Consider the following 44,463-nt stretch of genomic DNA (forward strand, 5'->3'; position numbering starts at 1 on the left):
TTGCGAAGATACTCTCCAACACCGGACTTCAGTATCTTCCTGCGGTATTTGGTCGATATGACTATGTGGTAACCCGTGTAGTAGACTGCATGCGCTTGTTTGCGATACTCCATCCACGTATTCTAACCGAAGACAGCGGGTACTTTCATCTACGGGCTTACGCCCGCAGAATTACGAATGAATATTAAATTTTTACGAGGTTTATTATTACAGACACAGGACCTTCAATGGACAGCAGTGTAAAAAACCAGATTCGCACTATCGTAGGTAAGGAACACTGTTCCGACAGGAAAGAGGACCTTTTCCTCTACTCCTACGATGCCATGAACAGACGGTATCTACCCGACATGGTGGCCCACCCCTCTTCTGCGCAGGAGATCTCGCGCCTGATCAACCTTGCTAATGAGAAGCTCTTCGCCATCGTTCCCAGGGGGGCTGGAACCGGCCTTACAGGAGGATCCCTGGCCGTGGACGGCGGTCTTGTTATTACGACCAGCAGGATGAACAGGATCCTGGAGATCGACCCGGAAAATCAGACAGCCTGGGTCGAGGCAGGGGTGTTTAACGGAGATCTTCAGTCAGCGGCCGCCGCGCACGGTCTCTTTTTTCCGCCGGATCCTGCGAGCATGGACTTTTCCACCCTCGGGGGGAATGCGGCCGAAAACGCCGGCGGGGCCCGAGCGGTCAAGTACGGTGTAACCAGGGATTATGTCATGGCTCTGGAGGTGGTTATGCCCACCGGCGAGATCGTCCACACCGGTTCCGCCGCCATCAAGAGCGTGACTGGCTATGATCTTACCAGGCTTATCGTGGGATCCGAGGGGACGTTGGGTGTCATCACACGACTCTGTCTGAAGCTGATCCCCATTCCGGAAGCAGTGGGGACGATGCTGGCAGCCTTCCCCGAAATAAACACGGCAGCCAAGGCTGTGGCCATGATCATGTCCAGCCGGGTCACTCCGTCCACACTGGAGTTTATGGACCGAACCGCGGTAGAGTGCGTTAAGGAGTATCTCCAGGACGATATCCCCCCAGATGTGGCGGCCCTCCTCCTCATAGAGGTGGATGGCAGCCCCTCTGTTGTGGAGGCGGATTCCAAGGTTCTTGAAAAAAAGTGTCTTGAGGCTGGAGCGCGGTATGTGCAGTCCGCCCGGGAATCTGAGGAAAGGGAAGCGCTCTGGACAGCAAGACGGTCTCTGTCACCTGCCATCATGAAGATCCGGCCCCTGAAGATAAACGAGGATGTGGCTGTTCCCCGCATGAAGATTCCCGACCTCATAACCGGGATCGAGGAACTTGCCCGAAAGCACCGCCTTACGATCGTTAATTTCGGGCATGCCGGTGATGGCAACGTCCACGTTAACTTTCTCCTGGACCCTGAGGACAAGGAGGAAGTGTCTCGTGCGGATCACTGCGTCAAGGAACTTTTTCAACTCGTTATAGCCCTGGGAGGAACCCTTTCCGGAGAACACGGGATAGGGATAGCCAAGGCACCCTATCTTGATATCGAACTGGAATCCTCCGCCACGGATGTCATGAAGAAGATCAAGCATGCTCTCGACCCCAACAACATTCTGAACCCCCACAAGACTTTTGATTACGACAAGACAAGCCTTGAAAGGGAACTCTCCCCTCACAATGGATAAAGATCAGACCAGACAACTCAAGAGACAGTGCGTCAAGTGCGGGAAGTGCCAGACGGTGTGCCCCCTTTTTTCAGTTCGGCCGATTGAGGCTTCCGCCGCCAGGGGAAAAATGGCCCTGGCTGAAGCTGTCACCCAGGGACACCTTGATGAATCCGATACCTACCGTAACTACCTGGAAACCTGCCTCCTGTGCGGCGCCTGCGAGGAAATTTGTCCCAACAAGGTCCAGACTCTGTCCGCCATGCTCGGTGCAAGGGAAAGGCTGGTTGCCAACGGGAGAAGCAAGTCAGGGAAAAAACTGATCCTTGAAAATGTTGTAGGTCGTCCTCGCCTGCTTGACCTTGCAATGAGACTTGGCAGGAACTTCCTGGGCCTTGCTTTTAGAAGGATCCCCGCCGAGAGTGGGATCAGGCGAAGGTTCCCGCTTCCCCTTATCACCCGTGACCGGACTCTTCCCAGCCTGGCCGACAACTTTTTCACAGACCGGTACAAGGGACAGGTGAACTCCGGATCAGGGCCAAAGGTGGGGATCTTCCCTGGCTGCATGACCAACTATTTCTATCCCGGGACAGCCGAGGGAATAATAGGGCTTCTAAAAAAACTGGGAGCCTCTGTATACGTTCCTGAAGGTCAGGTCTGTTGCGGTATGCCGGCGCTGACGGGCGGGGCCAGGGAGGTTGTCAGGAAACTTGCATGTCAGAACCTGGAGGCCTTCGAGAAATACGAACTGGATGCTATTGTCACCGGCTGCGCCTCTTGTGGGGGCAATCTCAAGGAAAACTACGGTGGACTTCTCCGGGAAGCTGGTGTCGAAGATCAGCGCATCGAGGAGTTTACCTCCAAAGTGTTTGACATTAACGAGTACCTGTTTCGCCACAGAGCACCTGATCCCCGGGAAGGTACGGTCCAGAAGGAAGAGGGAGGCAAGGAAGAGCTGATCGTAACCTACCACCACCCATGCCATCTCCATAGAGTACAGGGAGTGAAAGCTGAGCCCATTGCTCTGATCCAGTCGACTCCAGGTGTCAGGTATGTCCCCATGGCAGATGATCAACGGTGCTGCGGAATGGGCGGGTCCTTCAGCCTGGAGCATTATGATATGGCAAAGGAGGTGAACGACCAGAAGGTGGCCAGGATCATCGAGACTGGAGCTGATGCCGTAGTGACCTCTTGCCCTGCCTGTATTATGCATATACGCGATGGTTTAAGCCGGAACCAAAGAGGGGACATCGAGGTCCTTCACCTTACGGAACTGCTTCAGCGGTATGACTGTGAAAAGCAGGAGGCAGGAAAGGCTTTGGACTCGGGGACACGGGGGCTGAAGACCGGAACATATGACGCAGAACACAGAACGCAGAATATAATCAGAGGCTTAAAGCCGGCAGATAAGAGAGACTATCTACTCCTTTTTGAAATTTGAAATTGAACCTTCTGGATCAAGGATTGAGTATGGGATCTGAGATGTAAGATTTGAGATCGATAACCGTTCACCTTTTACTGAAAACGCTTTTAAATTAAATTTACAACCTGGAAGATTGATGACTTCGCAAAAAGTCATCAATGCGCCCCGCGCGGGGCGCCCAAATCAATGACTCCGGATATCAGTCATTGAATTGTCATACCAATCTGCAAAACCTGCAAATCCTGTTTATTTTCACCCCTGGAAGCCTTTTGAAAATGAGAACCCTTTCCTTTTGGGAGTTTAAATATTTTACCGGGTTGCCATGCACCTACCAGTAAGGTACACTTACACTGCTAGCCTGAAAAACGTTGCCAATCAAGCGGAAACAGCATATCTGCGAACCAGCCAGAGATGAAACGATGGGGGGGTCCACGTTTCCATATTTAGCGTTGACAGTCGGGGCATACTTAAAGTATGTTTTGGTCTGACCACCATACCATATGCTGATCAGACCTGCGGAGAATCTGGTCTGACCAGCGGCCCATTGGACAACCCGAAAGATGTCGAAAGATGTCTAACCAGACAAGCGGGAATGAACCCATGAGCAAGGACGGTAGAGTTGATTCATACGGGATTCATGATTCTCGTGCATCTATGAAAAAGGGATCAAAAGGACCGAAAAAGGTCAAAAAAACCTCAGCAAGTAATGCCGTGTTTACACCCAAAGACGAGCTTGATAGTCAAATTCGCGAAGAAAAAATACGGGAAGAAAAAAGACCTGAAGAAACTCCACAGAGGGTAAGACCTGGAAAAGAGTTCTCCCTTCGGGTGACCAAGGCCTTTATAGATGATGAAGGTAAGGGACTTGCCCGGATCGACACAGGGCTCCTCCAGCAGCTCGGCGCCATGCCGGGAGAAGTTCTGCAGATCACCGGCCGCCGTTCCACGGTAGCTCGCGCCGCTCAACTCACCGCTAATTACACCGGCCAGGAACTCATTCAGATAGACGGGATCACCCGTGATAACGCCCAGGTCTCCATCGACGAATGGGTTACTGTCTCAAAGGTGCCTTTCAAGGGAGCCGATACGCTTCTCCTTGCTCCCGTAGAAGCCGGCGCTGCCATTCCCAAGGATGAGGAGCTTGCCCATATTCGCCACCTCCTCTCCGGTCTTCATGTGGTTGTGGGGGACAGAGTCCAGATCGTTTTCTTCGGAACCAGACCCCAGTTTTTTATCGTTGAGGGGATGAGCCCCAGGGGCTGTGTGCGGGTAAACGCAAACACCACCCTCTCCTTTAGAACTTCCGATTTCTCTCAGGAGAAATCGTCACGCACATCCTATGAGGACATAGGAGGCCTGGACGTAGAGCTGAGCCACGTCCGGGAAATGATAGAACTTCCGTTGAAGTTTCCTGAACTGTTCGGGGATCTGGGGATCGACCCACCCAAAGGGGTCTTGCTTTCGGGACCGCCAGGAACGGGAAAAACCCTCCTGGCGCGTACTATTTCCAGCGAGGTCAGGGCCCATTTCATCCATGTCAACGGCCCCGAGGTTATCCACAAATTCTACGGGGAGAGCGAAGCCAAGCTCAGACAGATTTTCGAGGAGGCCCGTAAGAACGCACCGAGCATCATCTTTCTGGATGAGATAGACGCCCTTGCTCCCAAAAGGGCGCAGGTCATAGGAGATGTGGAAAAGCGCGTTGTGGCCCAGCTCCTTGCTCTCATGGATGGTGTGAAGTCCAGGGGCGAGGTCGTCATTATCGGCGCTACGAACATGCCTGAACTTCTCGACCCGGCGCTTAGGCGACCGGGTCGTTTTGATCGTGAGATAACCATCGGCTCTCCCAGCAGGGAAGGCCGCAAGCAGATCCTGAAGATACACTCCAGGACCATGCCTCTAGCCGAGGATGTGGACCTGGACCAACTGGCCGAGATATGCAACGGGTACGTGGGTGCGGACATAGCGGCCTTGTGCAAAGAGGCGGGCATGGCGACGCTGCGCCGGATCATGCCCGCCATCAAGTTCCAGCTGGACGAGAAGCCTATACTGAAGGAAGGGGCCGTGATCAAGGTTACCGCCGCCGATTTCGTCGAGGCTTACAAGACCGTGCAGCCCACCTCAACCAGGGAGTTCCATATAGAGAGGGCAAACTTCGCCTTTGACGACGTGGGGGGCCTGGATGAGATCAAGAAAAACCTCCTTTCCATTGCCCAGTTCCCGAAACGCGATCTGCCAATCTTCGCCAACACCCGACTGAGCCCCCCCAAAGGAGTCCTTCTTTCCGGGCCTTCCGGGACTGGTAAGACACTGATGGCCAGGGCCCTGTCGGGCCAGACCGGTATGACTCTCATTGTTGTGGACCCTCCGACCCTCCTTTCCAAATGGGTAGGTGAAACTGAAAAGGGACTCAAGGAGGTCTTCAAACGAGCCAAACAGGCCTCACCATGTATCCTGCTCATTGACGAAATTGAGGCCATCGCCCCGGCACGTACCGCTGAAGACGCAGGCGAGGTTTCCCAGCGCATCGTGAGCCAACTCTTCAGGGAACTGGATGAACTGCATGGATCACTGGGTGTCCTGGTAGTGGCAGCGACCAACCGAATTGATCTCATGGAACCTGCTCTTCTCAGAGCGGGACGTTTTGACTACATCATTGACTTCCCCAGGCCTTCAAGGGAAGAGAGGGTGCAGATTCTGGATATTTATCTCAAAGACATGCCCCTCGACCCCAAGGTTGACCTCGGACACCTCGCAGATCTGGGCGAAGGATGGTCTGGTGCAGACATCGAGGCCATGTGTAAAAAGGCGGTCATGTTTGCTCTGGACGAATGCCTCACCAGCAGTGAAAAGCCGGATCTTAATAAGTGCGTCATTGGCCCCGCTCATTTTGAGCAGGCTGCCGTGCAAAGCCATGTTTCAAACGATAGCCCCCCCGCAGTCCGGCACTAACATTTAGTTGTGGTTCCGGGAGGGGATGAAAAAGGAATACAGATTGTTCAAGCCGGTTAAGAAGACCAGGGTCTACGAAGAGATCGTGATCAAGGTCAAACAGATGATCGAGAAAGGCCGGCTCAACTCTGGAGATCAGCTTCCTTCGGAACGGGAGTTGGCGGAAGCATTCAACGTCAGCAGATCTTCGGTTCGGGAAGCACTCCGTTCACTGGAAACGCAGGGGTATCTGGAAAGCCGGCAGGGAGATGGAACATACATAGCCCGCCAGTCTTTGGAATCCCTGGTCAACCCGTTGGCCACGGTTATCTTCACCGAAAAAGACGGCCAGATGGAACTTTTCGAGATGCGCCGGCTCATTGAGCCACAGCTGGCCTTCCTTGCAGCCGAACGAGCTACACCCGAGGAGATCATCATGCTCGGGAAGGCACTGCAGCTTCAGGAAGAAGCTTATGCAAAAGGGGAAAGTACGACAGAAGTTGACAAGGCCTTTCACTACATCCTTGCCAAAGCAGCCAAAAACAAAGTCCTTTTGCGCATCATCGACAATATCATGGATCTTCTGTCCGAGAGCAGGGATAAGTACCTCCAGGTGGAGGGAAGATCCGAGAGGTCTCTTGCTCGTCACAGGGAGGTTTTAGACGCTATCAGGTCCGGGGACAAGGAACTCGCTACCAGGGTCATGCACGAACACCTGGAGGATATTGAGGATAGACTGTTCTCGGATAAAATAGGAGACAAAACTCAGAATACGACAGGAAAGGGGGGTAGAAAAAGAACGGTCCTTTAAAGAAGCTTTACCAGGTTTCTACACATGAACAAAGGAGGAAATACGTTATGTCACAAAAGGTGTATGAAGTCACAATTTGGGCACGTGGTGTGTTCCAGGACATGGAAGGACGACACGCGACCCTGCTGATGGCAAACGCTGCTGACCTTGGCGGCAAGTTTGTTCAGGCATGGGATGATTATGCAGACCTTCCGGACCGTGTTGGCGTACCGCTTCGCAAGTACGTTCGCCTTGCCGACGAAGAGATCGAGATGCGCTTCGTCTACGTGAACATCAACCCCTCGCTGGTTGTCCTCATGGACGATACCATCGTCAAGGGTATGAACATCCTCAGGGGCATGCCCCAGGGTGGTTCCCTCGTGGTTAACACCAAGAGGACACCTGATGAGATCCTGGCCTTTATCCCCAACAAGGAGCTTCTGGCCAACGTCGTGTGCGTGGATGCCAGCGGCCTTGCTGCTGATACCGCCATCGATTTCATGGGGTCCGAGGGTGGTGTGGAAGTTGCCGCCGTAGGCGCCGGCATTTCGGCACCCCTGGTTGGCGCAGCCGCCAAGGTCTGCGACAGGTTCATCATTGAGAACGTTGTGAAAGTCGCTTCCAACAAGAGTGCTGCGCAGGCCGGTTTTGATGCCGCACAGGTAAAAGCCCTGTAGTTGAAAGGAGAATAATATGTCCAGATTTATTATCCCGAAGCACCTTGAGGTCCCCCTGGGAGCCTGTCTGCCTGCACCGGTCAAGGAGCAGCCTGGCATGATCACCGGCAACTGGCGGACCGAGCGGCCTGTTATTGATCACGAGGCCTGCACGACTTGTCTGAACTGCTTCATCTATTGCCCGGATGCCTGCTGGCATTTGGATGACAAGACCGAGCAGATGGTGTGGAACGCCGATTACTGCAAGGGCTGCATGATTTGTGTCAACGAGTGCCCTGCGAACTGTCTCTCGACGGTAAACGAGCTGGAGTTCCCCGACGGCGTTGTTCGTCTGGAGAAACCCTTCTAAGAGGAGGTTTACAAGATGGCAAAAGAAGTATTTTACAGCGGTTGCGCTGCTGCGGCATACGGTGCCAAAGACGCAAGAGTCGAAGTGATCAGCTCGTACCCCATCCGCCCTTACACGGGCATCATGATGGAGCTGTCGAAGCTGGTTGCCAACGGTGAACTCGATGCAGAGTTCGTCCTGGGCGAAGGTGAGCATGCCCAGGTTTCCATCGCTTATGGAGCCTCCGCGGCTGGCGCCAGGGCCTACACCGGTAGTTCGGGTGTCGGCGTTGTTTACGCCATGGAGTGCTACTCTCCCGCCGCCGGCGGGCGCCTGCCCTGTCAGATGGCCATTGCCGACCGAGCCCTTGACCCTCCAGGTGACTTCGGGTCCGAGCACACGGACGTCATGAGTGCCAGGGACCAGGGTTGGATCATGGGTTGGGCCGAGTCCCCCCAGGAAGTCTATGACAACACGATCATGTACTACAGGATCGGCGAGGACCACAGGGTTCAGCTGCCCCAGTTCTGCTGCCAGGATGGTTACTTTGTTTCCCACATCCCCGGCAAAATGCAGATGGAAGACCAGAAGGCTGTTGATGCTTTCCTTCCGGCCTACAACCCGCCCCACCCCTTGAACCCCCAGAAGCCCATTAACCACGGTCCCCAGATTTTTCCGGACCAGGGTTCTGCCATTAACGTTCAGCGCGCCGTGGCCTTCGACGATGTCGAAGCAGTCATCTCCGAAGTTGTGACAGACTACAACAAGGCTTTCGGCCGAGAGTACAGCCCCTTCGTGGACGAGTATATGATGGACGATGCTGATATCTGCTTCTTCCTTCAGGGCGGCCACGCCCGGACCGCCCGTTATGCCGTGAACCACCTGCGCAAACAGGGCGTCAAGGTCGGTGTTTCCAGGCTTCGCTTCATGAGGCCTTTCCCCACGGCGGCTGTTGCGGCATCCCTGTCCAAGGTCAAGGCTGTCGGGGTCATCGAGACGAACACCTCTTACGGCGGAGTCACCCGCGGCGGCAACATCGCCCCCGAGGCCAGGGCTGCGTGCTATCCCCTGGACAAGAGGCCGGTCATCACCTCCTTCATGGCTGGTCTGGGCGGCGAGATCGTTACGCTCAACGAGTTCTACTCCATGGCCAAGGTTCTGTCCGATGCAGTCAAGAGCGGGAAAGCCAACGCTTCCTACTGGATGAACTTTGAGAAGGAAGTTCTGGATACCCACAAGTAGGGAGAGGCTTTCTTGACTTTGCCAAGGATTACGGTCCTGGCAAATTCGAAAGGAGAATAGGATAATGGCGATAGAAGTAAAAACGCAAAATCTGGAAATGGCAAAGTCGCTCCGACAGGTGAGCCAGGAGGAGCATTATGTTCCTGGACACCGGACCTGTCAGGGTTGCGGACCGGCTCTTGTCTATAAATTGGTTTCAAAGGCCACTGGCGGGAACGCTATCTTCCTCGGCCCCACCGGCTGCATGTACGTGGCCAACACAAGCTACCTTTGTGCTCCCTTTGCTTATCCGTGGATGCACACCCAGATCACCAACGGCGGCGCTGTTGCCTCGGGTATTGAGGCTGCCTACCAGGTGCTGATCCGGAAGGGCAAGTACAAGGGCGAGCTGCCCAGCATCGTCGTCATGGCTGGTGACGGTGGCGCCATCGATATCGGCCTCCAGGCCATGTCGGCCATGATGTATCGTGGCCACGACGCCCTGTTCGTCATGTATGATAACGAGTCCTACGCCAACACAGGCATCCAGGTCTCCCCGGCGACCCCTTACGGCGCCAACACGACCTTCACGCCTCCTGGCAAAAACGTTCCCGAGGGCAGAGTGCTCTTCCCGAAGGATGCGCCTCAGCTGGTTATCGGTGGCCACCCGGCCGTTCACTTTGTTGCAACGGCTTCCGTTGCCTACCCGGTGGACCTCATCAACAAGGTGCGCAGAGGGCTGAACTACAAGGGCCCCTCCTTCGTACACCTGCACGCCCCCTGCCCCAAGGGATGGCTGTTCCCGGCGCGGAAGACCATTGAAGTTGCCAAGCTGGCCATCCAGACAGGCATGTGGGTCAACTACACGTGGGAGAACGGCGAGTACACCTATGACCACACACCCAAAGAGTACAAGCCTGTCAAGGAGTACATGAAGGGTCAGTATCGCTTCAACCATCTTTCCGATGCTCATTACGCCAAGATGCAGGCCTTCATCGATGCCAGGCTCAAGGCTCCCGGCAAGCCTGTCGCAATTCCTGTGCAGGGTCCGAGAGAGCAGGCGTAGTACGGGAGTTGTGTTGAGTGAGAAGATCGTTTTCTAGTAAAATGTCAGTATTGGATGTTCCCAAGGTTCCGGCAGTCCTCATGGGTGATCCCAGGGGGCTGCCGGCGCCGTGGGACTTTCATGCAAACTCTTACAGATTTTTCGAAAGGGGGTGTGCCGACAAAGAGCATAAATGTTAAGCGATGACTTAGGGGGGTTAATGTGGTGTCTAGGTTTTTCCTTTCAAGGAGGTGTGAAGACCATGCAAATGCTAAGAACACGCTTATTTATTCTGTTGTTGGTTCCGATCGCTTGTATCTTTCTCTTTGGACAGGTAGCAGAAGCTGCCTGGCCGACCAGACCGGTTGAGTTCACCATATCCGCCGGTGCCGGTGGTGGCGCCGACAAGTATGCCCGGTTCCTCATCGGTCTCAACGTCAAGGGTAAGTATATCAGCGAGCCGATCATTCCCGTTAACAAGCCCGGCGGTGCCGGAGCGGTTGCCATGCAGGCAGTCCTCGGCCAGAAGGGCAACGGGTACCAGATGCTCATTACCTTGAACAGCTTTATCACCACACCGCTGTTCCAGAAACTGCCCTTCACTTTCCGCGACTTTACACCCATCGCCTTGCTTGCTGTCGATAACTTCCCGCTTTGGGTCCCGGTTGACAGCCCCTTCAAAAACGTCGCGGACTTCATAGCCGAAGCCAAGAAGAGAAGCCTGCAGGTTGGTGGTACCGGTTCAAAGCAGGAAGACGAGATCGTCTTCAGAGCTCTCGAGTCTAAACTGGGCCTCAAGCCCTTCAAGTATGTACCTTTCAAGGGTGGCGGAGATGTTGCCAAGGCCCTCGTGGGCAAGCACATCGAGGCTTCCGTGAACCAGGTCAGTGAAGCTGGAGGGTTCTTCCCGGAGTTCGTCCGACCGCTTTGCGTGTTCCAGGACGAACGCCTAGATATCCCTGGATACGAGAATGTCCCCACAGGGAAAGAGTCCGGCATCGATTTCAGTTACGAGATGATGCGCGCCATCTTCGCGCCTCCCGGCATTTCCAAGGAGGCCCAGGATGGGCTGGTCGGCTTGTTTGAGAAGATCTCCAATGACCCAGCGTGGGTGGAATTTGCATCGAAAACTGGTCTCAAGAGGCAATTCATCACCGGCGACGCTTTAATGGCGTTCGCCGAGAATTACGAGAAAGTGCACATTGAGATCATGAAAGCCCAGGGTTGGCTCAAATAGGTCATAACTGTAATTAAGGGAAAGTTTAACGTTTGAACAGAGGGGGTGCAGGGTAAGTGCACGGCACCTTGCACCCCCTTTTCCTGATCCCTTAGGAGGACCAATTGAGAAAAGGTGAATTGATCACTGCGGCTTTGTTTGTACTTTTATCTGTGATTGTCATAATGGAGTGTTTCAGGCTGGGATTCGGCTGGGAACCGCAGCAGGGACCCCAGGCGGGTATGGTGCCCTTCTATCTGGCGCTGTTGATGGGTGGATGTTCTGTCTATGTTTTTTATCTGGGGTGGAAGAAGGAAAAAGTCGAAGGTGACAACTTCTTCATCAACAAACAGGGGATGATGGAGGCTGTCAAGATAGCCTTTACAGCTCTTATTTTCAGCATTCTTGTCGTTTACACCGGTGTGTACATTGCCATGCTGATTTACGCGCCCCTCTTCGTAAGATGGCTTGGAAAGCACAAATGGTCCACTGTTATTCTTTTTACAGCATGCATCGTTCTTGCGATCTACTTCGGTATGGAAGTGGGCCTCAAAATCCCTCTGCCAAGAAGCCCTCTGTATATGCAGGGCAAGTTCTTTATCTAAATGGTCATGAGGGGGGATTTCCCGGAAGCCGTGTTCCGAAATCACAGCGGTATAGCTACCGTACCAGGCCGATCCGGAACGGATCTCGGCCGAAAGATGAGCTTTACGGACAGCCATCGGGAGATTCGACAGGCTAAATTATGGCTCGCAGAACATGCAGACGAGCTTGGATAAAACATGGATATTTATAACGACATCACAGATCGGGAGGTCTAGATGGAAACATTAGGTCACCTTATGGTGGGGTTCGGGGTCGCTTTTCAGCCCCTGTCCCTTCTAATGATGGTCCTTGGCCTACTTTTGGGTCTTGCGGTGGGTGTTCTGCCCGGGCTGGGTGGTACCGCCGGAGTGGCCCTTCTGCTGCCGCTGACCGTCCTCGTACCGCCGGAGGTCGCGATCATCTTCCTTGCGGCGATTTACTGGGGCGCTCTATATGGGGGTGTGATCACCTCAATCTTATTCGCGATCCCTGGAGAACCGTGGTCGGTTGCACTCATTTTCGACGGTTACCCCATGGCGAAACAGGGTAAGGCGGGCCTTGCCCTGTCTGCCGCGTTTCTTGCCTCTTTTGTGGGGATCTTCGTTGCTGCCATATTTTTCGTCGCGGCGGCTATGCCCCTGGCCCTTTTCGCCCTGAAGTTCGGTCCCCCGGAGATGTTCGCCATCATGCTGCTGGCTTTCAGTACCTTTGTGGGACTTGGCACAGGCCATCCTGCAAAGACCCTGATAAGCACCGCTTTCGGACTCCTTCTCACCGCGGTGGGACTGGATCTCGTTACAGGTCAGCCCCGGTTCACCTACGGTTCCATCGCCTGGCTCAGCGGCTATCACTTCGTTCCTGTTACCATCGGACTTTTCGGTATCGGTGAGATCATGATCGACGGGGAGGACCGCTTCAACTCTGAAATAAAAGAGGTCATTCACGCCAAGGTGGGAATACAGGACATGAAGGACGGAGTTGCTGCCATATGGGCCTTCTTTCCCCAGACGATCTTGGCCGCTGTCCTGGGCTTTTTCGTGGGCGTCCTTCCGGGTACGGGAGCGACTCCTGCTTCCTTTTTGGGCTACGGTCTTGCCAAGCAATACTCCAAAAACCCTGAAAGGTACGGACACGGGGCCATTGAGGGCATCATTGCACCCCAGGCGGCGGCAAACTCCGCCGGTACAGGTTCCCTTCTCCCCATGGTCTCCCTGGGTATTCCCGGGTCGCCCACCGCGGCGGTGCTGCTGGCTGGTCTGTATATGTGGGGACTGTGGCCGGGACCCAGGCTTTTCATGGAGCAGCCGGTTTTCGTGTGGGGCATGATCGCCAGCCTGTTCCTGTCAGGCGCAGTCTGCCTGGTCATCTGTATGCTGGGAGTTCCGTGGCTTGCGGCCATCATGAGGGTTCCGTGGGGACTGCTCACGCCCACCATCGTTATTGCCTGCTTCATCGGCAGCTTTGTCATGCGTAATATCATGTTCGATGTATGGTGTACCCTCGTCTTCGGTGTCGTCGGGTACATTATGAAAAAGCTGAAGTATCCCCTTGCGCCCCTGGCTGTGGCTCTGGTGCTCGGTGACATGACTGAACGGTTCCTTCGCCAGTCCCTCATTATGGGAGACGGGCAGTGGAGCGTTTTCTTCACCCGCCCCATATCCATGTGGTTCATGATTATTGCCATGTTCCTCTTCGCCTTCCCCGCGATCCAGGCCATCAAGGCCAAGGTCAAGGCAGGTAAGGCTTCTGCTGCGTAAGAATATTTTAACCCTGGACGGCCCCTTATCGGGGTCGGCCAGGTCATTGACTTGGGAGTATTTCGCGGGACTGAATAGCAAGAGTGTTTTATTTAAAATGCTTTAAATTGGATCAGATCTTAAAGAGAAGTAAGCGTGACACTACATTCAGGGATTACCATTGAGGAGAAGTGGGCCGGGTAAGGACTTACTTTAAACGTCCGGCCGCTACTCTTTTTTTGAGGGGGGTAGGTCATGAGCGCTGTCATGAGCGCTGCTAAGAGGATCCTGATAACGGGGGGTGCCGGCTCGTGCGGCTTTTACCTCACCCGTTCGCTTTTAAAAAGAGGTTACGAAGTTACGGTGCTGGACAAGGATGTCCAACCACTGAAATCCCTGGGAAATGAGAATCTGACCCTTATTCAGGGTCACCTCGAGGACCGGGCCACGGCAAAAGATGCGGTCCAGGGAATGGATGCCGTCATTCACCTTGCGTGGTCTTTTTCTGCAGATCCACTGGAGGTACTCGAGCAGGATCTCAAAGGCCACATATATCTGTTAGAGGAGATGGCCGAACAAAAAACAGGGCACCTGATCTACACGAGCACTGCCGTTGTTTACGGTAAGCCCAGGTACTCGCCCATTGACGAAAATCATCCTCTCATTGTGGAGGAGGCAAGGAAGCCCCTTTACGGCATCACCAAGGCAGCAGCGGAAAAGCTCTGCCTGATGTACTGGAAGGAAAGAGGTCTCCCTGCCACGGTTATTCGGTTCTGGTGGGCTTTCGGAGATGACATAGGTGGAAGACATTTAAGGGAGATGATACAGACCGCCGCCGGTGGGAAGCCGTTAGAGTTCCCGGGTGATTCAGGTGGCAGCTTCCTTTACCTTGAGGATTTTTGTCAGGGTGTTGAAAAGTGTCTTTTTGCTCCATCTGCTTACGGTCAAACGTTCAATCTCGCCACGGTTTACGTCACCTGGAACGAGGTGGCCGGAATCGTCAGGGAAGTAACAGGTTCAACTTCGGAGATCAGGTCTACCCCATCCAGTGAGTGGAAGGGAAGCCCCTTCCTGGCAGATCCGTGGGAGCTTGACGACACCTCGGCCAGGAAGCTGGTGGGCTATGCGCCTACCGACCCCAAAGAGGCCAAGGCGCTCCTGAAAAAGGCTATTGCAGCTCGCTGGGAGAGCATGAAAAACATCTGAGCTCAGGATATCGAGAGTTAAGGCGCGAGTTAAGGCGAGAGTCGAGAAGAGACAAGTGATAACCGGTTTTAGCTTATATATAAAAGACCGGCACCCAATTCATCCCGTTTTATCCTCTTGGAGGGGAATCATCGGGACGTAGGAGGTTTTGAATGTATATCGACTTAGGTGTGTTCGGGTGGTTTGCTACAGACGCGGCCTTTTTCGCCGGGCTGATGCAGATCATGATCATCAACATCATCCTTTCGGGCGACAACGCTGTCGTCATCGCCCTGGCGGTTCGGGGTCTGGAGCACAAGGAGAGAAAATGGGGCATCATCCTCGGTTCCGCGCTGGCTGTGGTCCTCAGGATCGTGCTTGTTGGTTTTGCGGTAGTTCTTCTCACGGTCCCGTTTTTAAAACTCGTCGGTGGCGCGCTCATCCTGTGGATCGCGGTGAAACTGTTCACCGAGGGGCACGGGGATGAGGACGTAGCAGAATCAGCAGGGATATGGCAGGCGGTGAGGGTGATCCTCATCGCTGACCTGGTCATGAGCATTGACAACGTGCTGGCTATCGCAGGTGCCGCCAGCGGGAACATGTTCCTGATCATCATCGGTCTTGCCACGAGCATCCCCCTCATTGTCGGTACAAGCGCCCTGCTAACCATGCTCATGGATAAATATCCCATCATCATCACTCTCGGAGCGGCTATTCTTGGCAAGGTGGGTGGAGAGATGATGATCACCGATCATTGGGTTGAAACGACATTCCACCCGTCCCACGCTGTTGATATCGGTGTGCAGATCTTTTTCACCATCGGAGTGGTTGTTGTCGGTAAGATGCTTCTCAAGTTGAAGATAGCCAAGGAGGAAAAACTGGCCGCTGAGGGTGGACCGGCTCCGATATGTGATGACGCCGAAAACAACAACTCGGATCCTGAGATTGCCCAGGAGCAGGGCCCGGTAACTGAGGAGGAAAAATAATGGCTATATTGACCATATGCAGGGAAAGCGGTGCTGGTGGAGAAGAGATAGGAAAGGCTGTTGCCGAGAAACTCGGGTATGAATATGTGGCAAGGGAAGTTATTTTCAAGGAGATAGGGGAGCACGGTGATAAGTGGGTGAAGTGGGGCAAGGAAATGGACGATCACAAACCCTCCATGTGGGAGAGGTTCGACCTATCCTTTGCAGGCTTCGTGGCGCTGAAAGAGAGCATCATGTACCAGCACGCCCTGAAGAACAACGTTGTCCTCATGGGGCGAGGCGGTAACTGGATGATGAGCGATTTTCCCCACGCTCTGAGGGTCCGCATCATGGCTCCGGTAGAAAAGCGCATTGAAGTAATCGTCAATCGTGAAGGTATCGATACCGAAACGGCCAGGGAGATGATCGAGGAAGGGGACGCGGAAAGGGCTGCCTACCTTAAGGCGATCTATCACAAGGACTGGACCAAGGCCAAATACTACGACATCATTTTTGACACCGCCAAGCTGAGTATGGACGAGGTTGTCAGGATGCTCGTTGATGAACTCGAAGCCAAGGACAAAAAATTTACCCCTGCTGTCGGCGAAAAACTGGCCCAGAAAGCACTGGCCTCCAAGGTCAAAGCCCGGATCATAACCGGCCTCAACAGCTTCATACCCACCCTCGAGGTCGTTCATGATGGTAAACAGATCGTTCTTAAGGGTACCATTCACAAGGCCGAGGAGAAGGTGACGATACTGAAAATAGCGAAGAAGACTGCGGCCCCGACACCGGTCAAAGATGAACTGCATTACCGCGGCGCCTAGTTAAAAAGACGCGGAACCAGGTTTGTTCGGATGAGGCAGGGCTTTACGCTATACTTGAACCAGAGGTACAGGTGACCGTCATCAGCAGTGCAGTGCTTGGGGATGAACGGGGATTGGCATGGATCATCTGGATATTTGACAACAACAGTACCCCTTAATTGATGGACTTGCAGAAAGACCGTCAAACAGTCCTGGCACCGGCGGGATTGGGGAAAGGGCCACCCCTGTGGTGCGGGACGAATTTATTTCGCTCCCTCGATCATGCCCAGGGCGTGACCGCCTCGCAAAAGGACTAAAAGAAATTTTGGCGAGGTTATAAAAAATGGAGTTTAAAAAATGAGCACGCAAAGAATAGCGGCACTGGAAGGACGGATCACTGAAGAAATGCGTTATGTTGCGGCCGAGGAGGGCCTCAGCGTGGAGGAGGTGTGCGCCTCCCTGGCATGCGGGGAATCGGCCATTCCGGCGAACCCCATTCATAAATCCTTAAAACCCAAGGGCATAGGCAAACCGTTTTCCGTAAAGGTCAACGCCAATATCGGGACCAGTCTGGCCTGCAACGATCCTGAGCAGGAGCTCGCCAAGCTCGAGGCTGCTATCGACGCTGGTGCCGATGCGGTGATGGACCTTTCCACCGGTGAAGGGGCCGGTGAGCTGAGGAAAGAGATCGTAAAGCGGTCCACCATTCCTGTAGGCACCGTTCCCATGTACGACGCGGCGCTGCACGCCTACGAAAAAAAAGGGGACCCTGCCCTTTTCGCACCGGAGGACCTTTTTGAGGCGATCACCCGTCACGCAGAGGATGGGATCGATTTTGTTACCGTGCACTGCGGTGTCACACGGTCCTGTGTGGAAAAGGTGCGCAGTTCAGGCAGGGTGACACGCATCGTCAGCCGCGGTGGCGCTCTTCTCGCGGCCTGGATGGAAAGGGAAGGTGAGGAGAACCCCCTTTACACCCGTTACGACGAGATGCTTGAGATCCTCAAGAAGCACGACGTGACTATCAGTCTGGGTGACGGGCTCCGGCCCGGATGTGGCGCGGACGCCACCGACCCTGCGCAGCTTCAGGAGCTTATTACACTGGGTGAGCTGACCCTGCGTGCATGGGAAGCCGGGGTGCAGGTAATGGTTGAAGGCCCAGGACATGTCCCCCTCAACCAGATACAGGCAAACGTGGTGCTCCAGAAGCGATTATGCCACGGCGCTCCTTTCTATGTGTTGGGGCCGCTGGTGACCGACATCGGGGCAGGTTACGATCACATAACGGGTGCCATTGGTGGAGCCCTTGCTGGTATGGCGGGAGCCGACTTTCTGTGCTACGTTACGCCAGCAGAACACCTCTCTCTCCCGGACCTGGACGATGTTCGAAGGGGTGTCATGGCCAGCAGGATCGCGGGTCACGCAGTTGATATTTCCAGAGGCAACCAGGCTGCCATTGACAGAGACCTGGAGATGTCCCGTTGCCGGGCAGCTCTGGACTGGAACGGGCAGATCGCTCACGCCCTGGATCCGAAAGAGGTCAAAAAGAGGTTGGGCGAAAAGCAGAACATGGAAGATGTGTGCTCCATGTGTGGGAAGCTTTGCGCCATGAAAGTTTTCAGTTAAGGTCTTTAAGGCTGGCCTTAATAAGGGATGCGCTTACCAGAACCGGGGTGCCTGTGGGCTCCCGCGGTACTTTTATATAAAAATAAAAATACATTAAAAGTATAGGGAGGTCGCATATGTCCAAAAAAAAGTATGTTTACTATTTCGGTGACGGGAAAGCTGACGGCACCGGGCAAATGAAGGACTTGCTGGGTGGTAAAGGGGCGGGCCTTGCCAACATGGTAAACCTCAAATTCCCGGTCCCCTCCGGTTTCACAATCACTACGGAAGCTTGCAACACATATTTTGATGACAAAAGGAAGCACCCGGCCGGCATGTGGGACCAGGTTCTTGCCAACCTGAAGAAGGTGGAAAAGTCCATGGGTGCGAAACTGGGGGATGCCAAGAACCCCCTGCTGCTCTCGGTTCGTTCAGGGTCAAAGTTCTCCATGCCGGGAATGATGGACACTGTTCTGAATCTCGGGCTTAACGATACGACCCTGAAGGCTCTTGCGCAAAAGACCGGCAACGAGCGCTTTGCTCTCGATACATACAGAAGGCTCATCACCATGTTTGGCAGTACTGTTATGGGTGTGGATCGGACGGTATTTGAGAAGGCTCTCGAGGCCATGAAGAAGAAAAAGGGCGTTGTGGAGGACACTGAACTTGATGTCGACGACCTGCGTGTCCTCGTGGACAAGTTTCTGGTTATCTACAAGAAGGAGACCGGAAAGGTTTTCCCCAAGGATCCCTTACAGCAGCTTAAACTTGCTATTAACGCAGTTTTTGACTCCTGGTTCGGCGACAGGGCCGTTACTTACCGGAACCTGAATCACATCGACCACGATCTCGGCACCGGCTGTAACGTCCAGGCTATGGTTTTCGGGAACATGGGCGATAATTCAGGCACAGGTGTGGGCTTTACCCGTGATCCTTCAACGGGGAAAAAGAAGTTCTTTGCCGAATACCTTATCAACGCCCAGGGCGAGGATGTTGTTGCAGGGATCAGGACACCTCTTCACATTAATGAGATGAAGAAGATGGTGCCCGCTGCCTACAAAGAGCTGGACCGGATCTATAACAAGCTTGAAAAACATTATAAAGACATGCAGGACATCGAGTTTACTGTCCAGGACGGCAAACTCTATATGCTTCAGACCAGGGTAGGAAAGCGTACGGCGGCCGCTTCTCTTAAAATTGCCATTGATATGGTTAAAGAAGGTGTCATCGACAAAAAGACGGCCGTTATGAGGATCGACCCGGAGCAGATCGAGCAGCTCATGCACCCGCGCATCGATCCCAAGTTCAAATACAACGCTATTGCCAAAGGGCTGCCTGCATCCCCTGGCGCTGCCGTTGGAACAGTGGTCTTTTCCGCAGAGGATGCAGAGAAGGCTGCAGCCAAAGGCGAGAAGGTTGTTCTTGTGAGGCCGGAAACCTCTCCCGAGGATATCGGGGGTATGGACGCGGCCCAGGGGATCCTTACGGCTCGGGGCGGTATGACCTCCCACGCCGCAGTGGTTGCCCGGGGTATGGGCAAGTGCTGCGTTGCCGGATGCACTGCGGTCAACATCGATGAAAAGAAAAAGAACTTCTGGGTAGGGTCCAAAACGGTAAGGGATGGCGATATTATCACCCTCAACGGTACCACCGGCGAGGTTATCCTCGGTGCGGTTCCCCTGATCCAGGCCGAGATGAGCGGTGATTTCAACACCATCATGAAGTGGGCCGACGAGTTCAGGGAGATGGGTATCAGGGCCAACGCCGATACGGTAGTTGATGCAAAGGCAGCCCTTAAGTTTGGCGCCGAAGGCATCGGCCTGGTGCGCACGGAACACATGTTCTTTGAGGGTGACAGGATCAAGGCTGTTCGCGAAATGATCCTTTCCGATGACGAGGCAGGCCGCAGGGCTGCCCTCAAAAAGATCCTGCCCATGCAGCGATCGGATTTTGTCGGTATTTTCAAGGTAATGAAAGGCAAGCCTGTGACCATTCGGCTGCTGGATCCGCCTCTGCACGAGTTCCTTCCCAAGACCGACGCAGAACTCCGTGAGATAGCCAGTGACCTTGGGGTCTCTTTCAAGAAGATCCATGCCAGGAACGATGCACTCCACGAGTTCAACCCCATGCTTGGACACAGAGGCTGCCGGCTTGCCATCACCTACCCTGAGATCTACGAAATGCAGGTGCAGGCCATTATAGAGGCCGCCTGCCAGGTGGCTAAAAAGGGCATCAAAGCGCTCCCTGAGATCATGATCCCCCTCATTGCTGACGTCAAAGAGTTTACAATCCTGAAAGAGATGACCGTTCGAATCGCGACGGCCATTGAGAAGAAGTACAAAACCAAGATCCAATACGACGTGGGAACCATGATCGAGATCGCCAGGGCAGCATTTCTGGCCCACGAGGTTGCTCCGGAAGCCGATTTCTATTCTTTCGGCACCAACGATCTCACCCAGACCCTTTTCGGACTGTCCCGTGACGACGCGGGCCGGTTCCTGCCTTACTACGTTGAGCAGGGCATCTTCGAGGTTGACCCCTTCATGTCCATCGACAAGAAGGGCGTGGGCGCGCTCATGAGGATGGCCATCGACAACAGCCGAAAGATTAAAAAGGGCATGAAAATGGGTATCTGCGGTGAACAGCTGGATCCGGATTCGGTTGAGTTCTGTGATGAGATCGGGCTTACCTATGTGAGCGGTTCACCCTTCAGGTTGCCTGTGGCACGGCTTGCGGCTGCCCAGGCCACTCTGAAAAAGAAGGGTAAAAAGGGCAGAACCAGTATGGCGTAAAGCCAGGTAGCCTTAAAAAAGCTGCTCCCTGATAGGCAGGGGGTGCTTATATGAAAAGCGAACAGGGATTTTAGTGAAAGTATTTTTAATCTTAGTTTAACCAGCCTGAAATTAAGGAGGTTGTCGTATGTACAAGAACATCCTCATACCGACAGACGGTGTCAGAACATGCGAAAGCGCTATTTTTCATGGTATAGAGCTTGCCAAGGCTATCGGCGCCAAGGTGACGGCTCTCCATTCGACACCGAAGCTTACTCCCCACGAGATCCTGGAAATCTACCATCCCCAATTTCTGGTGGGTGGAAGCGACGCAGAGAAGGCACAGCACGCCATGGATCACGTGGAAGAGCTCCACAAGGATGTAGCCGATAAGTCCCTGGCCGCCATCGATAAGATCGCAGGAGAAATGGGTGTACCATGTGAAGTGGTCTACGTCACGGGCAAGGCGCCGGCAGAAGGTATTCTTGAGACATCCAAAGCCAAGAGCTGTGATCTCATCTACCTGGCGACCCACGGCTCAATGGGGCTGACGGGGGCAATTTTCGGGACAGTGGCCACCAAGGTCCTTTCTCAGTCCAAGATACCTGTACTGATTCAGAGGTGCGAACACTAACAGCGTTTCGGCCTTCGTTTTCGAAATGTTGTCAAAGTTGAAGTTTGTCGAAATCCGGACCCGGGAAGGTCCGGATTTCGCATTGTATTACATGGATGGCACGGTGAAAATGTTTTGAGAAGTTAGGTCTGGTACTTTGAAATTTGATACCAGAAATCCAGTGTTAAGTTTTTGCTGGATTTCTGGTATGTGGACAATAAAACGGTATTCTGATAGATAATACAAGCAGGAGGGGAGTTCCTAAGGGTATCCGGCAGCGCCTTGGGGGTTGCCTTTTTCTGTCTGAACGCGGAAATTATAACCATTAAACAGGAGAGCCGTAAATGGCAGTAAAGTGTAAGCATAAAGGTTTGAATAGTTGGGTCGACGAGATCACGGATCTGTGCAACCCTGAGAAGGTCTACTGGTGTGATGGTTCCAGCGATGAGTACGATAGCCTCATGGCCCAAATGGTTGAGGCAGGTGCTGGTATTCCCCTGGAGAAAAGACCCGAAAGCTACCTTTTTCGCTCTGATCCAACAGACGTTGCCCGGGTTGAAACCAATACCTATGTGAGCACCGTTTCCCAGGAGGATGTTGGCCCCACCAACAACTGGGTAGGACCCCAAGAGCTGAAAACCACCATGACCAGGCTTTATGTTGGATGCATGAAGGGTCGTACCATGTACGTTATTCCCTTTTCCATGGGGCCTATCGGGTCTCCTCTGGCCAAGACCGGGGTCCAGATAACCGATAGTCCCTATGCCACTGTCAACATGCACATTATGACCAGGGTGGGTGACAGGGTGATCGAAGCCCTTGGTACAGACGGGGAGTTCATCCCCTGCCTGCATTCAGTGGGAGCGCCTCTTCAGCCCGGGGAGCAGGATGTCCCGTGGCCCTGCGCACCCATGGAACAAAAGTATATCAGCCATTTCCCGGAGGAGAATCTGATATGGTCCTACGGTTCGGGATATGGCGGTAATGCCCTGTTGGGTAAAAAGTGTTTGAGCCTCCGCATTGCGTCGGTTGTGGCAAGGAGAGAGGGATGGCTTGCGGAGCATATGCTGCTCCTTAGGCTGACAAATTCCGAAGGACGGGAGTATCATATCGCGGGTGCCTTCCCGTCGGCTTGCGGAAAGACAAACCTGGCCATGATCACGCCCACTATTCCCGGATGGACGGCCGAAACCATCGGTGATGACATCTGCTGGATGAAGATCATGCCGGACGGCCGGCTCCATGCGATCAACCCTGAAATGGGGTTCTTCGGCGTGGCCCCTGGCACCTCGGCCGGCACCAACCCTGTGGCTATGGAAATGCTGGAAAAGAAGACCATTTTTACCAACTGCGCTCTTACCGATGATGGGGACGTGTGGTGGGAGGATATGGGAATACCAGCGCCGGACCACGCGATCGATTGGAAGGGCAGGGAATGGAACCCGGGTAGTGACGAACCTGCTGCCCATCCCAACGCACGTTTTACATCTCCCATTAGCCAGTGCCCGACGGAGTTCAGCGGTTGGGACCACCCTGACGGTGTTCCCATTGATATAATCATATTCGGCGGGCGACGAGCCGAGATGATGCCGCTTGTGCACGAGTCCTTCGATTGGGATCATGGGGTCTTCATGGGAGCTTCGGCCTCATCCGAAACCACATCGGCCATCATTGACAAACACGGTAAAATGGTTCCTCCCCAGGTACGCCGGGACCCCTTCGCCATGCTCCCCTTCTGCGGATATAACATGGGTGATTATTTTCAGCACTGGTTCGAGATGGGAGACAAGTTGGGTGAAAACGCTCCGCGAATTTTCTACGTCAACTGGTTCAGAAAAGGTGAAAATGGGCAGTTCATCTGGCCCGGTTTTGGTGAGAACAGCCGTGTTCTGAAATGGATGTGCGAGCGGGTAGACGACAAGGGCGGGGCCAGAAAAACCACCATCGGCATGATGCCTGAGGAAAAAGACCTGGACCTTGAAGGGATATCTATCCCGATGGGGGATCTGGAGACGTTATTAAACGTCAATAGTGAGGCCTGGAAGTCAGAGGTGAAGGACATCGAGAGATTTCTGCGGCAGTTCGGGGATCACTATACAGATCGTTTGAAAAAGCAGGTGGAAGCGTTGAAAGAGAGACTTAAAAAAGGGTGAAACGTGAACGGTGAACTGTAAACAGTAAACTTCCCTGGGCCGTGCGTGATGTGCGGCCCTTTTCTTTTCTGATCTCACATCTCAAATCTCAGATCTCAAATTATCCAAAATCCAGGATCCAAGATCCAAGAGTTCTTGTCATCAAGATTTTTTTGCCTAGATAATATCAAGACCCAACACTATTCCCAACTCTATTTCCAAGACTATGAAGAATAAAGTGTCTTTGTCAAAGGTTTACCTGCGTACCCTTCGGTAAATCACCTTTTGTCCTTTCCAGACACTAGACACCAGACACCAGACACTATATTTTTATCTCCTACGGTTTAGCAAATGAATAGGGGATAAAAATATGAAATCAAGCGATTCCAAAGACATTCTCAGCGCCCTGGCAGGGTCCGGGACCGACATGATCACCACACGCCCTGTCATCATGGGGACCCACGGGATGGTCACCAGCGGGCATTATCTGGCCAGTCGCATCGGGCTAAGCATCCTGGAGGACGGCGGAAACGCCGTGGACGCCGGGGTGGCCATGGGGTTTGCCCTGGCGGTCCTCGAGCCCTACATCTACGGTATCGGGGGGGAAGTACCCATCCTCATCTACCTGGCAAAGGAGAAAAAGGTTCTCGCCCTCAGCGGTCAGGGGTACGCCCCCGCTAACTCCAGCATAGATGTCTTCAGGAAAATGGGTATTGACGCCATTCCCGGGGACGGTATGTTGGCGGCCGCTGTGCCCGATGCCGTGTCCACCTGGATCACCGCCCTGTCGCGCTTCGGAACCATGGACCTGGCCCGGGTGCTGGAACCGGCGCACGATCTGGCCCAAAACGGCTTCCCCATGTACGAGACGCTGCGGGCTGCCATCGAGCGAAGTTCGGCGCAGTTCCTTAACGATTGGCCCACATCCGCCAGAGCGTTCCTGCCTGAGGACCGGTTAATGGAGGTGGGCGAGATCTGGGTCCAGCCTGATCTTGCCGGTATGTTTAAAATATTACTGGAGGCCGAGAGCACTGGCAAAAAAAGGGGACGGCAGGAGGGTCTTCAGGCAGCCCACGAGGTCTTCTACAAGGGCGAGATCGCGGAGAGGATCAGCGATTTTTCGCAAAATACCAGCTGGCCCGACTCCACCGGTAAACGAAACAGGGGGCTGCTCACAGGAGATGATCTTGCCGGTTATGCGACACGGGTAGAGGACCCCATAACAGTTAACTACAGAGGGATCGACGTTTATAAATGCGGTCCCTGGACCCAGGGGCCGGTTTTCCTGCAGCAGCTGAGCATCCTGGAGGGGTACGACCTGCCTGGCATGGGACACAACTCCCCCGAATATATTCATCTTCTCATTGAAACGGCCAAACTTGCCTTCGCCGACAGGGAAAAGTACTATGGGGATCCCGATTTCGTTAAGGTTCCCCTCGATGTCCTGTTTTCAAAGGAGTACGCGTCCCAACGCCGAAGACTTATCGATCCGGAGCGCGCCTCGATGGAACTGCGGCCCGGAAACGCGCCTTCCCGTGTCCCGCTCAAAAGGGAGGGCGGCATGGACATCCACAAGGGCGACACGACCCATCTGGACGCGGTGGACAGGTGGGGAAACATGATCGCGGCTACGCCCAGCGGAGGGTGGTTCCGGAGTTCACCTGTCATCGAGGGGCTCGGGTTCCCTCTGGGCACGCGCATGCAGATGTTCACCCTGGACCCGGAACACGCCAACGCCCTCATGCCGGGCAAGAGACCCAGAACGACCCTGACCCCTTCACTGGCCCTGAAAGACGGGGAACCTTACATGGTATTCGGCACCCCGGGTGGGGACCAGCAGGACCAATGGACCCTCCAGTTCTTTTTCAACTACGTGGAGTTCGAAATGAATTTGCAGGAAGCGGTTGACGCGCCGAACTTTCATACCAGCCACTTCCCGGCGTCCTTCCACCCACACAGCGCCGAGCCAGGCGCCATGGCCATTGAAAACCGGGTCTCGAAAGAGACCGTTGAATCTCTCAGGGAAAAAGGTCACGATGTCCATGTCGTCCACGCCTGGAGCCATGGGCGGGTTCTGGGCATCAGGTACGATGCCGCCACATCGGTCATGTACGGGGCCGCCTCACCGAGGCTCGAGACCGGGTATGCGATGGGATGGTAGAAAAATCCAGAGTGCAGGGTACAGAGGCCAGCGAAGGAAACCGTTCGACACGGCGACACTTAGAAAAGACAGACTCCTGGGGTCTAATAACGCCGGAACAGGGAGGAAGGATGGAGGAGTTCAATTTGCGTTTTGTTCATCATCCCTTCTTCTTCCTTCTTAATGTTCTATTTAAGGTTGATGACTTTGCAAAAAGTCATCAATGCGCCCCGCGCGGGGCGCCCAGATCAATGACTTGCACTGTAAGTCATTGATCTGGGAGGAAAGGGAAAACCACGCTTTTCCCTTTCCGTGGAGCGAAAAGTCCCGGATTGGACTTTTTGCGACCCTGTCAAGGTTGATCACACATTAGGTGTCATCCCGGAAAGCCTTCTGGCCAGATCACATAAAATCGCGGAATATTTCTCTTCAAATTCCACCAGGGAATGATCCAAGGTAGTAGAGGTAAAAGAAATCGCACCAATTGGTCGCCCGGTGTTTTGATTAAGAATGGGGGCCCCTATGGCAATCAGGCCCTTAATATATTCCTCGTTGTTTATGGCATACCCTCTTTCCCTGACCGAAACCAGATCAGCATACAAACCCTCCTTGTTGACAATTGTCTGGTCAGTTCGAATTTCAAAAGATTGGTGATTGATCAGTTCCTCAAGCTCATCTTCCGGAAGGTTTGCAAGCACTGACTTCCCTGTTGCCGTAAAGTACAAAAAATCGCTTATTACATCCTGATGATAGGTCAGGGTGGTTGTAGTTTCAATATTATATATTTGAACCATTAAACCTGACTGGAAAAGTGAGACATCGATGCTTACATGATATTTATTGTGTATTTCATCCACAAGCGGTTTAATAAGCCGATTAAAGTCAAATCCGCTGAGAATACGGTTACCCAGAGCCACAGCCATGGGTCCTAACCGCAGCAATTTCGATTTATTGTCCTTATTCAAGTACCCCAATTTAATAAACGTGTTCACAAGTCTATACGTAGAAGTAAGATTGATCCCTGTTTTTGCAGCGGCTTCGGTCAGACTCCATGCTGAATTCCTGTCATCAAACAGGTTAAGAATCCGCAATCCTTTTTCCAGGGTCTTTGCATAATAGTCCATTGGTCGATTTGCCATGATGAAACCTTTCATTTCGCTGGTTATTCAGGAAACTGGTCTTCCCACTATTCTCAACAATTGTTTGTTTTACTCACCGCATAAGGGCTGCAGACAGTCGCCCAAAATATATAAACGCCAGTAAATTGAGTTGTTTCAAGATGTATAACATCATTTTATTTCAGCGTTAATGTTATTGACAACCTCAAAAATTATACTTAGACTTTATAACGTAAGGAGTTTACGTTATCCGTGATATATGATCGTTCTGGAAATAACGCAACATAAATTCGAACCTTGGCGAGATTAAATAACCAGACAATGGACGGGAAAAATGGCAAAAAACGCATTGCCAATAAATAACCTCGATATCATCAGAAACGATTATCTGTTCTATCAGTCGCGAAAAAAAATGCCTTTCATCCAAAGGTCCGAAGGCATCTACATCTGGGATCAAACCGGCAAGAAGTATCTCGACGGCAGTTCGGGGGCGGTCAACTGCAATATCGGACATGGCAACAAACGTGTTGTCAACAGGCTCACCGAGCAGGCTCACAATGCTGTATTCGCCTATCGGACCCAGTTTGAAAATGAGCCGGCTCACCGGTACTCCGCCGAACTGATGAAGTCTCTGGCGCCCCATCTGCAGCGGGTCTTTTTTGTCTCCAGCGGCTCGGAAGCGGTAGAGTCGGCGATCAAGCTTTGTCGGCAGTATTTTTTTAATCATGGTCAGAAATCCAGATACCAGTTTATCAGCCTGAACCCTTCCTATCATGGCTCAACCCTTGGGGCGCTGGCGCTCACCTCTTACGCCCCGCTGGAAATCCCCTTCCGGCCGATGATCAAGTCCCATCCCAAGATACCGGCCCCCTATTGCTACCGCTGCCAATTCAACAAAAAATCGCCCTGCAACCTTGAATGCGCCTGGGCTCTCGAAAAGGCTATCATCGAGCAGGGTCCGGAAAGTGTTGCCGGTTTTGTCGCCGAGCCGATCGGCGGTGCCAGCACGGGCGCGGTCGTCCCGCCCAAGGATTATTTCGGTGTGATCGAGCATATCTGCAGGAAATACGGTATTTTTCTCATCCTTGACGAGGTGATGACCGGTTTCGGGCGCACAGGAAAAATGTTTGCCTACGAGTACTGGAATGTGGATGCCGATATCGTCGTCATGTCCAAAGGAATGACCGCCGGGTATTATCCTCTTGGGGCCATTGCGGCCCGCACCGAATACGTGGACGAAATGATGGACAAGGGCGGGTTTTTCCACGGCCATACGATGGCAGGTAACCCCATGGGCTGTGCCGTCGGGCTGGAGGTGCTCAACGTGATCACCGAAAACCGCCTGAGCGAAAACGCGGCGCGGATGGGGAAAGTTCTAAAAAACGGGCTGGAGCGCCTGAGGAAACGGTTTGAGTTCATTGGCCAGGTGCGCGGCCAGGGGCTGCTGCTCGCCATGGAACTGGTGCAGGATCGCAAAACACGCGAACCGTTTCCGGCTGAACTGAATATGCACTTTCTCCTGACAGATGAAGCCTACGCTGAAGGACTGATCATCTACCCGCGTCGACCGATTAACGGTCTGGAGGGGGATCATGTGATGGTGTCGCCGCCGCTGATCTCCACCCGGAAGGAGATCAATGAACTGCTGGCGCTTCTGGAACGCGCTCTGGAACGCACCGAGGCCAGACTGCCTGCGACCACCAAAATGCCATTATGATCGACAAGACCATATCCGGCGATAAAGCCTTAAGACAGGTTTTGGACGGTCAGACCATCATGGTCGGCGGTTTCGGCGGACCGGGTACGCCCTTTATCCTCATCGATCTCCTGCAACAGCAGGGGACAAAAAAACTCACGCTGATAAAAAATGATGCCAATGAGCCGGGAATGGGCATTTCCAAGCTGTTGGAGGCGGACCAGGTGCAAACTCTGATCGCCTCCCACATCGGTCTTAATCCGACGGCGGTAGCCATGATGAACCGGAAGGAGATCGAGGTCCTGCTTTACCCGCAGGGGATCCTGGCGGAAAAGATCCGGGCCGGCGGGGCCGGCCTTCTTGGCTTTTTGACCGATATCGGAGTCGATACCATTTTGCGCGAGAGCCGGCAGGTAGTGGATCTGGACGGGCGTGAGGCAATTTTAGAGAGGGCACTGCGCGCTGATGTGGCGCTGATCCACGCGGCGGTTGCCGACCCGGTCGGCAACCTGATCTTTTCCAAGAGCGCTCGAAACTTTAGTCCCCTGATGGCGACAGCGGCTGACACGGTCATCGTTGAAGCCGAAAAGGTCGTCGCCACCGGCATTCTCGATCCGGACCAGATCCATCTACCGGGCGCCTTTGTCGACCATATCGTGGAGCTTGATGAACTCACCCCGGAATATGGAGTATTGCCCCAGCATGCCCTATAAAATGAAGATAGCCGCCCGCGCGGCCCGGGAGATCCAATCGGGACAGGTGATCAATCTCGGGATCGGCATCCCGACCATGATCCTCGATTATCTGCCGGCAGGTATTGAGGTCTTCGTCCAGTCGGAAAACGGCATCCTCGGCATCGGGCCGCGCTGCAGCAGGGGAACCGAGGATCGCAACCTGATCGATGCCGGTGCCAACTATGTAACCATCACCCCTGGCGCCTCCTTTTTCGACAGTGCCCTTTCCTTTGCCCTCATTCGCGGGGGGCGGGTGAACATCACCTTTCTCGGCACCCTGCAGGTTTCAGCTAACGGCGATCTGGCTAACTGGATTATCCCTGGGGTGATGGCGCCCGGCATAGGCGGCGGGATGGAACTGGCCCAGAAGGCGCAGCGAGTGATCGTTACCACATCCCACACCACCCGGGAGGGGGATCCCAAGATTCTTGCCCACTGCACCTTGCCGTTGACAGCGCGGGCCTGCGTCAAGACTATTATTACCGAACTGGCGGTGATCGACGTGACGCCCCATGGGCTGATGCTGCGGGAGATCGCGCACGAATCGAGTCTAAGGGAAGTACAGGACAAGACGGATACGCCGCTGCTTTTCCCCGCAGAGGAGATCCCCTGGTTTTAAACATCGTCCAAGGAGCTAGAGCCCACCCATCAAATGAATGCCCAGGAGAATAAAATACTGACCACTGTCGATGCCCTGGCCGATGATATCATCGATTTTGCCGGGCGACTGGTACGACAGCCCAGCACGCTCAAGAACGAAGCGTCGGCTATGCTGGTCATGGAAAATGAGCTCAACCGCCTCGGTCTGGAGCCGGTTCGGGTGCCCATCGATCCAGTGGAACTGGCAGCGCATCCCGGATTCGCCACGGTCCCCTGGGGCTACGAGGGACGCTTCAATCTGGTTGCTACGCGTCCGGCGGATGGCTCTGGTGGTCGAAGTGCTCTGCTGAACGGCCATTTGGACGTTGTGAGTCCAGAGCCGGTGGAATTCTGGAACACAGACCCCTTCAACCCCGTGACCCGTGACGGCTGGCTGTATGGGCGTGGGGCCGGAGACATGAAGGGCGGGGTGGCGGCCATGACCTACGCCCTCCACGCTGTGGAAAAAGCCGGCCTTGGCCTTCGCGCGCCGGTGACCCTGGAGGCTGTCATCGAGGAAGAGTGCTGCGGCAACGGGGCGCTGGCCTGTCTGGCCGCGGGTTACGACGCCGAGGCGGTCCTCATCCCCGAGCCGTTCGGGCCGACCCTGTATACCAGCCAGGTCGGAGTTCTATGGTTCAAAGTCCGAATGCGTGGTGTGTCCTGCCATGTTCAGGCCACAGCGGCGGGGATCAACGCCATAGAAAAAAGCTATCCCATCATTGCCGCTCTGCGCCGACTGGAAGAGGTGATGAACGGTGAGGAACGCCCCGATGCCTATCGCGATATCAGCCACCCGCTCAACCTGAACATCGGTATCTTCAAGGGAGGCGATTGGCCTTCCACTGTCCCGGCCGCCGCACAATTCCATGGCCGCCTCTCCTTTTTTCCAGGCACCCCTTACGAGGATGTCTGCTGCCGCATCCAGGCTGCGGTGGACGAGGCGGTGCAAGCCGATCCATGGCTGGCGGAAAATCAGCCTGAGGTGGAATTCTATGGTTTCCGGTCCGAAGGCCACACGCTCAGTCGGGAACTGCCGGCTTTGGCGGCCCTGAACGGCTGCCATCACACCCTCACCGGCCGGGATGCGGAAACCTACATCTCCACCTGCACTACCGACCTGCGGGCCTTCCACTTTTTCGGAAAAGGGCAGGGGACCTGCTATGGCCCGGTGGCGGAGAACGTCCATGGTGCCAACGAGAGGGTCAAAATCGACAGCATCCTGCATGTGGCAAGAGCTTATGCGCTTTTTCTCGCCCGTTGGTGCCAACTGGCAGAGTGATCCTGAGCCGATGAACAAGGGAGAATCCTCAATGCGGAACGTGGTGATCGCCGGTTATTTGCGGACAGCCTGCTCCAAAGTGAAATTCAGCGAACCGGGGAAGGATTGGTTCAGTACGCTGCGCGCCGATGACCTTCTGGCCGAGGTGATCCCGGCATTGCTGCAGCGAAGCGGGACCGAGGGCGCCGAGGTGGATGATCTTATCGTCGGTTCGGCGCTGGGGGTGAGTGAGCAGTGGACCTGCGGCGGCCGCACCGCCGTTTTCCTCGCCAACCTGCCGGCGCAGGTTCCGGCCAGGTTTATCGATCAGCAGTGCGGCTCTGGCATGGCGGCGATCCACACCGGTTTTCTGGAGATTGCCGCCGGCTATGCCGATGTGGTCCTGGCTGCCGGAATGGAACACATGGGGAGGGTGCCCATCGGTCCGACCCTGTTCGAGAAAGGCGCTCTTTCCGTCAACCCCCGCCTTTACCGGGAGGAACGGTTCCGGCACTGGGACATGGAAACGACTATGCACATGGGGTTCACCGCCGAAAAGCTCTGCGCCGTGAGCGGTTTCAGCCGCGAAGATCTCGATCTATGGGGTGCCCGCTCCCACCAACGGGCGGCAAAGGCGCAGCTGGAGGGTTTTTTTGACGGCGAGATCCTTCCGGTCGAGGCCCGACAAGACCACGGAGAAGTCATGAGTGTCGCCCGCGACCAGGGCATTCGTGAGAACGTCAAGCCGGAAGATATGGCGAAACTGGCACCGGTATTTCGCCCCGATGGCCTCATCACGGCCGGCAACGCCTCGCCCCTGAACGCCGGGGCCGGTGCCCTCCTGCTGATGTCCGGAGCAACCGCCAAGAGTAAGGAACTTGAGCCCCTCGCAACCATCCGATCCATCGGCTTTGCCGGCGTCGACCCCACCCTGATGGGTACAGGCCCGGTTCCTGCGGCGCGAATGGCGCTGAAGAAGGCTGGCCTTGAACCCGCGGACATCGATTACTGGGAGATCAATGAAGCCTTCAGCATCGTCGTACTTAATGCGATCAGGGAGTTGGGAATTGACCCCGAAAGGGTCAACGTCAACGGCGGTGCCATCGCCATCGGGCATCCCCTTGGGGCCACCGGCATTCGGCTGGTGGGAACGCTGGCCCGCATCCTCAAGGCCAGCGGGGCCCGCTTCGGCTGCGCCGCAGCCTGCATCGGGGGCGGTCAGGGGATCGCGACCATCATTGAAAGAACGGGCTGAAAGATCGCAGAAAACTCTTGTTATCGCGGCGCCCGCAGAGATCGTTGGGAAAACAGTGAATATATTACTTTTCCCCCGGAGTTCTTAGCGCTTTCCGCGGTAACCCGTTATGTAAATGGTCTCCCCCCGAGTTCCGGGGGGGGACCCTAGACGAAGGAGGAACCCATGTACAAAGTTCTAGTGTCCACCATGTTAGTTGCCGTGTTCTTAATGGTATCCAACCCCAGCGCCGCTGAAGAGCTAGACAAGGTCCGCAAGGCGGGCGAGATAAGCTTTTCCATGAGCGGCCAATACCCACCGTTCAATTTTGTCGATGAGAACAATAAATTGACCGGTTTCGATGTTGAAGTCTGCAGCGAGATCGCCAAACGCATCGGCGTAAAGCCCAAGCCTGTGACCACTGCCTGGGATGGAATTATCGCTGGTCTGCTGGCAGGCAAGTACAATTTGATCTGCGGCAGTATGGCTATCACCGAGGCACGTCTCGAGGCCATCGACTTTTCGGACCCCTATTACCGTTCCGGCGCCCAGCTCTTTGTGGCCAAAGACTCGAAGGTTACCTCGGCGGACCAGCTGAACGGTAAGAAAGTCGGCGTAACCCTCGGCACCACCTATGAGGAGTGGGTACGGAAGAACCTTGCCAGAGTGGATGTTCGCACCTATAAGGGCGTCCCCGACATGATCCTTGAAATGTCCAATGGCCGTCTTGATGGTTTCATCACCGACCGCATCGTTGGCGCCATGGCGATCGCCGAAAAAGGCGCGCAGCTTAAACTGGCCGGTCCCCTGCTGTACGAAGAGCGGATGGGGATCGCTCTGACCAAGGAAAATCCCAAGCTTCGGACGGCCATTAACGAGGCCATCGCAGCGATGCAGAAGGACGGCTCCTACCGTGACATCAGCCTGAAGTATCTGAAGATCGACGCACGCTGATCATTCATTTTCGGAAGCTTATCCCTGCAGGGAAGAACCGGCTGTGCCCCTGCAGGGATAAGCACTGGCGAACCAACCAGCGAAAAGGTTGATGGGCTCGTAAAAAGCTTCGCACAGGCTTTTTAGGGGATTTTAAATGTTGAGTTGAATGTAGGCCAAAGCAGGAAACAGTCACGGGAGAAATAAAACAATGCTCGACTGGCAAGTTATTATCCACTATTTCCCCTTTCTTTTGAAAGGGGCGGTGCTTACGCTGGAGATCTCGGTGATCTCCCTCGTTCTCGGGCTGGTTGTCGGCCTGGTGGCGGCCCTGTCCGTACTCTCCCATAACCGTCTGCTGCGGTGGCCAGCCCTCTTTTATGTCTGGATCATTCGTTCGACGCCCCTTCTGGTGCAGCTGTTCATCATCTACTTCGGCCTGCCCCAGTTCGGGATCGATCTCAGTCCGTTCTGGTCAGGGGTGTTGGGGCTTGCCTTGAACACCGGCGCCTACAACGCAGAGACGATCCGCGGCGGCATCCTTGCAGTGGACAGGGGGCAACGTGAGGCATCGCGCTCTCTCGGCATGAGCGGTGCACTGACCATGCGCCGCATTATCTTGCCGCAGGCCATGCGCCTGATCATTCCGCCCCTGGGCAACAATTTCATCATCCTCATCAAGGACTCCTCGCTGGTTTCCACCATTACCCTGGTCGAACTGACCTTGACCGCTCAGCGCCTGATCGGGTCCACCTATAAACCGTTCGAGATGTATCTGATGGCCGCTGTGCTTTATGCGGTACTGACCTCCTGTGCCGCCCTGCTGTTGGGCTATGTCGAGCGCCGCACCACCTGGGGACACGCATGAGTGTCACGGAGAACATCCAAATGGCTATGGAACCGATGATCCGCCTGAAAGACCTGAGAAAAAGCTTCGGCAAGCTCGAGGTTCTCAAAGGGATCGATCTTGACGTGGCGCGCAGTGAGGTGCTGGTGCTGATTGGGCCGAGCGGGTCAGGCAAGAGCACCCTCCTTCGATGTGTGAATAACCTGGAAACCCCGACGGGGGGCGAGGTCACAGTGGACGGTGAACGGGTCAACCGGACAGATCTGTCGCCGCGAGCCTTCCAGAAGCATCTCAACCGTGTCCGTACCCATATGGGCATGGTATTCCAGCATTTCAATCTCTTCCCCCACAAGACGGTGTTTGAGAACATCATCGAGGGGCCGACACAGGTGCTGCGCAGGAACCGTGAGGAGATCACGACCGAGGCGCTGGAATTGCTTGATAAAGTAGGGCTGGAGGAGAAACGGGACAACTATCCGGCGCAGCTTTCCGGCGGACAGAAGCAGCGAGTGGCCATTGCCCGTGCTCTTGCGATGAAGCCATCAGTGATGCTTTTCGACGAGGTGACGAGTGCGCTCGATCCCGAATTGGTGGGAGGGGTGCTGAGGGTCATGGAGGGGCTGGCCATCGAGGGCATGACCATGATCGTGGTTACCCACGAAATGGGTTTTGCCGAGGGGGTTGCCGACCGTGTGGTGTTCATGGACGATGGTCTCATCATAGAGGAGGGAGTGCCGAAAGAGATTTTCAGCAACCCTCGCGAGGAACGCACAAAACGGTTTCTCGCAGATGTGTTCAAGTAAGGAGAACGGAAGAATGCTGAAAGGTGATGAGATGCCCCAAAAAGGGCAAGTCCAGGGTGCGATGACCAAGTCCCTTCTTGAGAAAAAGGAGCAATACGTTGCCAGAGGGATTTCCAATCTTGCGCCGATTTTTGTCCAGAACGCCAAGGGGGCCGTTATCCAGGACCTTGACGGGAACACCTATATCGATTTTTACGGTGGGATCGGCGTGGTCAATGCCGGACACTGCCCGGAAGGGGTCGTCAACGCCATCAAGGAGCAGGCGGAAAACCTGTTGCACTCCTGCTTCATGGTGGGCATGTACGAACCCTACGTGAACCTCGCCGAAAAATTGGTGTATATCACTCCCGGCGATCACCCTAAAAAGGCCATGCTGGTTAATAGCGGTGCCGAGGCGGTGGAAAATGCCGTGAAAATCGCCAGGGCCCATACTCATCGCCCCGGAATTATCGCCTTCGAGGCCGGCTTCCACGGCCGCACTCTGCTCACCATGACCCTGACAAGCAAGGTCAAGCCCTACAAACACGAGTTCGGCCCCTTCGCCCCCGAGGTCTACAAGGTTCCGTCTGCCTACTGCTACAGGTGTATCTACCGGTCCACCTATCCCGAGTGCGGCATGCATTGCCTGGAATATTTCGAGCGCTTTTTTGTCAGTGAAGCGGACCCTTCCAATATTGCCGCCATGATCATCGAGCCGGTGCAGGGTGAAGGTGGATTCATCGTACCACCCATGGAATTCCTCCCTGGGCTGAAGAGCATCTGCGAAAAGCACGGCATCGTTTTTATCGCCGACGAGGTCCAGACCGGTTTTGCCCGGACCGGGAAAATGTTCGCTGTGGAGCACTTTGGGGTGGTCCCAGATCTGATGACCCTGGCAAAGGGGATCGCCTCGGGTATGCCGCTCAGTGCCGTGGTCGGCAAGGCCGAGATAATGGATAGCCCTACTCCAGGGCGTATCGGCGGCACCTACGGCGGCAATCCGCTTTCCTGTGTTGCCGCGCTGGCCACTATTGACCTGATAGAGAAGGAGAACCTTCCCGTCCGGGCCGAGAAGATCGGTTCGGTGATCGTCGCCAGGATCAAGGCGCTGCAGCAGAAGTACCACCAGATCGGCGATATCCGGTCACTGGGGGCCATGGTGGGCATCGAACTGGTCAAGGATATCCAGACCAGGGCACCCCACAAGGAAGCGACCACGGCCATCATCCATGAGTGTTTCAACCGGGGGCTGCTCACCATGGGCGCGGGCATCTTCAGTAATGTGGTGCGGTTCCTGCCTCCGTTGGTGATCACCGACCAGCAACTCGATACCGCTATTGCAATCTTTGAGGAATCCCTGGCGGCGGTTCTGGGCAAGTAGTGGGACTCAGGAAGGGGGGCCCGGACGCGGAAGAGATGCCGGATTCCGTTTGCCCACGGCCGAATTTTTCTGTTTTTCAGGAGAAAAATAGATGAGCGCCGTTTCTGAAGGCAGCCTGTTTGACCAGATCAAGGAGGCAGCCAGCCGCAACCATGGCCATGTGGAAGAGAACCTGGCCTGGCTCAAGGAACAGATGCACCACTACTTCTTCCTCACCAACATGGACGAGGTGGAGGCGGTCGCAGCCCTGGCTGCCGCCCTGCACAACCTGAGACATAACCGCAAACTGACTCTGGTAGACCGTGAAAAGCTTCTGATGCTGGCGCAGACAGGCGTGCCTGGGTCTGTGTACCAGGCGCTGAGAAGCCTGCCGGAAAGGGAGATCTCCTACGCCCAGATCACCACCTCCTATGCGCCCATTCCCGGGACATTTCATCCTCTGGAGGTGCTGCGGTTTGCCTTCGACCGCAAGGAGGATGAGGAGATCGCACGCTGCGGCCAGCCCCTGATTCCCCGGCCGACTAAAAACGCCATTGCCAGGACATTAAAACAGGACTACCCCGGCTTCGACCACGAGGATCTGGAAAAGCTTATAAGCATCCTCTGGCTCAATAATGAGCAATACGTCCGGATTCCCCCCGCCGAACGGGTGGCCCGGATCCTATGGCTTTACCAGCAGACAACGCTGCACGGGGGGATATATCTGGATATTCAGGAGACAGAAGGGCCGGGCGGTGCGCCGGAATCACGCCTTCTTTTCGGGGTCGGCAATCCTCCGCAGGGAGGTTATTTGCTGCAGATCCTGGAGGTCTTTAATCGTCTGCGGCTCGGGGTCATGAGGGCCTACTGCCTGACCATCAGCACCGGCGTCCATCCTTATTTCCTGGCGGGTTTTTACGTAAACGCCCAGGGAGGCGAGAAGGTTGAAAAGGATTCCGCGCTGTTCCTGCGGTTGAAAGAAGAGCTTTACAACACGCAGATTCTGCCTGCCTCATCTGAGGCATACCAGGAGTTGATCACCAACGGTGTTGCCACCGGCGCCGAGGCTTCCCTGATCCGGGCCTTCGTTGGTTTTTGCCACACCAATCTGGCGCATAACCACCCGGACAGCTTCGATCTTGAAGGGGTCACGCGGGCCTTTCACAACCACCCGGACATATCCCTGCAGCTGGTCAAACTGTTTCGTGTACGGTTCGATCCGACCATGGCTGACCGCGAGTCGCTCTACCTGCAGACCCTCGAAGAGACGACGCAGCTTATCGAAAAATTCAACACAGGGCGCCGGTTCCTGGACGAATTCCGGCGGACGGTCTTCCGCTGCGGCCTCTACTTTATCCGTCACACCCTGAAGACCAATTTTTTCGTACCGGAAAAGCATGCCCTGGCCTTTCGCCTTGATCCAGACTATCTGGCTGAGCTTGACGATGAGTTTACCTGCGACCTGCCGCCCGAGCGTCCCTACCGGATCACCTATTTTTCCGGCCGCTACGGTTCGGGCTACCATATAGGCTTTACCGATATCGCTCGCGGTGGCTGGCGCACGCTGATTACCCAAGGTCGCGACGACTATGTCACCTGTGCCAACACCCTCTTCAGAGAAAACTTTGTTCTGGCCTACACCCAGCACCTCAAGAATAAGGATATCTACGAGGGGGGTTCCAAGATGGTGACGGTACTCGACGCCGGGGGGGAGAAGGATCAAAAAACGGTGACGCAGCGCCTTTACAAGCTCCAGTACGGTTTCATCAATGCCTTCCTTGATATTCTCATCACCGAGAATGGCAAGGCCAGGGATCCTCGGGTGGTCGATTATTACGGCCAGGACGAGCCGGTAGAACTGGGCCCTGACGAAAACATGCACGACGCGATGGTCGAACTGGTCGCCCGCCAGGCGGTCAAACGGGGCTACCTGCTTGGCGCCGGGATCATGTCGAGTAAAATAATCGGCATAAACCACAAGGAGTTCGGGGTGACCTCGACCGGGGTGATAAGGTTTGCTGAGGTCACCATGGAAGAGCTTGGCCTGAATATGCACACCGATCCATTTACCGTCAAATTCACCGGTGGCCCGAACGGGGATGTTGCCGGCAATGCCATGAAGCTGCTTTTTGAGCGCTGCCCGAAGGTGAAAATAACCCTCATCGTCGACGGCACCTGCGCCCTTTATGATCCGCGGGGGGTCCAGCATGAGGCCCTTGCCAGGATCATTCTCAGAGACGATCTCCAGGCCTTCGACCCGAAAGCTCTTCACCCGGGCGGCTTTATCCTCTATCGAAGTCAGCCGCGTAAGGAGGGGATGAAAAAGCTGTTTAAAAAGGTCGTTTGCAATGCCTCGGGACTTGAGGAGATGTGGGTATCCAACGACGAATTCTACCGCGAATACAGCACCCTCATCTTCACCGTCCCTGCCGACCTGTTCATCCCCGCCGGGGGGAGGCCCGAGACCATCGACTGTGGAAATTGCCACGGCTTTTTCGCCGAGGACGGCCGCCCCAATACCCGGGCCATCATCGAAGGGGCAAACTCCTTCATCACCCCCGAAGCCAGATTGGAACTGCAGAAGCGGGGGATCGTGATCATGCGCGACGCTTCGGCCAACAAATGCGGGGTCATCTCTTCCTCATACGAGATCATCGCCAATCTGATGCTGAGTGATGAGGAGTTTCTTGCCGACAAACAACAATATGTCGAGGACGTCATCGACATTCTCAACCGGCGGGCCGAAGACGAGGCGAGGCTTATTTTCAAGCGGCACCGTCAGGCAGCAGGGAGCCTTTCCTATACTGAAATTTCGGACGGTCTCAGTTCCGAGATTAACGTTCATTACGCCAGACTCTTCGATTTCCTGGAGCAGAATCCCCACCTGTGTGACCAGCCGCAGTATCGCCAGGCGCTTGTACAGCATCTACCGAACCTTCTTCAAAAAGTCGGGAAATACAGCAAGCGTGTTGCAACCTTACCGGAAAAAATTAAATACGCTATTTTGGCCAGCGAAATTGCCTCATCCCTGGTTTACCGGGGCAGTGAGGAGGATGCCTACCGGGAGATGATCGAAGGGCATTTGAGCCGGATGAGTACTTCCGGGGCGCCTGGAGTTTAGGGATGGAGGTTACGGTCAAGCTTTTTGCTTCCCTGCGCATCGGTCGCTTTTAGCAAGTCTCTCTCGAATACCCCGCGGGAACGGCAGCGCGTCAGGTCGTTGAAGAACTGCGGATCTCCGACCATCATCTGGGTCTCGTCATGATCAATGGAGGACACAGCCACGTCGATTGCCAGCTGCACGACGGCGACACCCTTTGGTTAATGCCGGTGGTGGCCGGTGGTTAAGGCCGGTTCTTCGCCAGGATGTCCTGGAAACAATCAAATCAACGGTGGCAATCTCGTAAAAAGTCCCGGATTGGACTTTTTACGACCCTGTCAAATGTGATTATTTTTCAAAAAAGGAGTCTGTTTCCCCATGCTGATCCAAACCAGGAATCCAACCATGGAGCCTTCAAAAATACTCTTTCAGCGCTGTACGGTTGACCTTGCAAGCGGTGAGATCAGGTTCGAAGATGTTCCCTGTCGGAACCTCGCAGAGGTGCTGGGCGGTTTCGGCCGCTCTTTCCAGATGCTTGCCAAGCGGAACATCCGGAAGGCCTACTGCGATGATAACCCTCTGATCGTCAATACCGGCCTGTTGACCGGCTCGAGCATCATGACCGGGATGAGGACCTATTTCTCTGCCTACAGCCCCCTCAAGGGGTCAAAAAAAGGACTGCCGGCCGCCATGTGATCCGCAGCCAGCGGGAAGTTTGGAGCGAAGCTCAAATGGACCGGCCTGGATGAGCTGGTTTTCGACAACCGTTCGCCCAAGCCGGTCTATGCGCTGATCAAAGATGGCGAGAGCGGGCCGGTGGTGGAGCTAAAGCCCGTCGATCACCTGCTCGGGCCCTCCACCCACGAGAAGATCATGACGCTTTACATGGAGTATCCCCGAGACGCCCACTTTGCCGCCATCGGTCAGGCCGGCGAGAACTACCTGAACGTCAGCATGGGTGCTGTGGCGCTCTCCACTGTGAACCAGCTCAAGAGTGGAGAGGCCAAGTGCCGTTTTGCCGGCCGTGGCGGCATGGGCAGCCTCATGGGCTACAAGAACCTGATCGCCCTGGTCGCCCAGAGTACGGACAAACTTGACAAGATCACACCTGGAATTAAGAATATCAACATCGAGATCGTCAAGGGTGGGGGCTCGGCCCGTTTCCAGCCAGTCAGCCAGGGCGGCAACGGGGGTACCTGGGCCTCCTACGAGGTACTGCAGGCTTTTTACGCTGTCCCCGAAAACAATTTCCGGCCCAAGGGGAACGATGAGGTCGAGCAGGTATTCCGGGAGAACGTCGAAAAAACGATCGACGTCAAGAGCGCCTCCTGTTTCCGGTGCGGCATCCGCTGCCACAACAACATCCACCGCCGCAAACATGACGGCTCAACGGGGGAGTTCGTGGCCAAATTTAGACTACGAGCCCGTCAACCTTCTTGGCACCAACCTTGGCATCCACGACGCTGGCCAGATCGCCGAAATGTTGAAACTGACCGACCACTACGGCATAAACGCCATCTCCCTGGGCACCACTATCGCCTATGTGCTCGAATACAACGAACGGCATCCCGTGAGCCAGATATGCGGTGGGGTGACCTTCGGCCAATACGAAAAGATTTGTATACTGGTTGAGCAGACCGGTCGCGGCGAGCTTCCCGAGGTCGGGCGCGGCGTCAGGCGCCTTTCGGAGCAGACGGGGGAGCCCGGCTATGCCATGCAGGTCAAAGGGCTTGAGCTGCCGGCCTACCTTCCCGATCTCAACCCGGGCTACCCCTGGGCGATTGCCGGAGGCCGCATGTCGATGGGCACCTACCTGCTGCTGGCCCGGGAGGGCAAAACCGATCTTAACTACTGGGTTGATGCCATAACCGGAAAAGGTTTGCTGATGACCGGTTATGACATGATCGGCCTGTGCAAGTTCATCGGGGTGGGGATCGGCCATCGCCTCGTCGGCGAGGCCGTCAGGGAAGCCACCGGGCTTGAAATCAGCGGGGAGGAGATGGAAGCCGCGGTACGACGTGCTTTCCTGCTCGGGCTGGCGCTCGAGCGTAAGCAGGGCTACGACAAGGGGGAGTACACCCTGCCATCCCGGGTTTTTTGAACGCCCCAACCCCAATGTCCAGCTTCCCAGGCTGGTTACCCGGGAGTTCTTTGCCCAGTTGTCGGAAAAGGTCTGGAGCGTCTTCGAACCGGAGATGCCGCAACTCCAGGCGCCTGTTGGAGAACCCCGCACAGACCCTTAGGTGGACAGGAATTTCCAGGCAATGGCTACAGTAACGTCTTATATCAGGAAACGATCTTCTCAAGAGCTTCTTGACTGGCAGAGCCAGCTCGAGGTTATGAGTCGGTTTGCAATAAGCTGCGCCCAGGTTGAGGAAGAGTCCCTCGTTGCAGGAGTTCTTCCGTTGCGCTATTAGCGCAACCAGGGGATGATTTCAACCCGGCAGCAGCTTCAGCTTTTCCGCAGCAAGGCAGCCGTTGTGGGCTGCGGGGGGTTGGGGGGATACATCATCGAAGAACTGGCACGCCTGGGCGTGGGCCAGATCGTCGCTATTGATCCCGATGTTTTTGAAGAGCACAATCTCAATCGCCAGGTTCTTTCATCCCTGAAGGCATTAGGTGAGTCAAAAGCGGAAAAAGCGGCAGAGAGGGTCGCTGAAGTCAATCCGGCAGTAACGGTGCTTCCGGTCAAAGCGGCATTTGGTAAGGAAAATGGTCGGGACCTGCTCGGTAATATTGATGTGGTCGCCGCCGCGGTGGACAGCATTCCGACTTGCCTAAAACTGGCCGAGATCTGTAGTGAACTGGAACTTCCCCTGGTTCATGGGGCAATTGCAGGCTGGTACGGGCATGTCTGCACCATCTTCCCGGGTGAAGTGACTCTCCAGAAAATCTACGGCAATTGGGCGTCTGACAAAGGGGTAGAACAGGAGTTGGGCAGCCCTTCATTTACACCGGCAGTGGTTGCGAGTATGGAAACGGCGGAAATCTGCAAGATTCTACTTGGCAAAGGAGATTTGCTGCGAGATCGAAAACTGGGAATCAACCTCTACGATATGGAGTTTGATGAGATCCTTTTGTGATATAAGCTCAGCAGTGTACCAGGGAAACCTCGCCACACTCCTGGAGACGGGGTATGCGATGGGGTATTAAGACAGTCCAAAGACCAAAGTCCAAAGTGTAAAGGGGAGAAAGGTGAGAGCCGTCATTCCGGACGGAGCGGAGCTACGATCCGGAATCCAGACACGAAAATGCACTGTGGTCGTCTGAGCTGGCATTTTAGTGTTAAGGCCACCGTTAAACACGGTGGCCGCTTGACAAAGCATCCCGGCGATGGTATCTAAGCAAGTTCTTTGTTGCGGGGTGGAGCAGTCCGGTAGCTCGTTGGGCTCATAACCCAAAGGTCACAGGTTCAAATCCTGTCCCCGCTACCAAAAAATCAAGGGTTCCCTCTGGGAGCCCTTTTCTTTTCCCACCCTATTTTCCACCCCCAGAACAAATCTGATGGTTTGCTGAAGTCTGAGAGCGCCCGTAAAGGGTATTTAGTAGGCGTTTATAGGCCATTCACTGCTCCAGACTCTAAAGTTGTTGTGATTAACCTGTTTTCCCGAGATTCCTTGCCCGTCTTAAGGGTTTTCCTATATTATCAGGAGGGTTTTGAAGACTGTTGGGAGCCTGAATGTCTAGAAAGAGCCTTTCGGAGCAAGATAATCGCACAAAGTACATTACGCCGGTTCTGTTCGACCATCAGGATGCTACCGACGCACAGTATGAGGAGCTGATTGAGAACATAGAAAAGCAGTTGAAACAGCGGCGGAGTGTGCAGGCGATGTTTTGCATTAGGTGATATTAACTTAAACGGAGAGTTCTTATGCAAATGACAAAACTAACCATTACAAACTACCGAGCTCGCAGGGACGTGTCCATTCCGTTGTCGCATTTCGGGTGTTTGATTGGAGAAAACAACTCGGGGAAATCCTCCTTTCTACAGGCATTGTCGCTGTTCTTTTCAGGTTCAAAACTTTCCACTACCAACTACTTTGATGAGGCACAGCCAATACGTATTGAGATTGTCTTCGAAGATATTGGGAATGCCGATTTGGCAAGGCTTGTTGAAGAACACCGTACTAGAGTCCGTGGAATCATAAAGGCCGGTCGCCTTGTCCTGGTGCGTTCCTATGACACAAATGGCAAAAGTACCCTTCTCTACAGCACGCTTATTCCCACCGAAGAGCGGTTTGCCCCCGACAGCGTAGCTACCTTATTGAAAAACGGACGTGCCGGACAAGCATTCGTTAACAAGATAACAGCAGCCTTCCCTGAACTTGACGATATGGTCGATACAAATATGAATCAAGACGCCATGAGGCAGAAGATCCTGGAGCTTGCCGACTCCCTACCGGATGAGCAAAAGTCAACAGTTGACCTTCCTCTTCCGACCGGAATTGATAAGAGCATTATTCCGATGCTTCCAGACCCTATCTATATCCCGGCGGTCAAGGATCTGGCGGATGACATCAAGACGACTGAAAGCACGCCGTTCGGAAAGATATTGGGAATCCTATTGCGAGCAATAGAAACCAAACTTCCATTTGAACCGCCCCGGTTTTTCCGGAGGCTCCGTTACGTGAGTCCGGCCATCATAGCCGGGACTTCCTGACTCTGATAATACAACATTTCGTACTCAGCTGGTGGAATGTAACCGATCGGCTCGAGCAACCGCCTATTATTGAACCAGTCCACCCATTCGAGAGTTGCGAACTCCACGGCCTCGAGGTTGCGCCACGGGCCGCGTCGGCGGATCACTTCGGTTTTGTACAAACCGATCACCGTTTCGGCGAGAGCGTTATCGTACGAGTCGCCAATGCTGCCGACCGACGGTTCGATCCCGGATGAATAACCCTTTGTCAATTGAGGAACATGAGCTTGTGAATAGGTTAACTTCCGTGATTGGTGACTGGTGAT

Annotated in this window: 34 protein-coding genes, 1 tRNA gene and 2 pseudogenes; 34 read left to right on the top strand and 3 right to left on the bottom strand. The window is 54.6% G+C overall.

What is annotated here, in order from left to right; genetic code table 11:
* Nucleotides 1–227: 227 nt before the first annotated feature.
* The 19 genes from P1S59_09315 to ggt all read left to right on the top strand — a co-directional run bounded on the left by P1S59_09315 (nt 228) and on the right by ggt (nt 25,815).
* Nucleotides 228–1,646, top strand: coding sequence for an FAD-linked oxidase C-terminal domain-containing protein (locus tag P1S59_09315; protein ID MDF1526451.1), 1,419 nt, complete (start codon nt 228–230; stop codon nt 1,644–1,646).
* Nucleotides 1,639–3,066: a (Fe-S)-binding protein gene (locus P1S59_09320; GenBank protein MDF1526452.1), complete on the top strand. Its 1,428-nt coding sequence runs from the start codon at nt 1,639–1,641 to the stop codon at nt 3,064–3,066. The genes P1S59_09315 and P1S59_09320 overlap by 8 nt, the downstream gene beginning before the upstream one ends.
* Before the next feature lie 693 nt (nt 3,067–3,759).
* Nucleotides 3,760–6,000 (top strand): AAA family ATPase, encoded by a 2,241-nt coding sequence (locus P1S59_09325; protein ID MDF1526453.1) that lies wholly within the window; start codon nt 3,760–3,762, stop codon nt 5,998–6,000.
* 25 nt (nt 6,001–6,025) lie between these two features.
* A complete protein-coding gene (locus tag P1S59_09330; protein ID MDF1526454.1) occupies nt 6,026–6,790 on the top strand; it encodes a FadR/GntR family transcriptional regulator in 765 nt (254 codons plus the stop codon).
* Nucleotides 6,791–6,837: 47 nt separating this feature from the next.
* On the top strand, nt 6,838–7,446 hold the full coding sequence (locus P1S59_09335; GenBank protein MDF1526455.1) for a pyruvate ferredoxin oxidoreductase: 609 nt from the start codon (nt 6,838–6,840) through the stop codon (nt 7,444–7,446).
* 16 nt (nt 7,447–7,462) lie between these two features.
* A complete protein-coding gene (locus P1S59_09340) occupies nt 7,463–7,795 on the top strand; it encodes a 4Fe-4S binding protein (GenBank protein MDF1526456.1) in 333 nt (110 codons plus the stop codon).
* Between the two features lie 15 nt (nt 7,796–7,810).
* The gene (locus P1S59_09345) at nt 7,811–9,016 is read left to right on the top strand and encodes a pyruvate ferredoxin oxidoreductase (GenBank protein ID MDF1526457.1); all 1,206 of its coding nucleotides are present in this window, start codon (nt 7,811–7,813) and stop codon (nt 9,014–9,016) included.
* A 64-nt stretch (nt 9,017–9,080) separates the two neighbouring features.
* Nucleotides 9,081–10,061, top strand: a complete 981-nt coding sequence (locus P1S59_09350) for a thiamine pyrophosphate-dependent enzyme (GenBank protein MDF1526458.1) — start codon at nt 9,081–9,083, stop codon at nt 10,059–10,061.
* A 241-nt stretch (nt 10,062–10,302) separates the two neighbouring features.
* Nucleotides 10,303–11,277 carry a tripartite tricarboxylate transporter substrate binding protein gene (locus P1S59_09355; protein MDF1526459.1) on the top strand — a complete coding sequence of 325 codons (975 nt, stop codon included), beginning with the start codon at nt 10,303–10,305 and terminating at the stop codon, nt 11,275–11,277.
* Nucleotides 11,278–11,381: 104 nt separating this feature from the next.
* Nucleotides 11,382–11,861 (top strand): tripartite tricarboxylate transporter TctB family protein, encoded by a 480-nt coding sequence (locus P1S59_09360; GenBank protein ID MDF1526460.1) that lies wholly within the window; start codon nt 11,382–11,384, stop codon nt 11,859–11,861.
* A gap of 216 nt (nt 11,862–12,077) precedes the next feature.
* On the top strand, nt 12,078–13,598 hold the full coding sequence (locus P1S59_09365) for a tripartite tricarboxylate transporter permease (protein ID MDF1526461.1): 1,521 nt from the start codon (nt 12,078–12,080) through the stop codon (nt 13,596–13,598).
* A gap of 246 nt (nt 13,599–13,844) precedes the next feature.
* Nucleotides 13,845–14,783 (top strand): NAD(P)-dependent oxidoreductase, encoded by a 939-nt coding sequence (locus tag P1S59_09370; GenBank protein ID MDF1526462.1) that lies wholly within the window; start codon nt 13,845–13,847, stop codon nt 14,781–14,783.
* Nucleotides 14,784–14,935: 152 nt separating this feature from the next.
* The gene (locus P1S59_09375) at nt 14,936–15,748 is read left to right on the top strand and encodes a TerC family protein (protein MDF1526463.1); all 813 of its coding nucleotides are present in this window, start codon (nt 14,936–14,938) and stop codon (nt 15,746–15,748) included.
* Nucleotides 15,748–16,554: a cytidylate kinase family protein gene (locus P1S59_09380; protein MDF1526464.1), complete on the top strand. Its 807-nt coding sequence runs from the start codon at nt 15,748–15,750 to the stop codon at nt 16,552–16,554. Before P1S59_09375 ends, P1S59_09380 begins: the two co-directional genes overlap by 1 nt.
* Before the next feature lie 336 nt (nt 16,555–16,890).
* Nucleotides 16,891–18,159, top strand: coding sequence for a phosphomethylpyrimidine synthase ThiC (gene thiC / locus P1S59_09385; protein MDF1526465.1), 1,269 nt, complete (start codon nt 16,891–16,893; stop codon nt 18,157–18,159).
* A 116-nt stretch (nt 18,160–18,275) separates the two neighbouring features.
* On the top strand, nt 18,276–20,930 hold the full coding sequence (gene ppdK, locus P1S59_09390; GenBank protein MDF1526466.1) for a pyruvate, phosphate dikinase: 2,655 nt from the start codon (nt 18,276–18,278) through the stop codon (nt 20,928–20,930).
* A gap of 127 nt (nt 20,931–21,057) precedes the next feature.
* Nucleotides 21,058–21,543: a universal stress protein gene (locus P1S59_09395; protein ID MDF1526467.1), complete on the top strand. Its 486-nt coding sequence runs from the start codon at nt 21,058–21,060 to the stop codon at nt 21,541–21,543.
* Nucleotides 21,544–21,866: 323 nt separating this feature from the next.
* Nucleotides 21,867–23,675, top strand: a complete 1,809-nt coding sequence (locus P1S59_09400) for a phosphoenolpyruvate carboxykinase (GTP) (GenBank protein MDF1526468.1) — start codon at nt 21,867–21,869, stop codon at nt 23,673–23,675.
* Nucleotides 23,676–24,024: 349 nt separating this feature from the next.
* On the top strand, nt 24,025–25,815 hold the full coding sequence (ggt, locus tag P1S59_09405) for a gamma-glutamyltransferase (GenBank protein ID MDF1526469.1): 1,791 nt from the start codon (nt 24,025–24,027) through the stop codon (nt 25,813–25,815).
* A 341-nt stretch (nt 25,816–26,156) separates the two neighbouring features.
* Here the strand turns inward: ggt and P1S59_09410 are convergent, their stop codons facing one another.
* Nucleotides 26,157–26,948 (bottom strand): IclR family transcriptional regulator, encoded by a 792-nt coding sequence (locus P1S59_09410; GenBank protein MDF1526470.1) that lies wholly within the window; start codon nt 26,946–26,948, stop codon nt 26,157–26,159.
* A 298-nt stretch (nt 26,949–27,246) separates the two neighbouring features.
* Between P1S59_09410 and P1S59_09415 the strand changes: the two genes are divergently transcribed.
* The 10 genes from P1S59_09415 to P1S59_09460 all read left to right on the top strand — a co-directional run bounded on the left by P1S59_09415 (nt 27,247) and on the right by P1S59_09460 (nt 39,519).
* Nucleotides 27,247–28,629, top strand: coding sequence for an aminotransferase class III-fold pyridoxal phosphate-dependent enzyme (locus P1S59_09415; GenBank protein ID MDF1526471.1), 1,383 nt, complete (start codon nt 27,247–27,249; stop codon nt 28,627–28,629).
* A complete protein-coding gene (locus tag P1S59_09420) occupies nt 28,626–29,321 on the top strand; it encodes a CoA transferase subunit A (GenBank protein MDF1526472.1) in 696 nt (231 codons plus the stop codon). Before P1S59_09415 ends, P1S59_09420 begins: the two co-directional genes overlap by 4 nt.
* On the top strand, nt 29,311–29,961 hold the full coding sequence (locus P1S59_09425) for a 3-oxoacid CoA-transferase subunit B (GenBank protein MDF1526473.1): 651 nt from the start codon (nt 29,311–29,313) through the stop codon (nt 29,959–29,961). Before P1S59_09420 ends, P1S59_09425 begins: the two co-directional genes overlap by 11 nt.
* A gap of 33 nt (nt 29,962–29,994) precedes the next feature.
* Nucleotides 29,995–31,263, top strand: coding sequence for an ArgE/DapE family deacylase (locus tag P1S59_09430; protein MDF1526474.1), 1,269 nt, complete (start codon nt 29,995–29,997; stop codon nt 31,261–31,263).
* Nucleotides 31,264–31,294: 31 nt separating this feature from the next.
* Complete coding sequence (locus tag P1S59_09435) at nt 31,295–32,497, top strand: acetyl-CoA C-acetyltransferase (protein MDF1526475.1); 1,203 nt, start codon at nt 31,295–31,297, stop codon at nt 32,495–32,497.
* Nucleotides 32,498–32,662: 165 nt separating this feature from the next.
* Nucleotides 32,663–33,430, top strand: a complete 768-nt coding sequence (locus P1S59_09440; GenBank protein ID MDF1526476.1) for an ABC transporter substrate-binding protein — start codon at nt 32,663–32,665, stop codon at nt 33,428–33,430.
* A gap of 190 nt (nt 33,431–33,620) precedes the next feature.
* The gene (locus P1S59_09445) at nt 33,621–34,277 is read left to right on the top strand and encodes an amino acid ABC transporter permease (protein MDF1526477.1); all 657 of its coding nucleotides are present in this window, start codon (nt 33,621–33,623) and stop codon (nt 34,275–34,277) included.
* 35 nt (nt 34,278–34,312) lie between these two features.
* Nucleotides 34,313–35,059, top strand: coding sequence for an amino acid ABC transporter ATP-binding protein (locus tag P1S59_09450; protein MDF1526478.1), 747 nt, complete (start codon nt 34,313–34,315; stop codon nt 35,057–35,059).
* 13 nt (nt 35,060–35,072) lie between these two features.
* The gene (gabT, locus tag P1S59_09455) at nt 35,073–36,419 is read left to right on the top strand and encodes a 4-aminobutyrate--2-oxoglutarate transaminase (GenBank protein MDF1526479.1); all 1,347 of its coding nucleotides are present in this window, start codon (nt 35,073–35,075) and stop codon (nt 36,417–36,419) included.
* Between the two features lie 91 nt (nt 36,420–36,510).
* Nucleotides 36,511–39,519, top strand: a complete 3,009-nt coding sequence (locus tag P1S59_09460; protein ID MDF1526480.1) for an NAD-glutamate dehydrogenase — start codon at nt 36,511–36,513, stop codon at nt 39,517–39,519.
* Here the strand turns inward: P1S59_09460 and P1S59_09465 are convergent.
* Nucleotides 39,516–39,701: a hypothetical protein gene (locus tag P1S59_09465; protein ID MDF1526481.1), complete on the bottom strand. Its 186-nt coding sequence runs from the start codon at nt 39,699–39,701 to the stop codon at nt 39,516–39,518. The two genes, P1S59_09460 and P1S59_09465, sit on opposite strands and share 4 nt — an antisense overlap.
* A 202-nt stretch (nt 39,702–39,903) precedes the next feature.
* On the opposite strand from P1S59_09465, the pseudogene P1S59_09470 reads away from it, so the two are divergent.
* The 5 genes and pseudogenes from P1S59_09470 to P1S59_09490 all read left to right on the top strand — a co-directional run bounded on the left by P1S59_09470 (nt 39,904) and on the right by P1S59_09490 (nt 44,158).
* Nucleotides 39,904–40,815: pseudogene (locus P1S59_09470) on the top strand (aldehyde ferredoxin oxidoreductase N-terminal domain-containing protein).
* 61 nt (nt 40,816–40,876) lie between these two features.
* On the top strand, nt 40,877–41,599 hold the full coding sequence (locus P1S59_09475) for an aldehyde ferredoxin oxidoreductase C-terminal domain-containing protein (protein ID MDF1526482.1): 723 nt from the start codon (nt 40,877–40,879) through the stop codon (nt 41,597–41,599).
* Nucleotides 41,600–41,762: 163 nt separating this feature from the next.
* Nucleotides 41,763–42,581: pseudogene (locus tag P1S59_09480) on the top strand (HesA/MoeB/ThiF family protein).
* 274 nt (nt 42,582–42,855) lie between these two features.
* Nucleotides 42,856–42,932: transfer RNA gene (locus tag P1S59_09485), tRNA-Met, on the top strand.
* A 437-nt stretch (nt 42,933–43,369) separates the two neighbouring features.
* Nucleotides 43,370–44,158: an AAA family ATPase gene (locus tag P1S59_09490; protein ID MDF1526483.1), complete on the top strand. Its 789-nt coding sequence runs from the start codon at nt 43,370–43,372 to the stop codon at nt 44,156–44,158.
* On the opposite strand, the gene P1S59_09495 is transcribed toward P1S59_09490, so the two are convergent.
* The coding region (locus P1S59_09495) for an integrase core domain-containing protein (GenBank protein MDF1526484.1) at nt 44,122–44,463 on the bottom strand (342 nt) is incomplete at its 5' end. The two genes, P1S59_09490 and P1S59_09495, sit on opposite strands and share 37 nt — an antisense overlap.

Source organism: bacterium, from assembly GCA_029210965.1.
Taxonomy (GTDB): Bacteria; BMS3Abin14; BMS3Abin14; order BMS3Abin14; family BMS3Abin14; genus JALHUC01.

Bases quoted from the DNA above. Each gene is read 5' to 3' on its own strand.
- P1S59_09315 (MDF1526451.1), top strand. From the start codon at position 228: ATGGACAGCAGTGTAAAAAACCAGATTCGCACTATCGTAGGTAAGGAA.
- P1S59_09320 (MDF1526452.1), top strand. From the start codon at position 1,639: ATGGATAAAGATCAGACCAGACAACTCAAGAGACAGTGCGTCAAGTGC.
- P1S59_09330 (MDF1526454.1), top strand. From the start codon at position 6,026: ATGAAAAAGGAATACAGATTGTTCAAGCCGGTTAAGAAGACCAGGGTC.
- P1S59_09335 (MDF1526455.1), top strand. From the start codon at position 6,838: ATGTCACAAAAGGTGTATGAAGTCACAATTTGGGCACGTGGTGTGTTC.
- P1S59_09340 (MDF1526456.1), top strand. From the start codon at position 7,463: ATGTCCAGATTTATTATCCCGAAGCACCTTGAGGTCCCCCTGGGAGCC.
- P1S59_09345 (MDF1526457.1), top strand. From the start codon at position 7,811: ATGGCAAAAGAAGTATTTTACAGCGGTTGCGCTGCTGCGGCATACGGT.
- P1S59_09350 (MDF1526458.1), top strand. From the start codon at position 9,081: ATGGCGATAGAAGTAAAAACGCAAAATCTGGAAATGGCAAAGTCGCTC.
- P1S59_09355 (MDF1526459.1), top strand. From the start codon at position 10,303: ATGCAAATGCTAAGAACACGCTTATTTATTCTGTTGTTGGTTCCGATC.
- P1S59_09365 (MDF1526461.1), top strand. From the start codon at position 12,078: ATGGAAACATTAGGTCACCTTATGGTGGGGTTCGGGGTCGCTTTTCAG.
- P1S59_09370 (MDF1526462.1), top strand. From the start codon at position 13,845: ATGAGCGCTGCTAAGAGGATCCTGATAACGGGGGGTGCCGGCTCGTGC.
- P1S59_09375 (MDF1526463.1), top strand. From the start codon at position 14,936: ATGTATATCGACTTAGGTGTGTTCGGGTGGTTTGCTACAGACGCGGCC.
- P1S59_09380 (MDF1526464.1), top strand. From the start codon at position 15,748: ATGGCTATATTGACCATATGCAGGGAAAGCGGTGCTGGTGGAGAAGAG.
- thiC (MDF1526465.1), top strand. From the start codon at position 16,891: ATGAGCACGCAAAGAATAGCGGCACTGGAAGGACGGATCACTGAAGAA.
- ppdK (MDF1526466.1), top strand. From the start codon at position 18,276: ATGTCCAAAAAAAAGTATGTTTACTATTTCGGTGACGGGAAAGCTGAC.
- P1S59_09395 (MDF1526467.1), top strand. From the start codon at position 21,058: ATGTACAAGAACATCCTCATACCGACAGACGGTGTCAGAACATGCGAA.
- P1S59_09400 (MDF1526468.1), top strand. From the start codon at position 21,867: ATGGCAGTAAAGTGTAAGCATAAAGGTTTGAATAGTTGGGTCGACGAG.
- ggt (MDF1526469.1), top strand. From the start codon at position 24,025: ATGAAATCAAGCGATTCCAAAGACATTCTCAGCGCCCTGGCAGGGTCC.
- P1S59_09410 (MDF1526470.1), bottom strand. From the start codon at position 26,948: ATGAAAGGTTTCATCATGGCAAATCGACCAATGGACTATTATGCAAAG.
- P1S59_09415 (MDF1526471.1), top strand. From the start codon at position 27,247: ATGGCAAAAAACGCATTGCCAATAAATAACCTCGATATCATCAGAAAC.
- P1S59_09420 (MDF1526472.1), top strand. From the start codon at position 28,626: ATGATCGACAAGACCATATCCGGCGATAAAGCCTTAAGACAGGTTTTG.
- P1S59_09425 (MDF1526473.1), top strand. From the start codon at position 29,311: ATGCCCTATAAAATGAAGATAGCCGCCCGCGCGGCCCGGGAGATCCAA.
- P1S59_09430 (MDF1526474.1), top strand. From the start codon at position 29,995: ATGAATGCCCAGGAGAATAAAATACTGACCACTGTCGATGCCCTGGCC.
- P1S59_09435 (MDF1526475.1), top strand. From the start codon at position 31,295: ATGCGGAACGTGGTGATCGCCGGTTATTTGCGGACAGCCTGCTCCAAA.
- P1S59_09440 (MDF1526476.1), top strand. From the start codon at position 32,663: ATGTACAAAGTTCTAGTGTCCACCATGTTAGTTGCCGTGTTCTTAATG.
- P1S59_09445 (MDF1526477.1), top strand. From the start codon at position 33,621: ATGCTCGACTGGCAAGTTATTATCCACTATTTCCCCTTTCTTTTGAAA.
- P1S59_09450 (MDF1526478.1), top strand. From the start codon at position 34,313: ATGATCCGCCTGAAAGACCTGAGAAAAAGCTTCGGCAAGCTCGAGGTT.
- gabT (MDF1526479.1), top strand. From the start codon at position 35,073: ATGCTGAAAGGTGATGAGATGCCCCAAAAAGGGCAAGTCCAGGGTGCG.
- P1S59_09460 (MDF1526480.1), top strand. From the start codon at position 36,511: ATGAGCGCCGTTTCTGAAGGCAGCCTGTTTGACCAGATCAAGGAGGCA.
- P1S59_09475 (MDF1526482.1), top strand. From the start codon at position 40,877: ATGACGGCTCAACGGGGGAGTTCGTGGCCAAATTTAGACTACGAGCCC.
- P1S59_09490 (MDF1526483.1), top strand. From the start codon at position 43,370: ATGCAAATGACAAAACTAACCATTACAAACTACCGAGCTCGCAGGGAC.